The following is a 43467-nucleotide window of genomic DNA, read 5'->3' on the forward strand; positions in this document are numbered from 1 at the left end:
GCCGTTGTATCCCAGGGCGCAGCCGCCCGCGGCGGTTTCCACCCAAATGTCGGGCTATACCGGGTTCACCCCCACCAGGGTCCTGGTCGCGCTCTTCTGCTTTTTACGGCAGGAAACGGCCGCGTAAGCCTGGCTTTGTAAGGTTCACGCCTCTCGGCAGGTAAGAATGTAAGGGTGCTCCAGCAACTCTTCAGCCCCTCCGTCCAGCACACGATCGACGTCATCGGCATCTTCGTGTTCGCCATCTCCGGCGCGCTGCTGGCCGTGCGCAAGAACTTCGACATCTTCGGCATAGCGGTCCTCGCCGAGGTCACCGCACTCGGCGGGGGGCTGTTCCGTGACGTGGTCATCGGGGCCGTGCCCCCGGCCGCCTTCACGGACCTGGGGTACTTCATCACCCCGCTGTTCGCCGCCCTCCTGGTCTTCTTCCTGCATCCCCAGGTGGAGCGGATCCAGGTCGGCGTGAACATCTTCGACGCGGCCGGCCTGGGGCTGTTCTGTGTGGCGGGCACCACGAAGGCGTACGACTACGGCCTCAACCTCACCGCCTCGGCCACCCTGGGCCTCGCCACCGCGGTCGGCGGCGGCGTGCTCCGGGACGTACTCGCCAACGAGGTGCCCTCGCTGCTGCGCTGGGACCGGGACCTGTACGCGGTTCCGGCGATCGTCGGCGCCACCATGGTGGCGCTGTGCATCCACTACGACGCGCTGAACCCGTTCACCAGCGGCCTGGCCGTGGTCACCGCTTTCGTGCTGCGCCTTCTCGCGATGCGCTTCCACTGGCGAGCGCCGCGCGCCTGGAATCGACGGTCGACGGTGACGGAGGAGTAGCGCCGGCCCCCGCTCCGGGGCGGCTCTTGCCCATCTGCAGCGTCAGCCAGCGGAAGACCGTCGTCACCTGCGGCCGCCACAGCGCCATGTTGTGGCCGCCCGCACTGCGCGGCACGAACTGGACGTGCACGGTCGTCGGTGCCTTGGCCACCGACTGGAGGGCCAGGCCCGCCTGGTAGCCGTCGCCCGACTGCCCGGAGATGTACAGCGCGATCGCGGGCGGAACCGCCGCCTTCTTGAGAAGGAGGTAAGGATTGTTCGCGGCGCGCACGGCCGGGTTCTGGGCGGCCAGCGAATTGCGCTCGCTGATCGGGTCGTTGTAGCCGGACATGCCGACCGCGGCCCGGTACCGGTCGGGGTGGGCGACCGCCAGCTTGACCGCGCAGTGCGCGCCGGCCGAGTACCCGGCCACCGCCCAGCCCTTGGGGGCGGGCTCGGTGCGGAAGTTGTCCATGACCATCTTCGGCACGTCGATGCTCAGCCAGCTGTCGGCGTTGACGGTGCCCGTGATGTTGGCGCAGCCGGTGTCCACTCCGGCCAGCAGGGTGGTGCGCGGAGACACCATGATGAACGGCGCCACCTGGCCGCTCTGCATCAGCGGCAGCAGCTGCTCGTGGGCCTTGAGCGTGCCGAACCAGGCCTTCGCGGAGCCGGGGTAGCCGGGCAGCACCTCCACGACGGGGAACCGGTGGTGGCGGTAGGCGGGCTCGTTGTACTGCGGCGGCAGCCAGACGTAGACCTCGGCGTTCACGCCCGAGACCCGGCCCTTGAGCTGGGTGACCCGCACCCCGCCTGCCGAGTGCATGCCCGGCCCCGCGGCCCGGTGGAACTGCTGCTTGACCTTGGGCAGCTTCTTCACCGCTATCCCACCGGTACCGTCCCGACCGAGGTCGATGGCCTGCTGCACGTGGTCGCCGGTGCCGAGCAGGTCGGCCCAGTTGTCGTACAGGTTGTTCGAGTTGTTGACCAGCACGAAGACCAGGGTCACCGCGGTGCCCTGGGCGAAGAGGAGCATCAGCACCCGGGCCGCGGCGCGCACGGACCGGGGGCCGCGCAACCGCGACCACAGGACAAGGGGCAGTATGAGGGCGACGACGGCCAGCGCCATCGCGGTGTAGAGGAACGGAGTCCCGGTGAGGCTCATGTCCCCATAGAGGGGATTGACGGCCTCCGGGTTGTGGACGTGTCCTGACACTTACCGAGAAATTGCCGGAACCTCACCCAGCAGGGGGACGGATCGCCTCGCGGTAAGAGAAAAAGCTACCGCTTAGTAATTTCCTGTTGTACGGTTCACGCATGGCAGAAGCAGCTACCGCACCCGCCGCGCGTGCCTCGATCGGCGACAGCGAGTTCGACCGCGACACGGCGGTCACCCGGCGCGAGCCCGGTGTCTACGACATCGACCTGTCCGCAGGCTGGACCATCTTCGGCGCCGTCAACGGCGGCTATCTGCTCGCCGTCCTCGGCCGCGCCCTCGCGGACGCCCTGCCGCACCCCGACCCGTTCACCATCTCGGCGCACTACCTGACGGCCTCCCGGCCCGGCCCCGCGGTGATCCGCACCGAGACCGTGCGCACCGGCCGCACCCTCTCCACCGGCCAGGCCTCGCTCTTCCAGCGGGACGAGGCGGGTCACGAGGTCGAGCGCATCCGCGTCCTCGCCTCCTACGGCGATCTCGGCACGCTCCCGGACGACGTCCGCACGACGGCCCGGCCGCCCGCGTTCCCGCCCCTGGAGCACTGCATCGGCCCGGAGGACGGTCCGAGCCCGGTCGACGACACGTCCCCCATCGCCGAGCGCCTGATGCTCAAGCTCGACCCCAGCACCCTGGGCTGGGCCCTCGGCGCCCCGTCCGGCAAGGGCGAGATGCGCTCCTGGTTCGGCCTCGCCGACGGCCGGGACGCCGACCCCCTCGCGATGCTGCTCGCGGTGGACGCCCTGCCGCCCACCGCGTTCGAGATCGGCATCTCCGGCTGGGTCCCCACGGTCGAACTGACCGTGCACGTGCGTCACCGCCCGGCCCCCGGCCCGCTGCGGGTGTCGATCACCACCCGCAACCTGGCCGGCGGCTTCCTGGAGGAGGACGCCGAGGTCTGGGACAGCGCGGACCGGCTGGTCGCGCAGTCCCGCCAGCTGGCCCGGGTCAAGCGCGGCTGAGCGGCTCGCGCCCCAGCCAGGCCGCCAGTCGCCCGTAGACGTCGGCTCCCTCGGCGGCCTCCCGTACGGAGCCGAAGGGGCCGCCCGTCCCGCGCTCGGCGTCGGGCAGCACGCGGCGCGCGACCGCGAGCGCGAACTCGGCCGGTTCGGGGTCGAATTCGTACGGGCCGCCGAGGGCCTCGGCGAGGTCCCAGGTGTGCGTCACGATCTCCATCACGTAGCCGGACAGCGCCGCGTGGCCCGGGACCTCGCCCCAGGGCACGCGCACGGTCGCGGCCATCCGCTCGTCGGGCTCCCAGGCCCGGACGGCCCGCGCCCTGGCCTCCTCGTACGCGGCCGCCCAGTCGTCGTCCCCGACGCCTTCGGCGAAGGGGTGCACGGCCAGGCCGTCGCCGCCCTCGCCGACCACCGCGATCCGCAGCGTGCCGCCGACCATGTGGCTCAGCAGGGTGCGGACGTCGAACTCGGAACAGGGCGTCGGCCCGGCCAGGTGCTCGGGCCCCACGGTCTTGACGAGTGCGGCCGCCTGCTCGGTGGCGCGGGTGTAGAGGGGGCGGGGGTCGATCGGGTTCATGGTGTGCCTCTCCGTGCGTCGGTGTGGCGAGGATCGGCGAATAACCTGACAGTTTCCGTCAACATTTGCCTCGGACGCTCCGGGGCGCGACCCTGACCGGGTGAAGTCCGACCGCCTGCTGTCGATCCTGTTGCTCCTGCAGACCCGCGGCCGGGTCCCCGCGCACGAACTCGCCGACCGGCTGGAGGTGTCGGTGCGCACCATCTACCGGGACGTCGAGGCCCTGTCGGCCTCGGGCGTCCCGGTGTACGCCGAGCGCGGGCGGCACGGCGGCATCGAGCTCCTCGCCGGATTCCGTACGGACGTGACCGGGCTGACCGCCGACGAGTCCCGGGCGCTGTTCATCCTGGCCGCCCAGGGCGCGCACGCCGCGCTGGGCCTCGACGCGGCGCTCGGCTCGGCGCTGCGCAAGGTGATGGCCGCCCTACCGGCGCCGCATCGCCCCGCGGCGGAGGTCACCTCGCGCCGCATCCTGGTCGACGCCACACGCTGGCGGGGCGGCCCGCGCAAGCTGGTCGACCTGGCGGTGCTGCAGGACGCGGTGTTCGCCGACCGGCGGCTGCGGCTGCGCTACCGGCACGGCGGGGAGCGGGAGACGCGGACGTACACCGTCGATCCGTACGGCCTGGTCGCCAAGGCGGGCATCTGGTACCTGGTCGCCGACCGGCGGGCGAAGCCGCAGCTGTTCCGGGCGGACCGGGTGGTGTCGGCCACGCTCCTCGACGATCCCGTGCGGCGCCGGCCCGGCGTCGAACTCGCCGACGCCTGGGAGGTGCTGCGCCGCCAGGTCGAGGACCGGCCGGGCGGCGTCGACGTCACCGTGCGGGTCCACCGGGAGCGGCTCGGCCTGTTCCTGCGCCTGACGGCCCCGTCGCTGGCCGAACCCCCCGAGGACGACGGCGAGAGCGAGTGGGTGACCGCCCGGCTGACGTATCCCGCGGTCCTCGCCGCCCGCCAACTCCTCGTGTTCGCCGACCGGGTGGAGGTGCTCTCGCCGCCCGAGGTGCGGGCGCATCTCGCCGAGGCGGCGGGTTCTGTCATGGCCTTGTACCGGCCGTCGGCCCGGACCGCCGACTGACGTCGCAGGTCGACGGGGGTCCTTGGGACGTGCTTTGCCCGATTGACAGGCCAGGGACAGGGCGGGCCCAAGAACGGCTCAGGCGCCGTTGATTGAGTGCCCGCCTCAGGTCCCTCTCGTCTTTCGTGGAGCTGTCCCTCATGAAGCGTGCACGCCTCGTCCCCGCCGTCGCCCTGCTGGCGCTGTCCCCGCTGCTGCTGACCGCGTGCGGCTCGGGCGACTCCTCGTCCTCCGGCGGCAACTCCGGTGCGCGGAAGGGCTGTCAGGCGCCCTCCGGGCTGCCCACCGGCGGCGCCTCCGGGCGCCCGAGCGGCGCCCCGTCCGGCATGCCGACCGCTGCCGCGGGCAGGCCGACCGGCACGGGGACCGGCGTCCCGAGCGGCGCCCCCTCGGGCATGCCGAGCGGCGGGCCCGGCGGCGGCCAGGGCGGCCCCGGAGGCGCTCGGGGCGGCGGCTGCGGCGGCCCCGGCGGCGGGCGGCCGGGGCAGGGCCAGGAGGGGCAGCAGGCCCGGCAGGGCTGAGCGGGAGGGCCGTACGAAGGCGTACGGGGTTCGGCCGTACGGAAGGCGTACGGGATACGAGGGGGCGGCGCGTCCGGGATGCGGGCGCGCCGCCCCCTCGCGTCGTGGCGGGGTCAGCCCAGCCAGTGCCGGCGGCCGATGGTGATCAGCCGCAGCTGGCGGGTCGCGACCTGGGCGACGCGCTCCAGCTCGTCCTCCGAGGCCGAGGCCTCCAGCGCCTCCAGGAACAGGGAGGCGGTGATGAGCATCTGGTCGACGTAGAGGTGCGCGAGCATGCGCAGGTCGTCGTCGTTCCAGCCCGTCGCCTCGGGGTCGTTGGCCAGTTCGGCCTTGACCTCCTCGGCGAACCGGGTCAGTTGGGCGCGGATGGCCTCCCGCACCGGCTGGACGCCGCCGTGCCGTTCGCGGGCGATGAACCGGACGTGCGCGGGGTGCGTCTCCACGTGCCGGGCGATCAACCGGATGGCGCGGGTGATGCGCTCGTCGCTGTCGCCGGCCGTGGACACCGCCGTGTGCACCATGGGGTGCAGGCTGCCGAGCGCCTCGTCGACGAGCGCGACGCCGAGGTCCGCCGTGGAGCGGAAGTGCCGGTAGAAGGCGGTCGGGGCGACGCCCACGGCACGGGTGACCTCGCGCAGGCCCAGGCTGCTCAGGCTCTGCTCCTCCAGCAGCCCGAGCCCCGCGTCCAGGAGCGCCTGCCGGGTCTTCTGTTTCTGGGCCTGCCGGATCCCAAGGGTGTGACTCATGTCATCCAGTTAACAACTGTTCTCCGGAATTGAAAAGCCGTGCGGCGCGCTAGACTCGGAGTCAGTGAACAACTGTTACTACAACTGTTCACCGAAACTTTACGGAGGGGGATCGAATCCCATGCTGTTCCTTGTCGCCGCGCTGATGCTGCTCGGTGTGGTGCTGGGCACCGTCGCCCACGCGCCGCTGGGCGTCACCGCCGTCGTGGCCGCCGTCATCGCCGTCTGGCTCGGCGTCTTCGCGCTCCGCGAGCGCCACGGCCGCCGTCGCCACTCATCGGCCAACTGACCGTCCGAACCGACTTTCAGGAGCTGAGCACCATGCAACTCACCGCACCGGCCCGGGGCCGCACCGAAACCCGTACGCCCACCCGCGACGCCGACGGCATGGCCGTGGCGTCCTTCATCCTCGGCCTCCTCGGCCTGCTGGTCCTCAACGTCTTCCTCGGTCCGATCGCCATCGCCCTGGCCGCCGTCGCGCTCTGGCGCGGTACGAGCCGCCGCGGCCGCGCGTACCTGGGCCTGGGGCTGGGCGTGGCCGACCTGGCGGTCCTGGTGGTCGCCATGGAGCTGTCCCACACCGTGTCGTGGAGCCTGTGAACCCGAGGAACGAGCCCTGACCGACGGCTGACGCCCCGAGGACGACGGGGCACGGCCGCCACCGCCCGGCCTTGACGCAGGGGCGCCGAACGGGGCCCGTAGAATCGGGCTCACCATGGCTTACCTCGACCACGCCGCGACCACCCCCATGCTCCCGGAGGCGGCAGAGGCACTGACTGCCGCGCTGAGCGTCACCGGCAACGCCTCCTCCCTCCACGCGTCCGGCCGCGCGGCCCGCCGCACGGTCGAGGAGTCCCGCGAGACGCTCGCCGACGCCCTCGGCGCCCGCCCCAGCGAGGTCGTCCTCACCTCCGGCGGAACCGAGGCAGACAACCTGGCCGTCAAGGGCCTGTACTGGTCGCGCCGCGACGCCGATCCCCGCCGCACCCGGGTCCTCGCCAGCCCCGTCGAGCACCACGCGGTCCTCGACGCCGTCCACTGGCTCGGCGAACACGAGGGCGCCACCGTCGAGTACCTCCCCGTCGATGCCTACGGCCGCGTCCACCCCGACGCCCTGCGCGAGGCCGTCGCCCGCGATCCCGACGACGTCGCGCTCGCCACCGTGATGTGGGCCAACAACGAGATCGGCACGGTCATGGCCGTCCGTGAACTGGCCGACGTGGCGGAGGAGTTCGGCATCCCCCTGCACGCCGACGCGGTCCAGGCCGTCGGCCAGGTCCCGGTCGACTTCGCCGCCTCGGGCCTCGCCGCGATGACGGTCTCCGGCCACAAGATCGGCGGCCCGTACGGCATCGGCGCGCTCCTCCTCGGCCGCGAGTACACCCCCGTACCGGTCCTGCACGGCGGCGGGCAGGAGCGCCATGTCCGCTCCGGCACCCTCGACGTTCCGGCCGTTGCCTCCTTCGCGGTGGCCGCGCGGCTGGCCGCCGAGCAGCGCGAGTGGTTCGCCCGCGAGATCGGCGCCCTGCGCGACGCCCTGATCGAGGCCGTCCGTACGGCGGTTCCGGACGCGATCCTCGGGGGCGACCCCGTCGACCGCCTCCCGGCCAACGCCCACTTCACCTTCCCGGGCTGCGAGGGCGACTCCCTGCTGCTGCTCCTGGACGCCCAGGGCATCGAGTGCTCGACCGGTTCCGCCTGCACCGCCGGCGTCGCCCAGCCCAGCCATGTCCTGCTCGCCACCGGCGCCGACCCGGACCTGGCCCGCGGCACCCTGCGCTTCTCCCTCGGCCACACCTCCACTCGGGCCGACGTCGACGCCGTCGCCAAGGCCATCGGCCCCGCGGTCGAACGCGCTCGCGCCGCGGGACTCAGCTGAGGTCCGCGGCGCCACCGCCCACCACCGCGTGCACGCGCGTCACTTCGCGCTCGCCCGGCTCACCAGCCTCATGTACCGGCCCCAGTCCCAGTACCGCCCGGGATCCGTGTGGTCGGTGCCCGGCACCTCCACGTGCCCGATGATGTGCTCCCGGTCGACCGGTATGCCGTACCGCCCGCATATCGTGGCCGTCAGCCGCGCCGAGGACGCGTACATCGCGTCCGTGAAGGACGAGGCGTGCTCCACGAACCCCTCGTGCTCGATGCCGACGCTGCGCTCGTTGTACGACCTGTTCCCCGCGTGGAACGCCACGTCCAGCTCGCGGATCAGCTGGGTCACGCGCCCGTCCTTGCGCACGATGTAGTGCGCCGCCGCCTCGTGCGCCGGGTCCTGGAAGACCTTCACCGCGGTCCGGTAGCTGCCCTGGGTGACATGGACGACCACCCGGTCGATCCGGTAGTCGTCGGGCCGGTCCGCCCGCCGGTAGTTCGCCGGGGACGCGGCCACCCAGCGCGCGCCCCGGAAGTCCACCGCCCCCGCCACCCGCGACTTCTCCACACCCGGCAGCCGCCACCACAGGTGGGAGAGCTCGTCCCGGGCGAGCGCGGCCGTGCCGACGGCGGCCGCGGCCCCGCCGATGAGCAGGGCCCGCCGCCCCAGCCGCCGATCCGAGTCGCCGCTCGCCGCACCCGCCCGTGTCGCCCCCATGTGATCGTCAACGCATACGCGCGGATCCCGGTTCCCACGCACCCGTACCCTGGAAGGGTTATGACTGAGACACCGCAGCGCACCCGCCCCCTCCGCGTCCTCGCCGCCATGTCCGGCGGCGTGGACTCCGCCGTCGCCGCCGCCCGCGCGGCCGAGGCGGGCCACGACGTGACCGGCGTCCACCTCGCGCTCTCCGCGAACCCGCAGTCGTTCCGCACCGGCGCGCGGGGCTGCTGCACCATCGAGGACTCGCGTGACGCCCGCCGCGCCGCCGACGTCATCGGCATCCCGTTCTACGTCTGGGACCTCGCCGACCGTTTCCGCGAGGACGTCGTCGAGGACTTCGTCGCCGAGTACGAGGCCGGCCGCACCCCCAACCCGTGCCTGCGCTGCAACGAGAAGATCAAGTTCGCCGCCCTGCTCGACAAGGCGCTGGCCCTCGGCTTCGACGCCGTCTGCACCGGCCACTACGCCAAGGTGATCGTGAACGAGGACGGCACCCGCGAGCTGCACCGCGCCTCCGACATGGCCAAGGACCAGTCGTACGTCCTCGGCGTCCTGGACGAGAAGCAGCTCGCGCACGCCCTGTTCCCGCTGGGCGACACGGTGACGACCAAGGACGAGATCCGCGCGGAGGCCGAGCGCCGCGGCCTCGCGGTCGCGAAGAAGCCCGACTCGCACGACATCTGCTTCATCGCCGACGGCGACACCCAGGGCTTCCTCGCCTCCCGCCTCGGCAAGGCCGAGGGCGACATCGTCGACGAGTCCGGTGCCAAGATCGGCTCGCACGAGGGCGCGTACGGCTTCACCATCGGCCAGCGCAAGGGGCTGCGCATCGGCACCCCGGCCGCCGACGGCAAGCCGCGCTACGTCCTCGACATCTCCCCGGTCGACAACACGGTGACCGTCGGCCCGGCCGCCGCCCTCGACGTCACCGCCCTCACCGCGATCAAGCCGCGCTGGTGCGGCGCGGCGCCCACCGGCCCCGGCACGTACACCGCGCAGCTGCGCGCGCACGGCGGCGAGACCGAGGTGACGGCCCATCCCGTGGACGGCGAGCTGCGGGTGTCCTTCACCGAGCCGGTCCGCGGCGTCGCCCCCGGCCAGGCGATCGTCCTGTACGACGGCACGCGCGTGGTGGGCTCGGCGACGATCGCCTCGACGACCCGCGCGACGGCCGCGGCGGTCTAGGAGCCGGCGAAGAACTCCGCCAGCACCGGTGCGAGCACGTCCGGGTCCACCATGTGGGTCTGGTCCTCCAGGGTGCGGTACGAGCCCTCGGGTGCCGTCTCCGCGACCGCCCGGGTGGCCTCGCGCAGCCAGGCGGGGCTCGCCCCGCCCGCGACGGCCAGCACCGGGACGGTGATCGCGGCCAGCCGTTCCCGGGGCACCAGTCCGTCGCCCATCACGGCGTCGTCGTAGGCCAGGGTCGGCGCGATGGCCTCCATGTCGGCCCAGATGGGGGACTGACGGGCGCCCTGGATCATCGTCTCGGCCAGCCCGGTCAGCCGCAGGAAGTGCTCCACGGCGTCGCCGTGCCGCCCCTGAGCGAGGGCCTCCGTCAGGTTGCGGGTGTACCGCGCGCGTTCCTCGGCGCCGCCCTCGTACACGGCGAACGGCGGCTCGTACACCGCCACCTGACGGACCGGCAGCCCGCTCGCCGCCGCCGTGAGCGCGAGCGCGCCGCCCGACGAGATGCCGTACAGGGCCGCGTCCCCGCCCACCGCCTCGATCAGTGCGGCCAGGTCCTCGACCTCGCGGGCCACGGCGTACGGCGGGGTGTCGCCGCTCGCGCCGCGGCCCCGGCGGTCGTACGGGACCACGGTGAAGCGGTCCGCGAGCCGCGCGGCCAGCGGGGCCACCGTGGCGCCCGTGGACATCGCGCCGCTCACGAGGACGACCGCGGGGCCCTGCCCGGTGCGTGCGTACGCGAGGGGCGTCCCGTCGCGCGAAGTGATCTGCTTGTCCATGCTTGTGGAGACTGCCACCGCCCGGGCGGCTCGTCGGTTACGACACTTCTACTTCGTAGAAGCAGAAGTGTCCCTTGATCCGGGCGACCCCGTCCTTGGGCTCGGGATAGGCCCATACGAGGTCCTTGGCGTCCGGCAGGGACCAGTAGGACGCAGTGCCCTTGAAGGGGCAGTAGGTATGGGTGTCGGAGGGCGTGAGGAGGTCGACGCGCACGTCCTCGGCGGGGAAGTAGTACCGCGGGGGACAGCCGGTCTCTCGCAGTACCAGCGGGCGGCTGGACTCCGCCAGCACCTGCTCCCCGTGCACCACGCGCACGCGCTGCTCGCCCTGTTCGATGGTGATCGTGTGTCCTTCGGCCATACACCGAACAGCACCCGCGGGCCCGCGGTTCTTCCCGCCCAGGCTGGCTCCATGCGAATCTGCGTCTTCCTCTCCGCCGCCGACCTCGACGACCGCTACACACGACCCGCGCGCGAGTTCGCGCGACTGATCGGCAAGGGCGGTCACACTCCCCCACTGCCTTAAGGGCGTGGGGGCACCCAAACCGGTGGTGGTCATGAACTCCGCCGGCTTCTACGACGGCCTGAAGCAGCAGTTCCGCCGCATGGAGGCCGCGGGCTTCCTGCCCCGCCCGCTGAGCGACCTGGTGTTCTTCCCGGAGGAGCCCGCGGGGGCGCTCGCCCACCTGGAGGAGCGTCTGGGCGTCGAATGATGCGAGCATGGCGGGCATGGCTCTTCATGTGATCACCGGGGCGGGCTCCGGCATCGGCGCGGCGGTCGCCCGCCGTCTGCACGCGCGCGGGGACGAACTCGTGCTGCACGCGCGCGACGCGGGCCGCGCGAAGGAACTGGCGGGGGAGTTCCCCGGCGCCCGCACGCTGGTCGGCGACCTCTCGGACCCGGACAAGCTCTCCTGGGCCTTCTCCCACCAGTCGCTCCCGGACCGCGTGGACTCGCTGCTGCACATCGCCGGGGTCGTCGACCTCGGCCCGGTCGGCGAGCTGACCCCCAAGTCCTGGCGCCACCAGCTCAACGTCAACCTCGTCGCCCCCGCCGAGCTCACCCGCCACTTCCTGCCGCAACTGCGCGCCGCGCGCGGCCACGTGGTCTTCGTGAACTCCGGCGCGGGCCTGAACGCCCACGCCGGCTGGTCCGCGTACGCCGCCTCCAAGCACGGTCTGAAGGCGCTGGCCGACTCCCTGCGCCAGGAGGAGCACGACAACGGCGTCCGGGTCACCTCCGTCTACCCCGGCCGCACCGCGAGCCCGATGCAGGCCAAGGTCCACCAGCAGGAGGGCAAGGAGTACGACCCCGAGCGGTGGATCGACCCCGAGTCGGTGGCGACGACCCTCCTGATGGCCATCGACCTGCCGAGGGACGCGGAGGTCAACGACCTGACAGTGCGCCCCGGGCGATGAGAGGGTCGCCGACGAGGTCCAGGTCTGGCTGGACGAGGTCTGGGACGGCACCGAGGCCGCGCTGATCCTGCGGGGCGGCGACGGCGCCGGGCCGCTCGGCCGCCGCCCCGTGCCGGCCGAGATCTACGACGACGACGCCCTCGCGGAGCTGCGCGTCCTGACCACGACCGGCGACTTCAGGGGCGACATCTGCCGCTTCCGCAACAACCTCACGGTCGCCGACCCGGTCGGGCTGCTCGGATTCCTGGAACGGCACGTGGCACACCCGTTGAAGTCACCCCCGGTCGGTTGCATAGGCTTCCGGGGTGAGTGAAAACAGCCAGTTCAGGTTCGGCGCCGCCACCGGTGTCGGGTCCATGCCCGGCGGGGACGCCCGGGAGACCGTCAAGACCGTCACCGGCAGCTTCGAGGACTTCCCGTTCCTGCCGGAACTGCCCGGCCGGGGGCCCGGCGCCGACATGATCGGGCGGACCGCCGGGATGCTCGTGGAGCTGTACGCGCGCGTGGAGCCCAGCGGCTGGCGGCTCGGCGACCGGCCGGGCCGTGACACCAAGCGGGCCCGGTCCTGGCTGGGCGAGGACCTCGACGCCCTGGAGGAGTTCACCCGGGGGTACGAGGGCCCGCTCAAGGTGCAGGCGGTGGGGCCCTGGACGCTGGCCGCCGCCGTCGAGCTGAGGAACGGCGAGTCCGTCCTCTCCGACGCCGGCGCCTGCCGCGACCTGGCCGCCTCCCTCGCCGAGGGGCTGCGGCTGCATCTGGCCGAGCTGCGCCGCCGCATCCCCGGCGCGGAGCTCGTCCTCCAGCTCGACGAGCCCTCGCTCACCGCCGTTCTGCGCGGCCAGGTCAAGACCGCCAGCGGCTACCGCACGCACCGCGCCGTGGACCGGCAGGTCGTCGAGGCCGGCCTGCGGGACCTCGTCGCCGCGCACGCCGACGGCCCGGTCGTCGTGCACTCCTGCGCCCCGGACGTCCCGTTCGCGCTGCTGCGCCGGGCGGGCGCCGCCGCGGTCTCCTTCGACTTCTCGCTCCTCACCGAGCGTGACGACGACGTGATCGGTGAGGCCGTGGAAGGAGGGACACGGCTGTTCGCCGGTGTCGTGCCGACCACGGAGGGCCCGTTGTCGGACCCGGCCGGTAGCGTCATGGGTGTCAGGACGCTGTGGCGCAGGCTGGGGCTGCATCCGGGGCTACTCGCGGAGGCGGTGACCGTCACCCCGGCATGCGGACTCGCGGGCGCTTCCCCCGCGTACGCGCGCCGGGTTCTCGCGCACTGCGTCCGGGCGGCGAGATCCCTCGCGGACAACCCTGAGTGACGGGAGGACCACACGGTGGCCGGCGACAAGCAGCAAGCGGAGACAGCGGTGCCCGCCGAGGCACGGGAGCAGCACGCGCGGCTCGCCGAGCAGATCGAGGAGCATCGCTTCCGGTACTACGTGAAGGACGCTCCCGTCGTCAGCGACGCGGAGTTCGACCGGCTCCTGCGTTCGCTGGAGGCGCTGGAGGAGGAGTACCCCGAGCTGCGCACGCCCGACTCGCCGACCCAGAAGGTCGCCGGGGCGTACCAGACGGAGTTCACCTCGGTCGAGCACCGCGAACGGATGCTGTCCCTGGACAACACCTTCAACGACGACGACCTCGCCGCCTGGGCCGACCGCATCGCCCGTGAGCTCGGCGACCAGGAGTACCACTTCCTGTGCGAGCTGAAGGTCGACGGCCTCGCGGTCAACCTCACCTACGAGCACGGCCGTCTCACGCGCGCGGCCACCCGCGGCGACGGCCGCGCCGGTGAGGACATCACGCCCAACGTCCGCACGATCGCGGAGATCCCGGACCGGCTGCACGGCGACCACGTCCCCGACCTCGTGGAGATCCGCGGCGAGGTCTACTTCCCGATGGAGAAGTTCGCGGAGCTCAACGAGCGCCTGGTGGCGGCCGGCGACAAGCCGTTCGCCAACCCGCGCAACGCGGCGGCCGGTTCGCTGCGCCAGAAGGACCCGCGGGTCACCGCCACCCGCCCGCTGCACATGGTCGTCCACGGCATCGGCGCCCTGGAGGGCTACGCGGGCCTCACCCGTCTCTCCCAGGCCTACGACCTGCTGGGGACCTGGGGCCTGCCCACCTCCCCGCACAACCGGGTGGTCGACGACCTCGACGGCGTACGGGAGTTCATCGCGTACTACGGCGAGCACCGCCATTCCGTGGAGCACGAGATCGACGGCGTGGTCGTCAAGCTCGACGAGATCCGCCTCCAGGGCCGCCTCGGCTCCACGGCGCGCGCGCCGCGCTGGGCCATCGCGTACAAGTACGCGCCGGAGGAGGTCAACACCAAGCTGATCGACATCAAGGTGGGCGTCGGCCGCACCGGCCGCGTCACGCCGTACGCCCAGGTCGAGCCGGTCCATGTCGCGGGCAGCGAGGTCGAGTTCGCCACGCTGCACAACCAGGAGGTGGTCAAGGCCAAGGGCGTGCTCATCGGCGACACCGTGGTGATCCGCAAGGCCGGTGACGTCATCCCGGAGATCCTCGGTCCGGTGGTCGATCTGCGCGACGGCAGCGAGCGCGCGTTCGTGATGCCGGCCGAGTGCCCCGAGTGCGGGACGGCGCTGCGGCCCATGAAGGAGGGCGACATCGACCTCCGCTGCCCCAACGCCCGCACCTGCCCGGCCCAGTTGCGCGAGCGCGTGTCCTACCTCGCGGGCCGCGAAGCCCTGGACATCGAGCACTTCGGCGACGTGGCGGCCGCGGCGCTCACCCGCCCGCTGGAACCGGCCGAACCGCCGCTGGTCGACGAGGGCGACCTGTTCGACCTGACGGTGGACAAGCTGCTGCCCATCAAGGCGTACGTCCGCGACCCGGACAGCGGCCTGCCCAAGCGGGACCCCGTCACGGGAGAGGCGAAGATCGCCACGGTCTTCGCCAACCAGAAGGGCGAGCCGAAGAAGAACACCCTGGCCCTGCTGGAGAACATCGAGGCGGCCAAGGGGCGCCCGCTGGCCCGCTTCCTCAACGGCCTCTCCATCCGGCACGTGGGTCCGGTGGCGGCGCAGGCCCTGGCCCGCGAGTTCCGCTCCATCGACCGTATCGAACAGGCGACCGAGCAGGAGTTGGCGAGCGCCGACGGCGTGGGGGGCATCATCGCCGCCGCCCTCAAGGAGTGGTTCGCCGAGGACTGGCACCGCGAGATCGTCCGCAAGTGGAAGGCCGCCGGAGTTCCCCTGGAGGACGAGGCGTCCGCGGAGGACGAAGGACCCCGTCCACTGGAAGGGCTTACTGTCGTCGTCACCGGAACTCTGGAGCACTTCACCCGCGATGGCGCCAAGGAGGCACTGCAGGGTCGCGGAGCGAAAGTGACCGGCTCGGTGTCGAAAAAGACATCTTTCGTCGTTGTGGGTGACAACCCGGGATCAAAGTACGACAAGGCAATGCAGCTCAAAGTGCCTGTTCTGGACGAGGACGGCTTCGGTGTCCTGTTGGAACAGGGGCCGGAAGCGGCGGCCGAAGTCGCGCTTTCGGCCGAGGAGTAGCGGTTGAAGGCCACCCGATCGGCGCATATCAGATGCATACGGGTGGTCGGGGCGCATTCGGGCAACCGTCGACGACCGCTGCCCGTGAATGCCTTCTGCGGCCTACTGTTGAGATGTGCGCCTGCCGTGCCCAGCTGCGGTCGGGGCATCCCCGTGCTCGCGCGGAGTGCGGGGAAGGGTTTTCCAACGCGGAGCCGTTGAGGGTCGTCGGGCATCGGACCGCGTGGCGTGGGCACCGCCGGCTGTGAGAGGGACGGGAATGGAACCGACCGAGAGCGCCGCCCCAAACTCACGGCTGCGTCTGCGCCGCCGGGCATGCGCGTGGCGGGGGAGTCGGTGGGTGGCGCGGACCGTGCAGCGCCCGCAGCCCCAGCCGCGCCCCGCCGGCCCCCGCACCGCACCGGACGCCCTGACCCCCGTACCGCTGGCCATCGAGCCCGCCCCCGCGCTGCCGGGCGCCGAACCCGAACGGCAGCTGTCCTGGCCCGCGCTGCCGGCCGTCGTCGTCGCGGCCGCCGGATTCGCCCTGGGCGCCGGCTTCCTGCGCGCGTTCACCGGCCACCACGCGCTCTTCCCCTCCGGCTCGGTCGGCTGGTCGCTGGCCGTGCTGACCGGCATCATCGTCGGCCACCTCGTGATGCTCGGCCGCTCCCGCTGGTGGGGCGGCACCGGCTCCGGCGCCGCGCTCACCCTCGCCGTCCTGCTGCTGTACGGCTGGGTGCCCGCCGGAATGGTCAGCCTCACCGTCGTCGTGCTGGTCGGCATAGCCCGCCGCAACCGCTGGCGCCAGGGCGTGCTGCACGGCGCGGTGGACATCCTCGGCATCGGCGCCGGCGCCCTGGTGCTCGGCGCCTTCGGCCGCGTACCGAGCGTCGAGGCGCCCTGGAGCCCCGACCGCTGGAGCGTCAGCACCGTCCCGCAGGTCGTCCTGGTCGCGGCCGCCTATCTCGCGGTCACCCGCGTCCTGCTCTGGTACCTGCACGCCCCGCCCGGCGGCCTGCCCACCGTCGCCCGCACCGCCCTGGTCAGACAGGGCCTGGTCGCGGTCGCGCTGCTCGGCATAGCCCCGCTGGTCTGCGTGGTCGCCGACGCCCAGCCGGTGCTGCTCCCGCTGTTCGCCATCCCGCTCATCGCCCTCGACTCCACCCTGTGGATCGCCAGAGCCCGGGCGGAGGAGCAACTGCGCGACCCGCTGACCGGGTTGCCCAACCGGCAGTGGCTGCTGGAGCGGATCTGGACGGCCCTCGACGACGCCGAACGCATCGGCGCACGGGCCGCGCTCATGCTGATCGACCTCGACCGTTTCCGTTCGGTCAATGACACTCTCGGCCATCTCGCCGGTGACCGGCTGCTGCTGCAGATAGCCGACCGGCTGCGGCTGGCCCTGCCGCGCGGGGCGGAGGCCGCGCGGCTCGGTGGCGACGAGTTCGCCGTGTTACTGCCCGTCGCCGACTCCACGACGTCGGCGACCCGTGTCGCCCGCAGTCTGGTGGCCGCGCTCAGCTCGCCGCTGGACCTCGACGGGCTCACGCTCGTGCTGGAGGCCAGCGCGGGTGTCGCCGTCTTCCCCGACCACGCCCTGGACGCCGAGGGGTTGCTGCGCCGGGCGGACGTCGCGATGTACCAGGCGAAGCGGGACCGCACGGGCGTCGAGGTCTACGAGTCCAAGCGGGACTCCAACACACCGGACCGGCTCGGGCTGCTGGGCGATCTGCGCCGCGCCCTGGACGCGCACGAGGTCCAGCTGCACTACCAGCCCAAGGTCCGCTTCGACGGACAGGTCGCCGGCCTCGAGGCCCTGGTGCGCTGGGTGCATCCCGAGCGCGGGAAGGTGCCGCCGGACGAGTTCATAGCGATCGCCGAGTCCTCGGGGCTGATGCCCCATCTCACCGAGTACGTGCTGGAGACGGCCCTCGCACAGGTCGCGCGCTGGCGCGCGCAGGGGCTCACGGTGCCGGTCGCGGTCAATGTCTCCCCCCGTGACGTCCACACGCCGGGGTTCGCCGGATCGGTGGCCGCGCGGTTGGCCCGGCACGGGGTCCCGGCCGGGGCGTTGCAACTGGAGATAACCGAGCACGTGCTGCTGGAGGACCCGCAGCGCGCCGCCGACACGCTCGCCGGGCTGACCGGGCACGGCGTGAAGATGTCCCTCGACGACTTCGGTACCGGGTACTCCTCGCTGGTGCATCTGCGCCGGCTGCCGGTCAGCGAGCTGAAGATCGACCGGTCGTTCGTGGCGCGGCTGGCCGTGGACACCGAGGACGCGGAGATCGTGCGCTGCACCGTCGACCTCGCCCATTCGCTCGGGCTGCTCGTCGTCGCGGAGGGGGTCGAGGACGACGAGACGTGGGAGCGGTTGCGGGATCTCGGGTGCGACGCCGTGCAGGGGTGGCTGGTCGCCGCGGCGATGCCGCCGGACGAGACGACGGCGTGGCTGCGGGCACGGGGGTCGCGGGGATGGCAGCGTCCGCGGGCCGCCCTGCCGGCGGGGGAGTGACGGGACTTTCCCACCCGCCGACCTGTGTGTCGTAGGGGTGTTCGCGGCCGCGGTCCGTGTGGGTTCAGGTCGCACATGCCGTGAAGTGGGCCGTCAGGAGGGTCAGACGGGCGGTGTGGGCCTCCTCGGGGAGGCGGCCGCTGCGCATCAGGGTGATGAGGCCGTGCAGGCCCGCCCAGTAGGTCTCCGTGAGAAGGCCGGGGTCGTCGCCCTCCGTCACGATCGGCTCCACGGCCCGCAGCAGTTCGCCGAACGCCTCGTGCAGCGCCGCCGGAGCCTCCGGCGTGGCGAACGGCAGGTCCACGGTGTGAGTGAACATCGCGTCGTACAGGGCGGGCCGGCGCCGGGCGAAGTCCGTGTACGCCTCGCCGACCGCCGCCAGCGCCTCGCGCGCACCCTCGGCCTTGGCCCGCGCCGCCCGCAGTTCCACGGCCAGCTCCGTGAATCCCTCCACCGCGACCGCCGCCATGATCGCGTCCTTGCCCTTGAAATGGCTGTACAGGACGGGCTGGCTGTACTCGATCTCGGCGGCCAGCCGTCGTGTGGTCACCGCGTCCCAGCCCTCGGCCTCCGCAAGGTCCCGCGCGGCCGTGACGATCAGCTTCTCGCGCTCTGCCCGCTCGCGCTCCCGGCGCTTTTGAATCGACATGCTCCCGATTCTAGCGCCGCTAGCATTCTTGTCCACGCTCTGCTAGCTTTGCTCATATCCCTAGCGCTGCTAGCAAGGAGATCCGGCATGACTGTCACCGCGTACACGCTCGCCGTCCTGCTCGACCTGCTCGTCCTGTTCATAGGGGCCCGCTTCCTGTTCCAGCCCGCTGCCGCCGCCACCGGTTACGGCGTCCCGGCCAGGCCCGAGGGGGACGCCGGCGCCTATCTCACGATCAAGGGCCTCAGGGACGGCGCCTCCGGCGTGATGGGCCTGGTTCTGCTGGCCTTCGTCGGTGCCCGTGCCGAGGCGTGGTTCATGGTGGCCGTCGCGATCGTGCCGCTCTTCGACACCCTGATCGTGCTGCGCAACGGCGGCGCCCGGGCCGTGGCCTTCGGGATCCATTTCGCCACGGCCGTCGTTGTTCTCATCAGTGCCGCACTGCTCTTCGCCGTCTGATCACGTCCGAATCGCAACCAGGGGTACCAGGGGGTTCAGGAATGTCGCTGTTCGTTCCGAAGTTCGATGAATCGGTGATCGTCCGTGACGCCGCTGCCGAGGTCATCGGCGGCGACCCGGTCGGTGTGAAGCTGCTGGCCGACAGCAGCGCCACCGGCGGTGCGCTGTCCACCGTGCGGGTCACCCTCGCGGAGGGCGCCGACGGGGCCTTCCCGCACGTGCACAACAACTCCGCCGAGATGTTCTACCTGCTCGACGGGGCCGCCGAGGTCCTCTCCGGCGACGACGTCGTCACCGCCGAACGCGGCGACCTGATCGTCGTCCCGCCCGGCCGGCCGCACGCCTTCGCCGCCGCCCCCGGGGCCACCGCGGATCTCCTCATCGTCATCACCCCGGGCGTCGAGCGCTTCGAGTACTTCCGCCACCTCCAGCGCATCCGCCTCGGCGAACTCACCCCGGAGAGCCTCCTCGAAGTACAGGACCTGTACGACAACCACTTCCTCAAGAGCGCGGCCTGGGAAGGTCGCCACTGACCCCACCAGGCGCCCGCGGGGCGGTCATGGGGCGACCATGGGGCGGGACCCGGCAAACCGTTTAACGGTCACCGGGCCCCGCCCCATAGGATTGGGGCCAGTCGTCCCCTTCCCGTCTGGCGCGCGACGCCTGGCACGCACGCTCGCCGCGTTGCCGGGGACGACTAGCCCCAGCCCAAACCGCAAACTCTCACCCCAGAGGATCGCTGCATGCCTGGCATCACGCGCGAGGAGGTCGCCCACCTCGCCCGGCTGGCGCGTCTGGAGCTGAAGCCCGAAGAACTCGATCACTTCGCCGGCCAGCTGGACGACATCATCGGCGCGGTCGCCCGCGTCAGCGAGGTCGCCGACCAAGACGTACCGCCGACCTCTCACCCGCTGCCGCTGACGAACGTCATGCGGCCGGACGAGGTCCGTCCCTCGCTCACCCCCGAGCAGGCGCTCTCCGGCGCCCCGGCCCAGGAGCAGCAGCGTTTCAAGGTGCCGCAGATCCTGGGGGAGGACTGATCCCATGACGGACAACGTCAACATCATCAAGCTCACGGCCGCCGAGACCGCCGAGAAGATCGCTTCCGGCGAGCTCACGGCCGTCCAGGTCACCGAGGCCCACCTCGCCCGGATCGAGGCCGTCGACGAGAAGGTGCACGCCTTCCTGCACGTCGACCGCGAGGGCGCCCTGGCGCAGGCCCGGGCCGTCGACGAGAAGCGGGCGAAGGGGGAGAAGCTCGGCCCGCTGGCCGGCGTTCCCCTCGCGCTCAAGGACATCTTCACCACCGAGGGCGTTCCGACGACCGTCGGTTCGAAGATCCTCGAAGGCTGGATCCCGCCGTACGACGCGACGCTCACCAAGCGGCTGAAGGCCGCCGACGTGGTCATCCTCGGCAAGACCAACATGGACGAGTTCGCCATGGGGTCCTCGACGGAGAACAGCGCCTTCGGGCCGACCGGAAACCCCTGGGACCTCACCAAGATCCCCGGCGGCTCCGGCGGCGGCTCCAGCGCCGCCCTCGCCTCCTTCCAGGCCCCGCTCGCCATCGGCACCGACACCGGCGGCTCCATCCGCCAGCCGGCGTCCGTCACGGGCACGGTCGGCGTGAAGCCGACCTACGGCGCGGTCTCCCGCTTCGGCATGGTCGCCTTCTCGTCCTCTCTCGACCAGGGCGGGCCCTGCGCCCGTACGGTCCTGGACGCGGCGCTCCTGCACGAGGTCATCGCCGGACACGACCCGCTCGACTCCACGTCCATCGACGCCCCGGTCCCGCCGGTCGTCGAGGCCGCCCGCAACGGCAGCGTCCAGGGCATGCGCGTCGGCGTCGTCAAGCAGTTCCGCGGCGAGGGCTACCAGGCCGGCGTCATCCAGCGCTTCGACGAGTCGGTCGAGCTGCTCAAGGAGCTGGGCGCCGAGATCGTCGAGCTGGACTGCCCGTCCTTCGACCTGGCGCTGTCGGCGTACTACCTGATCGCCCCGTCCGAGTGCTCCTCCAACCTCGCCCGCTTCGACGGCCTGCGCTACGGCCTGCGGACCGGCGACGACGGCAGCCACTCGGCCGAGGAGGTCACCTCGCTCACCCGTGAGGCGGGCTTCGGTCCCGAGGTCAAGCGGCGCATCATGCTCGGCACGTACGCGCTCAGCTCCGGCTACTACGACGCGTACTACGGCTCCGCCCAGAAGGTCCGCACGCTCATCACGCGGGACTTCGAGAAGGCCTTCGAGCAGGTGGACGTCATCGTCTCCCCGACGACGCCGACCACGGCCTTCGCGATCGGCGAGCGTGCCGACGACCCGATGGCGATGTACCTGGCCGACCTGTGCACCATCCCGACCAACCTGGCGGGCAACGCGGCCATGTCCCTGCCCTGCGGTCTCGCCCCGGAGGACAACCTCCCGGTCGGCCTGCAGATCATCGCGCCGGCGCTGAAGGACGACCGCCTCTACAAGGTCGGCGCTGCTGTCGAGGCCGCGTTCGTGGAAAAGTGGGGTCACCCGCTGCTCGAGGAGGCTCCGTCGCTGTGAGCAATGCACTGTCGAAGGCCAAGGGCTTCAAGAAGTCGAAGTCCGGCACGTACCTGTCCATGGGTACCACCGCGTTCGGCGCGGTCGGTGTCTGCAAGCAGATCAAGAAGGCGCGTGCCGAGCACGACACGCTGCGTCTGATCGACGCCACCGTGTCGGCCGTCGCGATCGTCACCGGCCTCGCCATCCTCTACCGCGAGCTGAAGCGGCTGGGCGACGACGACGTCCTGCTGGGCTGAGAGGGAAGTTTCACCGTGACCACCACGACCGACCTGGTGTCGTACGAGGACGCGCTCGCGTCGTACGACCCCGTCATGGGCCTTGAGGTCCATGTCGAACTCGGCACCAAGACCAAGATGTTCTGCGGGTGTTCGACCGAGCTGGGCGCCGAGCCCAACTCGCAGACCTGCCCGACCTGCCTCGGCCTGCCCGGCGCGCTCCCGGTCGTCAACGCGACCGGCGTCGAGTCCGCGATCAAGATCGGTCTCGCGCTCCACTGCGAGATCGCCGAGTGGTGCCGCTTCGCCCGGAAGAACTACTTCTATCCGGACATGCCGAAGAACTTCCAGACCTCCCAGTACGACGAGCCGATCGCCTTCAATGGCTACCTCGACGTGCAGCTGGAGGACGGCGAGACCTTCCGCGTGGAGATCGAGCGCGCCCACATGGAGGAGGACACCGGCAAGTCGACGCACATCGGCGGCGCCACCGGCCGAATCCACGGCGCGCAGCACTCGCTGCTGGACTACAACCGCGCCGGCATCCCGCTCATCGAGATCGTCACCAAGCCGATCGTGGGCGCGGGCGACCGCGCGCCCGAGGTGGCGAAGGCGTACGTCCGTGAGCTGCGCGAGCTCATCCGGGCCCTCGGTGTCTCCGAGGCCCGCATGGAGATGGGCCAGATGCGCTGCGACGTCAACCTGTCGCTGATGCGCAAGGACGCCGACAAGTTCGGCACGCGCTCCGAGACGAAGAACGTCAACTCGCTGCGTTCCGTGGAGCGCGCGGCCCGCTTCGAGATCATGCGGCACGCCGCGGTGCTCTCGTCGGGCGGCACGATCATCCAGGAGACCCGCCACTTCCACGAGGACACCGGGTCGACGACCTCGGGCCGCGTGAAGGAGGAGGCCGAGGACTACCGGTACTTCCCGGAGCCCGACCTCGTCCCGGTGGCCCCGTCCCGCGAGTGGGTCGAGGAGATCCGCGCCGCGCTGCCGGAGATGCCGCTGGCCCGCCGCACCCGCCTGCTCGCGGAGTGGGGCATCTCGGCCACCGACATGCAGGCGATCCTCAACGCCGGCGCGTTGGACCCGATCGTCGCCACGATCGACGCCGGTGCCGACGCGGCCTCCGCCCGCAAGTGGTGGATGGGCGAACTGGCGCGCAGCGCCAACGAGTCCGGCAAGGCGCTGGACGAGCTGGCGATCACGCCGGAGCAGGTCGCCCGGGTCACCGAGCTGGTGAACTCCGGTGACCTGAACGACAAGCTGGCCCGCCAGGTCATCGAGGGTGTTCTCGCGGGCGAGGGCACCCCGGACGAGGTCGTCGACAAGCGCGGTCTCAAGGTCGTCTCCGACGACTCGGCCCTCGGCACGGCCGTCGACGAGGCCATCGCCGGCAACCCGGGCATCGCCGACAAGATCCGCGGCGGCAAGGTGGCGGCGGCCGGCGCCCTGGTCGGCGCGGTCATGAAGGCCACCCGCGGCCAGGCCGACGCGGCTCGCGTCAAGGAGCTCATCCTGGAGAGGCTGGGCGTCGGCGAAGGCTGAGCCCGCTCTGTCACCGGCCCCAGGGGGATGCGTCGTACGCGGCGCATCCCCCTGGGTGCGTCCGACGCATTCATCCACACGTACTACGCTCGCCCGCCATGAGTGGACGCACGGATTCCGACGTACGACCCGGCATAGCCGAGGTGGCCGAAACGGCCGAGGTGGACGACATGGATGACACCGGGGACATGGACGACGTCGACGACGTGGCGGACCACGCCGAGGACGCCCGCCGGGCGCGCTGGGTGGCGACCGGCACCGGTGTCCTGCTGACGCTCGCGGGCCTCGCCGCCGCGCTGCTGCGCCTCACGGGCTCGAAACCGGTCGTCGTACCGGCCGCCTACGCCGTCGGAGCCGGAGTGTGCGCGCTGGCCGCGGTGCTGGGCGCCCGGGGCCGTACCCGCCGGGCCCTGTGGCTCCTCGTCGCGGGGACGATGATCATGGCGCTCGGGGACCAGTTCGACTGAAGTACCCGCCGGGACGACAGAGTTCACTCAACTGTCCTGTGACGTGTCTCCCACTCTGTCGAAGAACCCCACGAACGCGGTAGACGATCACTTTTGCCTGCAAGAGTGTCCCCCGAATCCTCATGCGTTCTTTGCGGGTTGTTCAGTTCATGGACGGATGTTCCCGAACAAAGATCCACAAATCGTCATCCTGGGAGCACGTCCGTGGCAGCCCTCGCGCATTGGTGTGTCCGGCACCGCCTGGTCGCCGTCCTGCTGTGGCTCCTCGCCTTCGGCGGGGCCACCGCTGCCGCCGCCGTCACGGGCTCCGCGTACTCGAACGACTACGAGGCCCCCGGCACCGAATCGGGCCGCGCCACCCGCCTGCTGAACGAGGGCTTCCCGGGACTCGGCGGCGACACCGACACCGTCGTCTGGCACACCACCCACGGCACCGTCCGCGCCGCCGACGTCAAGCGGACGATGAGACAGACCCTCGAAGAGATCGCCGACCTGCCCGGCGTGGCGTCCGTGACGAGTCCCTACACGGCACACGGCCGCGACCGGATCAGCGAGGACGGCCGTACGGCGTACGCCACCGTCACCTTCGACGAACCGGCCGAGGACATCGACAAGTCCGAGGCGCGGCGCGTCGTCCGCGCCGCCGAGTCCGCACGGAGCGACACATTCGACGTGGAGCTCGGCGGCAGCGCCATCGGCCTCACCGAGTCGCCGAGCGGGCACGTGGCCGAGCTGGTCGGCGTGGTCGTCGCCGCCGTCGTGCTGTTCCTCGCCTTCGGCTCGCTCGCCGCCTCGCTGCTGCCGATCGTCACCGCGCTGCTGAGCGTCGGCACCGCGTACGCCGCGATCGGGCTGCTCGGCCACGCCATGACCGTCGCCGACTTCGCGCCCATGCTCGGCCTGCTCATCGGGCTCGGCGTCGGCATCGACTACGCGCTGTTCATCGTCACCCGGCACCGGCGCGGACTGAAGCGCGGCCTCACCGTCACCGAGGCCGTGACCACCGCCGTCGCCACCACCGGACGCGCGGTCGTGTTCGCGGGCGCCACCGTGTGCATCGCCCTGCTGGGGATGCTGATCCTGCGCCTCGGCTTCCTGGGCGGCGTCGCCGTCGCGGCCTCGCTCACGGTCGTCCTCACCGTCGCGGCCTCCGTGACGCTGCTGCCCGCCCTGCTGTCCTACATCGGGCCGCGCGCCCTCAGCCGCCGCGAACGGCGCAGGCTGGCCGAGCACGGACCGCAGCCCGAGCTGCCGACCGGTCTGGCCGCCCGCTGGTCCGCGTTCGTCGAACGCCACCCCAAGCCGCTCGGCGCCGTCGCCGTGGCCGTCGTCGCCCTGCTCGCCCTGCCCACGCTCTCCCTCCACCTCGGCACCTCCGACCAGGGCAACGACCCCCGGACGTCGACCACTCGGCAGGCGTACGACCTCCTCGCCGAGGGCTTCGGCCCCGGCGTGAACGGCCCGCTGACACTGGTGACCCGTGTGGACGGCGCCGACGACAAGCTGGCCCTCGACAACCTCGACACGACCCTGCGCGCCACCGAGGGCGTCACCTCGGTGACGTCGGCGCGCTACGACACCGCCGGCGACACCGCGTACCTCACCGTCGTCCCCGCCTTCGCGCCGCAGTCGCGGCAGACCAGCGAGCTCGTCGACCGGCTGCGCACGGAGGTCCTCCCGCGCGCGGAGACGGGCACCTCGCTCGACGTCCACGTCGGCGGAGTGACGGCGAGCTACGACGACTTCGCCGACGTGATCGTCGGCAAGCTGCCGCTGTTCGTCGGCGTCGTCATCGGGCTCGGCTGCCTGCTGCTCCTGGTCGCCTTCCGGTCGCTCGGCATCCCGCTCAAGGCCGCCGCGATGAACATCGCCGCCGTCGCCGCCGCCTTCGGCATCGTCGTCGCCGTCTTCCAGTGGGGCTGGGGCAGCGAACTGCTCGGCCTCGGCCGCGCGGGCCCGATCGAGCCGTTCCTCCCCGTGATCATGGTGTCGGTCCTGTTCGGACTCTCCATGGACTACCAGGTGTTCCTGGTCAGCCGGATGTACGAGGAGTGGCTGGAGACCGGCGACAACCGGCGCGCCGTCCGTATCGGCCTCGCCGAGACCAGCCGGGTGATCAACTCCGCCGCGGTCATCATGATCTCGGTCTTCCTCGCCTTCGTGCTCAGCGGCGACCGCGTGATCGCCATGTTCGGCATCGCGCTGGCCTCCGCCGTCGCCCTGGACGCCTTCGTCCTGCGCACCCTGCTCGTGCCCGCGCTGATGCATCTGCTGGGCGGAGCCAACTGGTGGCTGCCGGGCTGGCTGGACCGCCGCATGCCGCGGATCAGCATCGAACCGCCCGAGTGCCGCGCCGCGCATGAGAGGCTCACCCGGGTCGTACAGGAACTGGAGAAGGAGCAACGGCAGGATGTACGCGATTTCCCTGGGTGACGACGGCGCGGAACTGCGGCCCCTGGAGCCCCGGCACGCCGAGGAGCTCCTGGCGCACCTGGACCGCGGCCGGGAGTTCATCGGGCAGTTCATCGCCTTCGGGGCGGGGGAGACCGATGTCGAGTCCGCGCGGGCCCTGCTGCTCAGGTACGCCGACAAGTGCGCCGCCGACTCCGGCAGCCTGCACGGCATCTGGCTGGACGGGAAACTGGTCGGCGGGGTCCTGTTCCGGACGTTCGACGCGGCCCAGGGCACCTGCGAGGTCGGCTGCTGGCTGGAGCCCGCGGCGGCCGGCAAGGGTCTGATCACGCGTGCGATCACCGTGCTCATCGACTGGGCGGTCGACGAGCGCGGCATCCACCGCGTGGAGTGGTGGGCGGCATCCGGCAATCAGCCGAGCCTCAACGTGGCCCGGCGGCTGGGGATGACGCGGGAGGGCGTGCTCCGGGAGAGCCGCCTCCACCGGGGCGTCCGGCACGACATCGAGGTGTGGGCGGTACTGGCCCCCGAGTGGCGTGCGGGCCGTGCGCGCCACGCGCGCGACGATCATTAAGGGACTTCTCAGACAGCGTCCGTACGGTGCGGGGCATGGGAACCAAGACTGTTGACGGGGCCGGGACCGGCGCCGGGGCGAATGACGAGGCGGCGGCCGTGGACGCCACCGACACGAGCGACGTGGCCAAGGCCGACGAGCGGGCCGGGGCGGTGACCGAGGCCGGGGCCGACGTGGCCGAGGAGACCGAGTCCGACGCCACCTCCGGGGCCGACACGGCCGGCGACGGCGAGGCCGCCGAGGAGGCGGAGCGCCCCGTTGGCGTCGGACAGGGCGCCGCCGCCGTCGTCTCCGCCGCGCTCGGCCTCGTCTCGCTGAACGGTGGCTGGATCGGCACCGTCGCCTCGGCGCGCGAGACACTCGTCGGCCAGCTGCGGACCGCGTCGAACGCGGGCGTCTCCCAGCAGATCAAGGAGGTGTACGGCGACGCCTGGCACACCACCGCGCTGTGGGCCGGCCTGTTCGCGCTGGCCGCGCTGATCACCGGCGTGGTCGTGCTGGCCCGGCCCGCGTTCGGCGCCCCCGGCAGGTCCCAGGCCCCCTGGATCAAGTCGGTCGCCTGGGCGGGTGTCGCGCTCGGCGTCATCGGCCTGCTCCTGGCCGTCCTCAAGTACTCCGACGCGCTCCTCGGACTGCCGTCCACGAGCTGAATCCCCGCAGTCCACCAGGGGTCTTAGGGCATCCGTAAGCACCTTACGGGCGCCCTAAGGCCCCTTACGCGCATCCGGCGCCCCGCGCCCGGCCGAAGATGCGGAACTCTCCCGATGTGGCGCACCCCCCTGGGAGACGAAGGTTGAGGCATCGCGAAAAGCGAAGCCAGAAACCCACTCTCAACCCTCAGGGGACACCATGTTCGAGTACGCACTCCACCAGTTCCGCTCCGCCGAGCTGCGCCGCCAGGCCGAGCAGGAACGCCTCGCCCGCGAGGCCGTACGCGGCCGCCGCGCCGCACGCCGGGAGGAGGAGGCCCGCCGGGCCGCGGCCACCGAGGCCCATACCGACCGCTCCCGCCGGCACCGAGCCGCCCGCACCGCGTGAGCACCGCACGGCCGGTCATGGCACCCGGTGCGACAAGCACACCGGTGCTGTGGAAAACCGATGCCGTGCCGTCGGACCCCCGTGCCATGCTCACACCTGTGGAGACCAGGTCCGTCAGTCCGGTGTTCGTCGGTCGTACCGACGAGTTGGACACGTTGAACGCCGCGCTCGCCCGCGCCGCAGCGGGCGAGCCGCAGGCCTTGGTGGTCGGCGGCGAGGCGGGGGTCGGCAAGACCCGCCTCGTCGAGGAGTTTGCCACCGCCGCCTGCCGCCAGGGCGCCGTCGTGGCGCTCGGCGGCTGTGTGGAGATCGGCGCCGACGGGCTGCCGTTCGCCCCGTTCTCCACCGCGCTGCGCGCCCTGCGCCGCGCCCTGCCCGACGAGTTCGCCGCCGCGGCCGCCGGTCAGGAGGAGGAACTGGCCCGGCTGCTGCCCGAGCTGGGCGAGACCGCGCCCGCCCGGCCCCCGCGCCGGCACGACGAGGAGGGCATGGCCCGCCTCTTCGAGCTCACCGCCCGCCTGCTGGAAGGCGTCGCCGCCGACCGCACCGTGCTCGTCGCCCTGGAGGACCTGCACTGGGCCGACGCCTCCACCCGCCACCTCCTCTCCTACCTGCTGCGCACCCTGCGCACCGGCCGCCTCGTCGTCCTCGCCACCTACCGCTCCGACGACATCCACCGCCGCCACCCGCTGCGCCCCCTGCTCGCCGAACTCGACCGGCTGCGTACCGTCCACCGCCTCGAACTCGCCCGCTTCACCCGCGAGGAGGTCGGCCGCCAGATCGCCGGCATCCTCGCCGCCGAGCCCGACCCCGCCCAGGTCGACGAGATCTTCGAACGCTCCGACGGCAACGCCTTCTTCGTCGAGGAACTCGCCGTCGCCGCCTGCGAGGGCTGCTGCGCCGGCCTCTCGGACTCCCTGCGCGACCTGCTCCTGGTCCGGGTGGAGACGCTGCCCGAGACCGCCCAGCGGGTCGCCCGGATCGTCGCCGAGGGCGGCTCCACCGTCGAGTACCGGCTGCTCGCCGCCGTCGCCCGGCTCGCCGAGGACGACCTCATCGAGGCGCTGCGCGCCGCCGTGAACGCCAACATCCTCATCGCCGCGCCCGGCGGCGACGGCTACCGCTTCCGGCACTCCCTGGTCCGCGAGGCCGTCGCCGACGACCTGCTGCCCGGCGAACGCTCCCGCCTCAACCGGCGCTACGCCGAAGCGCTGGAGGACGACCCGACGCTCGTCCCCGCCGACGAGGGCGACATGCGCCTGGCCAGCTACTGGTACCACGCCCACGACCCAGCCAAGGCCCTGCCCGCCGTCCTGAACGCCTCGGTCGCCGCCCGCCGCCGCCACGCCTACAGCGAGCAACTGGGGCTCCTGGAACGCGCGATGGAGCTGTGGGACACCGCCCCCGAGGACGTCCGCGCCGCCCTGCGCCCCATCGACTACGCCGAGGTCTATCCGCCCTGCGGCTGCGACCCGGCCACCACCCCGCTGCGCTTCCTCGACCTGCTGGCGGAGGCCGCCTTCGCCGGCCGGCTGTGCGGGGAACGCGAACGCGCTCTGAAGATCACCAAGCGGGCGCTGCGCCTGCTGGAGGACGAGGGCGACCAGTTGCGCGCCGCCTGGTTCTGGACCCAGCGCTCCAGCCTGGTCCAGTCCCTGGGGCGCGGCGACGGATGGCGCGAACTGGCCACCGCCCAGGAACTGGTGCGCGGCCTGCCGCCCTCCGAGGTGCACGCCGAGGTGCTGGGCAGCGTCGCCAACTGGTCCATGCTGCACGAGCCGGGCCCCGAGGCCCTCGCCGCCGCGGAACGCGCCGTGCGGTACGCGCGCATGGTGGACGCCCGCGAGATCGAACTGAACGCGCGTGTCACCCTGGGCGGCCTCCGGGTCGACGCCGGCGACGTCGAGGCGGGCCTCGCCGACATGTACCGGGTCAAGGAGCAGGCCATCCAGGAGGGCTACACCTACGTCGCCGGGCGCGCCTATGTGAACCTCCCCTCCGAGCTCGAATCCGTCGGCCGCTCCCGGGAGGCCGCCCCCATCCTCGAAGAAGGAGCCCGGTTCACCCGGAAGTTCGGTCTGCTGGGCTCCGAGGCCTGGACCTGGGCCAACCTCTCCGAGTCGCTGTACTCCCTCGGCCGCTGGGAGGAGGCCGTCGGGGCCGCGGCCACCGCCGCACGGCGCGGACCGAGCACCAAGCCCCTCGGCACGGCCGCCCTGTGCCTGGCCCACCTGGCCCTGGGCCGCGGCGACCTGGCCGAATCGGCCCGCCAACTGGCCGCTGCCCGCGGCTACTTCGGCACCCACGACCCGATGCCCCAGCAGTGGCTGCCGCTGGCCCGCATCGCCGTCGGCCTCGCCGCGGCTCAGGGCCGCCTGCTCGACGTCCGCGCCGAGTTCGACCGCGCCCTGGAGGCCGGCTTCCCGCCCGGCACGCACCGCTATGCCTGGCCCCTGCTGCTGGCCGCCGCCACCGCGGAGGCCGACGCCCGCACCCTGCCCGCCGCGCGGGCGGGCAGCGCCGACGCCCTCGACCGCATCCGCGGCGCGGCCAAGAGGCTCACCACCGGCGCGCCCGTCTGGCTCGCCCACGACACCTGGGTCCGCGCCGAACTCCGCCGCGCCGACGGCGAGGACACCCCGGACACCTGGTCGGAGGTGGTCACCGCCTACGAGTCCCTGGAACGCCCCTACGACCTCGCCCGCGTCCGCCACCGCCTCGCCCAGGCCCTGCTGTCCGGCGGCGGGGACGACGAACGCGACCGCGCCACGGAGCTGCTCCGTCTGGCCGGGGCCGTCGCCGACCAGTTGGGCGCCCGCCCGCTGGCCGACTCCGTCGCGCTCCTCGCCCAGCGGGCCCGGCTCGCCCTGACCTGCGCCCCGCGGCAGACGCCGGCCGACCCCGTGGCCGCCCTCGGCCTCACCAGCCGGGAGCGCGACGTCCTGCGCCTGGTCTCCGTCGGCCGCACCAACCGCCAGATAGCCGAGGAGCTCTTCATCTCCCCGAAGACCGCGAGCGTCCACGTCTCGAACATCCTGGGCAAGCTCGGCGTCGCCGGGAGAGTGGAGGCGGCGGCCGTCGCACACCGCCTGGGCCTGTTTCCGGCCGGGACGGGCGACGCGCTCGGGGCGAGACAACGGACGGGAGTGCACGGATCGTGACGCCGGGCGGGGTCGCCCCTCACCTCACTTCCAGCTCCAGGATCCGGTCGTCGCCCTTCTTCGGTGTCCCCCGGCCGTCGGTGTTGCTGGTGACCAGCCACACCTTGTCGCCGCCCGCCGCGCCCACCGTGCGCAGGCGGCCGTAGGTGCCGGTGAGGAAGGCCTGCGGGGCCGCCGAGGCCCGCGTGCCCTGGAGGGGGATGCGCCACAGGCGCTGACCCTTGAGGCCGGCCATCCAGATGACGCCGTGGACATACGCGATGCCGCTGGGGGAGGCGTCGTCGGTGTGCCACTGGGCGATCGGGTTCTGGTACGCGGGGTTGTCCGACCTGCCCTCGGCGTCCGGCCAGCCGTAGTTGCCGCCGGGCTTGATCGCGTTCAGTTCGTCCCAGGTGTCCTGGCCGAACTCCGAGGCGAACAGGCGCTGTCTGTCGTCCCAGGCGAGGCCCTGCACATTGCGGTGGCCGTAGGAGTACACGGGGGAGCCGGGGAAGGGATTGCCCGGCGCCGGCTCGCCCTCCGGTGTCATCCGCAGGATCTTGCCGCCCAGGGACTTCTTGTCCTGCGCCAGCCCCCGCTGCCCGCTCTCGCCCGTCCCCGCGTAGAGCATGTTGTCCGGGCCGAAGGCGATACGGCCGCCGTTGTGGATGTAGCCCTTGGGGATGCCCCTGAAGATCGTGTCGGGCGCGCCCAGTTGCTCGCCGGGCGGCCGCTGCTCGTCGTACAGCATGCGGACGACGCGGTTGTCCGAGGCCGAGGTGAAGTACGCGTAGATCATGTGGTCCGAGGCGAAGTCGGGGGAGAGCGCGATGCCCAGGAGGCCGCCCTCGCCGGCCGCGGACACACCGGAGACCGTGCCCAGCTCCGTCCGCTTGCCCGTCTTCGCGTCGATCCGGGTGATCGTCCCGTCGTTGCGGGAGGAGACGAGCAGGTCGCCCTCGGGGAGGGGCGCGAGGCCCCACGGGGTCTTCAGACCCTTGGCGACCGTGCGCAACACCTTCACCGAGCCCTTGGCGGGCGCGGTCTCCTCGGTCGCCCGCGCGGAGGGGGACGCCGTGGACGCCGTACCCCTCGACGCCGTACTCCCCGCACCGAACGGGGCTCCGCCGCCGCCGGAGGAGCAGCCTGCTGCCAGCAGGAGCGCGGCCGCGGCGCATACGGCCGGTACAGCTCGACGTTGCACGATCAGGGTCCCTTCGACGCGGCGGTTCGAGCGAGGGCTCTCCTTTCTCATACACCGTCGGCCCCGCCCGGGTTCCCGGTCTCCCGTCAAGAATCCGCCCGCGGACCCCTGACCGCGTGCGCGCTCAGTCCCACGACCCCTGAGCCGCGGGCAGCCGGGCCAGCTCCGTGAAGTCCTCCGGGGTCAGGCACAGCTGTGCCGCGGCGGCGTTCTGCGCCGCCCAGCGCTCCTGCTTGGTGCCGGGGACCGGGATCACATGGCGGCCCCGGGACAGGATCCAGGCCAGGGCCACCTGGGCCGGGGTGACCTCGGGGCCGTGGCGTCGGGCCACCCGGCGCAGGCCGGCCACGATCGGCTGGTTGGCGGCCATCATCTCGGCCGTGAAGCGGGGGTGCCGGGCGCGCAGGTCGTCCGGCTCGAAGCCCTCGCCGGGGGTCAGGGTGCCGGTCAGGAAACCGTTGCCGAGCGGCATCGCGGCCAGGAAGCCGACGCCCCGCGCCTCGCACCAGGGGAGCAGGGACCGCAGCGCCTCCGGCGACCACACCGACAGCTCCGCCTGCACCGCGCTCACCGGGAAGACCTGCTGCACCCGCTGGAGCTGGCGCAGCGTCGTGTCGTGCAGCCCCGCTCCCGAGCGGCGACCGCCGCGCGCCCCCATCGCGCACAGGCCGAGTGCCCGCACCTTCCCGGCCCGGACCAGTTCCGCCATCGCGCCCCAGGTCTCCTCGACCGGGACCTCGGGATCGGCCCGGTGGAGCTGGTAGAGGTCGATCACGTCCGTCTGGAGGCGGCGCAGCGAGGCGTCGCAGGCCCGCTTCACGTACCCCGGGCGGCCGTTCGCGACGATGTGCTGCTCGCCCACCAGCAGGCCGACCTTCGTCGACACGAAGGCGTCCGGGCGCCGCTCCTTCAGCACTCGGCCCACCAGCAGCTCGTTGGTGAACGGGCCGTACATGTCCGCCGTGTCGAGGAGTGTCGAGCCCGCGTCGAGCGCCCGGTGCACGGTTCTGAGCGATGCGTCGCCCCGCTGCCGCGACCCGCTGTACGCCCAGCTCATCGGCATGCATCCGAGTCCGACGGCCCCCACCGCGAGTCCCCCCGCGCCGATCGTCCTGCGCTCCACCTGCTCGTGAACCTCCCTCGTCCGGCCCCCAACCTAACCTCTGGCCTCCGCTTCGCTGACATAGCCTCCCGACCATGACTGCTGACGTGTGGCTTCCCATCCCGCCGGAGGAGATCGCAGGGCTTCCCCAGGGGCCCGCCTATCGGTTCTGGGACGGGGGTGAGGAGTTCCCCGCCGACCCGGGCGACTGTGCCGTCTACGTCGTGCCCTATATGAAGCCCAGTGAACTGTGCGTGCGGCCGATGGCCCGGATGCGGTCCGTTCAGGTCGTACAGACGCTGACCGCCGGCATCGACCATGTGCAGCCGGGCCTGAAGAACCTCCGCCCGGGGGTGCGGTTGTGCAACGCGCGCGGGGTGCACGAGGCCAGCACCGCCGAGCTCACGCTGACGCTCGTCCTCGCCTCGCTGCGCGGCATCCCCGACTTCGTGCGGGCCCAGGACAAGGGGGAATGGCTGAGCGGATTCCGGCCGGCCCTCGCCGACAAGACCGTTCTGATCGTCGGCTACGGCTCCATCGGCGCCGCCATCGAGGACCGGCTCACGCCGTTCGAGCTCGCGCGGGTGGCGCGCGTCGCGCGCTCTGAGCGCACCTCGGCGCGCGGACCGGTGCATCCGCTCACCGAACTGTCCTCCCTGCTTCCGCAGGCGGACGTCGTCATCCTGTCCACGCCGCTCACGGAGACCACCAGAGGCCTGGTCGACGCAGACTTCCTCGGCCGGATGAAGGACGGGGCGCTGCTGGTCAACGTGGCCCGCGGGCCGGTCGTGGACACGGACGCGCTGCTCGCGGAGCTGCGGACCGGTCGCATCACCGCCGCGCTCGACGTCACCGATCCCGAGCCGCTGCCCCCCGGTCACCCCTTGTGGCAGGCGCCGGGCGTGCTGATCAGCCCGCACGTCGGCGGACCCAGCTCGGCCTTCCTGCCGCGCGCCAAGCGGCTGCTGGTGGACCAGTTGACCCGCTTCGTGAACCGGGAGCCCCTGCGCAACGTGATCCTTACGACGGGCAGCGCAGACGCCTGACGGCCGCCACGGCAGGCGGGCGGTCCGTTTCCGGCACCCTCCGCAATCCCCCGGACGCGGTGCGTGCCCGCATTGCCGCTGGTCGTCACGGAGCGTAGAGAAGCTATGTCCCTGAGTGACGAGACTGGTGTATCGTCCCGACAGGGGCTGCGCCGCGCACCGTTCGGCGCCGGGGATGGACATTTCAGATTTGTGAGGGGGGCGACGGGCGATGCACGGCCTATGGACGAACGATCCGACGCGGCGGAGCCGCCGGCGGCGACCCTGGCGCACGACCGCGCGCAGACGCGGCCACCACAACAGCCATCACCACCAGCGCGGGCACACGGCACGCAAGAGGCATGCGCACCCAGCGCACCGGGACTCGCGGGCCCCGGGAGCGGCGCGGACCGGGAGGCCCCGGTGAGCTCGCCGCCTACCGTGACGACCGCCCTCCACGGAGCGCTGCGGGCGCAGTCTTCGTCGGGGACGCCGCTGTCCCGACCGCCGGCCGTCGGCGGTGGGGCGCGGATGGTCCGGCAACTGGTTCTGACCCTGGTGTGCGCGGCCTACGCCGTCGGTTCCGCGCTCGGCTGGGGTTCGGCCGAAGTCGCCCTGATCATGGGTGACTTCGGGCTGACGGCGGCGGCGGGCACCGCCGCCGTGTCCTGCTTCTTCTACGCGCGCACGCCCCGGGTCCGCTTTCGACCCGCGTGGCTGCTGTTCGCCCTCTCCTCGGCGATGGCGGCCCTGGGCAACGCGGTCTGGGGGTGGTACGAGGTCGTGCTGGCACGTCCCGTACCCAGCCCCAGCTACGCCGACCTGTTCTTCCTGTGCTTCGCGCCGCCCGCGATCGTGGGGCTGCTGGTGCTCGCCAAGCGGCCGGTGACGAAGGCGGGCTGGATCTGCCTGGGGCTGGACGCCTGGCTGATCGGCGGCTCGCTGCTCACCCTGTCGTGGAGCCTCGCGCTCGCCCAGGCCGCCAGGTTCGACGGGCCGAGCGTCGCGCACACCGCGCTCTCACTGGCGTACCCACTGCTCGACATCGCGCTGGTCAGCATGGTGCTGGCGCTGCACTTCCGGCGCTCGCCGGGCAACCGCACGGCGGTGAACACCGCCATCGGCGCGCTCGCCCTGACCGTGATGTGCGACGCCCTGTTCACCTCGCCGCTGCTGCACAGCAGCTACCACTCCGGCCAGCTGCTCGACGCGGGTTGGTTCGCCGGCTCCCTGCTGCTCGCCTACGCCCCGTGGGCCGCACCGCGCGGGCAGGGGCCGCAGGAGGCCGAGCGGCCCACTCCGGACGGGCACACGCGCGTGGTCCACGAGCACGTGCCCGGACAGCGCGGCGGCATCCACCACCGCACGCCGCTGCCCGTGCCGGGGGGTGATCACAGCCGGTATCCGGTCGGCCGGCCCCTCACCGGCTCCCTGGCCGCGCTCACCCCGTACCTGGCCGCGGCCGTGTGCACCCTGGGCATCCTCTACAACGTCCTCAACGGCCGCAGCCCGGACCACGTCGTGCTGATCACCGCCGGTGCCGTGGTGCTCGCGCTCGTCACGCGCCAGGGCATCATGCTGCTCGACAACATCACCCTCACCCAGGAACTGGCGCAGCAGGAGAACCACTTCCGCTCCCTGGTGCAGGGCTCCAGCGACGTCATCATGATCGCCGCGCCCAACGGCATCCTCCGGTACGTCTCCCCGGCCGCCGCCGGGGTCTACGGACGGCCCGCGGAGGACCTGGTGGGCACGGAACTGGCCAACCTCATCCACCCGGAGGACCTGGGCTGCGTGGTGCACGAGGCGCGCCGCTTCCTCGCCGCCAGCCCCCTCGAAGAACCCACCACCCGCATCGAGTGCCGCTTCCGGTCCGGCGGCGGCGGCTGGCTCAACGTCGAGTCGACCGTCAACCGGCACCACGGCGGCCTCATCTTCAACAGCCGTGACGTGACCGAGCGGGTGCGCCTGCAGGCGCAGCTCCAGCACAACGCCGAGCACGATCCGCTCACCGACCTGCCCAACCGCGCGCTGTTCACCCGGCGCGTCCAGCAGGCCCTGTCCGGCCGCCGCGCCTCCGACCGCGGCGCCGCCCTGCGCGGCACGGCCGTCCTCTTCATCGACCTGGACGGGTTCAAGGCCGTCAACGACACGATCGGGCACCAGGCCGGGGACGCACTGCTCGTCCAGGCCGCCCGCAGACTCCACGACGCCGTCCGCAAGAGCGACACCGCCTCCCGGCTGGGCGGTGACGAGTTCGCGGCGCTGATCGTCGGGGACGGCACCCGTGACCGCAGTGCCCGGGAACGGCACATCCTGGAGCTCGCCGACCGCCTCAGGGTGACCCTCTCCCAGCCCTACCTCATCGACGGCAACGATGTCCGTGTCAACGCGTCCATCGGCGTCGCCTTCGCCGAACCGGGTCTCGGCGCGGGTGAACTGCTGCGCAACGCCGACCTCGCCATGTATCGCGCCAAGTCGGCGGGCAAGGGCCGGGTCGAGCTGTACAAACCACAGATGCAGCAGGACGTCGTACGCAAGGCGGAGCTGGCCACGCGGCTGCGTGCCGCGCTGCACGACGGCGAGTTCACGCTGCTGCACCAGCCGGTGGTGTGCCTGGAGAACGGCCGGATCACATCGGTCTCCGCGCAGGCGCGCTGGCGCTCCTCGCAAGGGGTGCTGTTCACCCCGGCCGAGTTCCTGCGGGTGGCCGAGGACAGCGACAAGACCTCGGAACTGAACCGCTGGATCCTCGAAGAGGCGGTGGAACAGGCCGCCGAGCGCGCCGGGACCGGCCTCGCCGTGCCCGTGGTCGTGCGGATGTCCGCCCGGCGTCTGCTGGACCGGTCGATGCCGCTCGGCTCGGTGGAGGCCCTGCTGACCCGGCACGGGCTGCCCTCCGGATCCCTGGTGGTCGAGCTGTCCGAGACCGACCCCCGGGTCTGTCTGGACGAGCTGGAGCGCCGTCTCGGCGCCCTGCGGCGGCTGGGCGTACGGATCGCGCTCGACGGCTTCGGCAGCGGCTACGCGGCGATCACCACCCTCCGGCGGCTCCCCGTCGACGTGCTGAAACTCGACCGCAGCATGGTCGAGGGCGTCGTCGAGTCCGCCCGGCTGCACAAGATCACCAGCGGGCTGCTGCGTATCGCCACCGACCTCGGGCTCCAGTCCGTGGCCGAGGGCGTGGACCTTCCGGAGCAGATCGTCGCCCTGCGCCAGATGGGTTGCACACACGGGCAGGGCATGGCCTTTTCCGGTCCGCTCGACGAATTCCGGCTGCGCCGGGCGCTCGGATCAGGCCATTATCCGGTTCCGCACGGACCCGCCGAACCGGCGTTCGCGGGCGGCGGCGCGGGGGTGTACACAAGTGGTGTGCCCGCTGTCTTCGGAGGCGGAAGTGCCCATCGCTCACATAATGAGACTCCCGTCCCACCCACTTGACACGTGGTGCGCGTCGGAGGGAGGGTCAGTCCCATGCGCACCCGAATTCTCGTACTTGGACAGCGCGTCGGCTGAGCTGGGACCCACCGGAGGACGATCCGGAATCCCCAGCGACCTCACCGGCGCGCTCCCCTCGCTTGCCTTGCGGCACGAGGGGTTTTTTGTTGCACAGGCACCAGGCGTACAACAGCCGCACATCGCACAAACTTCGCAAAAACCCTCAGCATCGAGAAGAGAATGCCGATGACCGAGCAGGCCCCGGGGGCCCACCATCCGCAGCCGCGGCCCCGTTCCGGAGGACAGCAGTCCGCGACCGTCGAGCACGTCACGGGTGCGCAGTCCCTCATCCGTTCGCTTGAGGAGGTCGGCGCTGACACGGTATTCGGCATTCCCGGTGGCGCGATCCTGCCGGCCTACGACCCGCTGATGGACTCCACGAAGGTCCGCCACGTCCTGGTCCGGCACGAGCAGGGCGCCGGCCACGCGGCGACGGGTTACGCGCAGGCCACCGGCCGGGTCGGCGTCTGCATGGCGACCTCGGGTCCGGGTGCGACGAACCTGGTCACGCCGATCGCCGACGCGCACATGGACTCGGTGCCGCTCGTGGCGATCACCGGCCAGGTCGCGTCCAAGGCCATCGGTACGGACGCCTTCCAGGAGGCGGACATCGTCGGCATCACGATGCCCGTCACCAAGCACAACTTCCTGGTCACCAAGGCCGAGGACATCCCGCGGGTGATCGCGCAGGCGTTCCACATCGCCTCCACCGGCCGCCCCGGCCCGGTCCTGGTCGACATCGCCAAGGACGCCCTCCAGGCGAAGACCACCTTCTCCTGGCCGCCCGTCATGGACCTGCCCGGCTACCGCCCGGTGACCAAGCCGCACGCCAAGCAGATCCGCGAGGCCGCCAAGCTGATCACCTCGGCCAAGCGGCCGGTCCTCTACGTCGGAGGCGGTGTCCTCAAGGCACGCGCCACCGCCGAGCTCAAGGTCCTCGCCGAGCTCACCGGAGCGCCCGTCACCACCACCCTGATGGCGCTCGGCGCGTTCCCCGACAGCCACCCGCTGCACGTGGGAATGCCGGGCATGCACGGTGCGGTCACCGCCGTCACCGCGCTGCAGAAGGCCGACCTGATCGTCGCCCTCGGAGCCCGCTTCGACGACCGCGTCACCGGCAAGCTGGACAGCTTCGCCCCGCACGCCAAGATCGTCCACGCCGACATCGACCCGGCCGAGATCGGCAAGAACCGCGAGGCCGACGTGCCGATCGTCGGTGACGCCCGCGAGGTCATCGCCGACCTGATCCAGGCGGTGCAGAAGGAGCACGGCGAGGGTCACCAGGGCGACTACACCGCCTGGTGGAAGGACCTCAACCGCTGGCGCGACACCTACCCGCTCGGCTACGACCAGCCCGAGGACGGCTCGCTGTCCCCGCAGCAGGTCATCGAGCGCATCGGCCAACTGGCGCCCAAGGGCACGATCTTCGCGGCGGGCGTCGGCCAGCACCAGATGTGGGCCGCGCACTTCATCCAGTACGAGAAGCCCGCGACCTGGCTGAACTCCGGCGGCGCCGGGACGATGGGCTACGCGGTCCCGGCCGCGATGGGCGCCAAGGCCGGCGCGCCGGACCAGGCGGTCTGGGCGATCGACGGCGACGGCTGCTTCCAGATGACCAATCAGGAGCTCACCACCTGCGCCCTGAACAACATCCCGATCAAGGTCGCCATCATCAACAACGGTGCCCTCGGGATGGTCCGCCAGTGGCAGACCCTCTTCTACAACCAGCGCTACTCCAACACCGTGCTGCACAGCGGCCCGGAGGCGGACGGCAAGCAGCCCAGCGCCGGCACCCGCGTCCCCGACTTCGTGAAGCTGTCGGAGGCCATGGGCTGCTACGCGATCCGCTGCGAGCGGCCGGAGGACCTGGACAAGGTCATCGAAGAGGCGAACTCCATCAACGACCGTCCGGTCGTCGTCGACTTCATCGTCCACGAGGACGCGATGGTGTGGCCGATGGTCGCCGCCGGCACCTCCAACGACGAGATCATGGCCGCCCGGGACGTCCGCCCCGACTTCGGCGACAACGAAGACGACTGAGCGAGAGAGACCACAGAGAAATGTCCAAGCACACGCTCTCCGTCCTGGTGGAGAACACGCCGGGCATCCTCGCCCGGATCGCCGCCCTGTTCTCCCGCCGCGGCTTCAACATCGACTCGCTCGCGGTGGGCGTCACCGAGCACCCCGACATCTCCCGCATCACCATCGTGGTGAACGTGGAGGACCTGCCGCTGGAGCAGGTGACCAAGCAGCTGAACAAGCTCGTCAACGTGCTGAAGATCGTCGAGCTGGAGCCGGCGCAGGCCGTGCAGCGCGAACTCGTTCTGGTGAAGGTGCGCGCCGACAACGAGACGCGCTCCCAGATCGTCGAGATCGTCCAGCTCTTCCGCGCCAAGACCGTCGACGTCTCCCCGGAGGCGGTCACCATCGAGGCCACCGGCAGCAGCGACAAGCTGTCCGCGATGCTCAAGATGCTGGAGCAGTACGGCATCAAGGAACTGGTCCAGTCCGGCACGATCGCGATCGGCCGCGGCGCCCGTTCGATCACCGACCGGTCGCTGCGCGCTCTCGACCGGTCGGCTTAAGACCTCGACCGGCATCGGTTCGGGCGACCGGGGGACACCGGTCGCCCGTATGCCGAGACCCTGATCCTTCCCCTTCCCCCGCCGTCATACGGTGGGACGCAACACCCGTATCCAAGGAGAGAACCCAAAGTGGCCGAGCTGTTCTACGACGCTGACGCCGACCTGTCCATCATCCAGGGCCGCAAGGTCGCGGTCATCGGCTACGGCAGCCAGGGCCACGCGCACGCCCTGTCGCTGCGTGACTCCGGTGTCGACGTCCGTGTCGGTCTCCACGAGGGCTCCAAGTCCAAGGCCAAGGCCGAGGAGCAGGGCCTGCGTGTGGTGACGCCGTCCGAGGCCGCAGCCGAGGCCGACGTCATCATGATCCTCATCCCGGACCCGATCCAGGCCCAGGTCTACGAGGAGTCCATCGCCCCGAACCTGAACGACGGCGACGCGCTGTTCTTCGCCCACGGCTTCAACATCCGCTTCGGCTTCATCAAGCCCCCGGCCGGTGTCGACGTCGCGCTGGTCGCCCCGAAGGGCCCGGGCCACCTGGTCCGCCGCCAGTACGAGGAGGGCCGCGGCGTTCCCGCGATCGCCGCCGTCGAGCAGGACGCCACCGGTGGCGCCTTCGACCTGGCCCTGTCGTACGCCAAGGCGATCGGCGGCACCCGTGCCGGCGTCATCAAGACGACCTTCACCGAGGAGACCGAGACCGACCTGTTCGGCGAGCAGGCCGTGCTGTGCGGTGGCACCTCCGCCCTCGTCAAGGCCGGCTTCGAGACCCTCGTCGAGGCGGGCTACCAGCCGGAGATCGCCTACTTCGAGTGCCTGCACGAGCTGAAGCTGATCGTCGACCTCATGTACGAGGGCGGCCTGGAGAAGATGCGCTGGTCCGTCTCCGAGACCGCCGAGTGGGGCGACTACGTCACCGGCCCGCGCATCATCACGGACGCCACCAAGGCCGAGATGAAGCAGGTCCTCGCCGAGATCCAGGACGGCACCTTCGCCCAGAACTGGATGGACGAGTACCACGGCGGTCTGAAGAAGTACAACGAGTACAAGAAGCAGGACTCCGAGCACCTGCTGGAGACCACCGGCAAGCAGCTGCGCAAGCTGATGTCGTGGGTGAACGAGGAGGCGTAGGCCTCGGGGCCGGGGCCGGGGCGTTTCGCTCCGGCCCCGTTGTCCATCCCGTCCAGCCACGGACGGGTGATCCTTACGCAGAGGCGCAAGATGACCTCCGCAGCGCAACTACACTGCTGCTCAACATACGCGTCAGGCCCACAGCGTCGTGCGTCTTCCGCGACTAGCCCCCTCCTCCGCCTGCGGCCGTCGGGACGGCCGTCCGCATGCATTGGATTTGTGAGGACCTCACGTGAGCTCGAAACCTGTCGTACTCATCGCTGAAGAGCTGTCGCCCGCGACCGTGGACGCACTCGGCCCCGACTTCGAGATCCGGCACTGCAACGGCGCCGACCGAGCCGAGCTGCTCCCCGCGATCGCCGACGTGGACGCGATCCTGATCCGCTCCGCAACCAAGGTCGACGCCGAGGCGGTCGCCGCCGCCAAGAAGCTGAAGGTCGTGGCGCGAGCCGGCGTCGGCCTGGACAACGTCGACGTCTCGTCCGCCACCAAGGCCGGCGTGATGGTCGTCAACGCCCCCACCTCAAACATCGTGACCGCCGCCGAGCTGGCCTGCGGTCTGATCCTCGCCACCGCCCGGAACATCCCGCAGGCCAACGCCGCGCTGAAGAACGGCGAGTGGAAGCGCAGCAAGTACACGGGCGTGGAGCTGGCCGAGAAGACGCTGGGCGTCGTGGGCCTGGGCCGCATCGGCGCCCTCGTGGCGCAGCGCATGTCCGCCTTCGGGATGAAGGTCGTCGCGTACGACCCGTACGTCCAGCCCGCGCGTGCGGCGCAGATGGGCGTGAAGGTGCTGTCCCTCGACGAGCTGCTCGAAGTCTCCGACTTCATCACCGTGCACCTGCCGAAGACCCCCGAGACGCTGGGCCTGATCGGCGAGGAGGCGCTGCGCAGGGTCAAGCCGTCCGTGCGCGTCGTCAACGCCGCGCGCGGTGGCATCGTCGACGAGGCGGCGCTGTACTCCGCCCTCAAGGAGGGTCGCGTCGCGGGCGCCGGTCTCGACGTGTACGCCAAGGAGCCGTGCACGGACTCCCCGCTGTTCGAGCTGGACCAGGTCGTGTGCACCCCGCACCTCGGCGCGTCGACGGACGAGGCGCAGGAGAAGGCGGGCATCGCGGTCGCCAAGTCCGTCCGCCTGGCCCTCGCCGGCGAGCTGGTCCCGGACGCGGTGAACGTCCAGGGCGGTGTCATCGCCGAGGACGTCAAGCCGGGTCTGCCGCTCGCGGAGCGCCTCGGTCGCATCTTCACCGCGCTCGCGGGCGAGGTCGCGGTGCGTCTCGACGTCGAGGTGTACGGCGAGATCACCCAGCACGACGTGAAGGTGCTGGAGCTGTCCGCGCTCAAGGGTGTCTTCGAGGACGTCGTCGACGAGACCGTGTCGTACGTCAACGCCCCGCTGTTCGCCCAGGAGCGCGGCGTCGAGGTCCGCCTGACCACCAGCTCCGAGGCGACCGACCACCGCAACGTCGTGACGGTGCGCGGCACCCTCGGCAACGGCGAGGAGGTCTCGGTCTCCGGCACGCTGTCCGGCCCGAAGCACCTGCAGAAGATCGTCGCGGTCGGCGACTACGACGTCGACCTGGCGCTCGCCGATCACATGGTCGTCCTGCGCTACGAGGACCGTCCGGGTGTCGTCGGCACCGTCGGCCGCATCCTCGGCGAGGCGGGCATCAACATCGCCGGTATGCAGGTCGCCCGTGCGGCGGCGGGCGGCGAGGCGCTCGCGGTCCTCACCGTCGACGACACCGTCGCCCCCGGCGTGCTGGCCGAGGTCGCGGAGGAGATCGGGGCGACGTCCGCCCGCTCGGTGAACCTGGTCTGACACCGCACGCTCGAAAGCGCCGGGTGGGGTGTGGTAAATCAGCCCACCCGGCGCGTTTTGCTTAGGTGGGGGGGGGCCCAGGGCGCCGTGTGAGAACCCGGGCGTGTAAGGGTACGGGGCCGGGGGGTGCCCGACCAGGTTGCC

At 71.8% G+C, this 43467-nt stretch carries 40 protein-coding genes and 1 pseudogene; 32 read left to right on the top strand and 9 right to left on the bottom strand.

Annotation, left to right across the window (positions count from 1 at the left end; all coding sequences use genetic code 11):
- Positions 1-174: 174 nt before the first annotated feature.
- Complete coding sequence (locus tag ACWGKT_RS31810) at positions 175-831, top strand: trimeric intracellular cation channel family protein (RefSeq protein ID WP_356149204.1); 657 nt, start codon at positions 175-177, stop codon at positions 829-831.
- Here ACWGKT_RS31810 and ACWGKT_RS31815 read toward each other — a convergent pair.
- Entirely contained in the window at positions 740-1975 is a 1236-nt protein-coding gene (locus ACWGKT_RS31815; protein WP_356149201.1) for an alpha/beta hydrolase, read from the bottom strand. The two genes, ACWGKT_RS31810 and ACWGKT_RS31815, sit on opposite strands and share 92 nt — an antisense overlap.
- 152 nt (positions 1976-2127) lie before the next feature.
- Between ACWGKT_RS31815 and ACWGKT_RS31820 the strand changes: the two genes are divergently transcribed.
- A complete protein-coding gene (locus tag ACWGKT_RS31820; RefSeq protein ID WP_356149198.1) occupies positions 2128-2988 on the top strand; it encodes a thioesterase family protein in 861 nt (286 codons plus the stop codon).
- Here ACWGKT_RS31820 and ACWGKT_RS31825 read toward each other — a convergent pair.
- Positions 2975-3562 (bottom strand): TIGR03086 family metal-binding protein, encoded by a 588-nt coding sequence (locus ACWGKT_RS31825; protein WP_453276398.1) that lies wholly within the window; start codon positions 3560-3562, stop codon positions 2975-2977. The two genes, ACWGKT_RS31820 and ACWGKT_RS31825, sit on opposite strands and share 14 nt — an antisense overlap.
- A gap of 100 nt (positions 3563-3662) precedes the next feature.
- Between ACWGKT_RS31825 and ACWGKT_RS31830 the strand changes: the two genes are divergently transcribed.
- Complete coding sequence (locus tag ACWGKT_RS31830) at positions 3663-4640, top strand: helix-turn-helix transcriptional regulator (protein ID WP_453276399.1); 978 nt, start codon at positions 3663-3665, stop codon at positions 4638-4640.
- Positions 4641-4780: 140 nt separating this feature from the next.
- Complete coding sequence (locus tag ACWGKT_RS31835) at positions 4781-5161, top strand: hypothetical protein (protein WP_453276400.1); 381 nt, start codon at positions 4781-4783, stop codon at positions 5159-5161.
- Between the two features lie 113 nt (positions 5162-5274).
- Here the strand turns inward: ACWGKT_RS31835 and ACWGKT_RS31840 are convergent, their stop codons facing one another.
- Entirely contained in the window at positions 5275-5907 is a 633-nt protein-coding gene (locus tag ACWGKT_RS31840; RefSeq protein ID WP_356149186.1) for a TetR family transcriptional regulator, read from the bottom strand.
- A gap of 121 nt (positions 5908-6028) precedes the next feature.
- Here ACWGKT_RS31840 and ACWGKT_RS31845 point away from each other — a divergent pair, with 121 nt between their 5' ends.
- The 3 genes from ACWGKT_RS31845 to ACWGKT_RS31855 all read left to right on the top strand — a co-directional run bounded on the left by ACWGKT_RS31845 (position 6029) and on the right by ACWGKT_RS31855 (position 7786).
- Entirely contained in the window at positions 6029-6196 is a 168-nt protein-coding gene (locus ACWGKT_RS31845; protein ID WP_235456543.1) for a hypothetical protein, read from the top strand.
- Between the two features lie 32 nt (positions 6197-6228).
- The gene (locus ACWGKT_RS31850; protein ID WP_356149184.1) at positions 6229-6507 is read left to right on the top strand and encodes a DUF4190 domain-containing protein; all 279 of its coding nucleotides are present in this window, start codon (positions 6229-6231) and stop codon (positions 6505-6507) included.
- 115 nt (positions 6508-6622) lie between these two features.
- Positions 6623-7786, top strand: coding sequence for a cysteine desulfurase family protein (locus ACWGKT_RS31855; RefSeq protein ID WP_453276401.1), 1164 nt, complete (start codon positions 6623-6625; stop codon positions 7784-7786).
- A gap of 39 nt (positions 7787-7825) precedes the next feature.
- Here the strand turns inward: ACWGKT_RS31855 and ACWGKT_RS31860 are convergent, their stop codons facing one another.
- Positions 7826-8494 carry an N-acetylmuramoyl-L-alanine amidase gene (locus ACWGKT_RS31860; RefSeq protein ID WP_453276402.1) on the bottom strand — a complete coding sequence of 223 codons (669 nt, stop codon included), beginning with the start codon at positions 8492-8494 and terminating at the stop codon, positions 7826-7828.
- 60 nt (positions 8495-8554) lie between these two features.
- Between ACWGKT_RS31860 and mnmA the strand changes: the two genes are divergently transcribed.
- Entirely contained in the window at positions 8555-9685 is a 1131-nt protein-coding gene (gene mnmA, locus ACWGKT_RS31865) for a tRNA 2-thiouridine(34) synthase MnmA (RefSeq protein ID WP_453276403.1), read from the top strand.
- On the opposite strand, the gene ACWGKT_RS31870 is transcribed toward mnmA, so the two are convergent.
- Complete coding sequence (locus ACWGKT_RS31870) at positions 9682-10464, bottom strand: alpha/beta fold hydrolase (protein WP_453276404.1); 783 nt, start codon at positions 10462-10464, stop codon at positions 9682-9684. The two genes, mnmA and ACWGKT_RS31870, sit on opposite strands and share 4 nt — an antisense overlap.
- 37 nt (positions 10465-10501) lie before the next feature.
- The gene (locus ACWGKT_RS31875) at positions 10502-10825 is read right to left on the bottom strand and encodes a DUF427 domain-containing protein (protein ID WP_356149173.1); all 324 of its coding nucleotides are present in this window, start codon (positions 10823-10825) and stop codon (positions 10502-10504) included.
- 51 nt (positions 10826-10876) lie between these two features.
- Here ACWGKT_RS31875 and ACWGKT_RS31880 point away from each other — a divergent pair.
- The 6 genes and pseudogenes from ACWGKT_RS31880 to ACWGKT_RS31905 all read left to right on the top strand — a co-directional run bounded on the left by ACWGKT_RS31880 (position 10877) and on the right by ACWGKT_RS31905 (position 17904).
- Positions 10877-11177, top strand: a pseudogene (locus tag ACWGKT_RS31880) (hypothetical protein).
- Positions 11178-11184: 7 nt separating this feature from the next.
- A complete protein-coding gene (locus ACWGKT_RS31885; protein WP_356149226.1) occupies positions 11185-11883 on the top strand; it encodes an SDR family oxidoreductase in 699 nt (232 codons plus the stop codon).
- A 109-nt stretch (positions 11884-11992) separates the two neighbouring features.
- Complete coding sequence (locus ACWGKT_RS31890) at positions 11993-12196, top strand: hypothetical protein (protein ID WP_453276405.1); 204 nt, start codon at positions 11993-11995, stop codon at positions 12194-12196.
- Entirely contained in the window at positions 12189-13196 is a 1008-nt protein-coding gene (locus ACWGKT_RS31895; protein ID WP_453276406.1) for a methionine synthase, read from the top strand. The genes ACWGKT_RS31890 and ACWGKT_RS31895 overlap by 8 nt, the downstream gene beginning before the upstream one ends.
- A gap of 15 nt (positions 13197-13211) precedes the next feature.
- Entirely contained in the window at positions 13212-15407 is a 2196-nt protein-coding gene (gene ligA / locus ACWGKT_RS31900) for an NAD-dependent DNA ligase LigA (RefSeq protein WP_453276407.1), read from the top strand.
- Positions 15408-15666: 259 nt separating this feature from the next.
- Positions 15667-17904 (top strand): putative bifunctional diguanylate cyclase/phosphodiesterase, encoded by a 2238-nt coding sequence (locus ACWGKT_RS31905; RefSeq protein WP_356149163.1) that lies wholly within the window; start codon positions 15667-15669, stop codon positions 17902-17904.
- Positions 17905-17968: 64 nt separating this feature from the next.
- On the opposite strand, the gene ACWGKT_RS31910 is transcribed toward ACWGKT_RS31905, so the two are convergent.
- A complete protein-coding gene (locus tag ACWGKT_RS31910) occupies positions 17969-18553 on the bottom strand; it encodes a TetR/AcrR family transcriptional regulator (protein ID WP_453276408.1) in 585 nt (194 codons plus the stop codon).
- An 87-nt stretch (positions 18554-18640) separates the two neighbouring features.
- Between ACWGKT_RS31910 and ACWGKT_RS31915 the strand changes: the two genes are divergently transcribed.
- The 12 genes from ACWGKT_RS31915 to ACWGKT_RS31970 all read left to right on the top strand — a co-directional run bounded on the left by ACWGKT_RS31915 (position 18641) and on the right by ACWGKT_RS31970 (position 30980).
- A complete protein-coding gene (locus tag ACWGKT_RS31915; RefSeq protein WP_453276409.1) occupies positions 18641-19012 on the top strand; it encodes a DUF4267 domain-containing protein in 372 nt (123 codons plus the stop codon).
- A 41-nt stretch (positions 19013-19053) separates the two neighbouring features.
- On the top strand, positions 19054-19545 hold the full coding sequence (locus ACWGKT_RS31920; RefSeq protein ID WP_235456564.1) for a cupin domain-containing protein: 492 nt from the start codon (positions 19054-19056) through the stop codon (positions 19543-19545).
- Between the two features lie 210 nt (positions 19546-19755).
- Positions 19756-20052: an Asp-tRNA(Asn)/Glu-tRNA(Gln) amidotransferase subunit GatC gene (gene gatC, locus ACWGKT_RS31925; RefSeq protein WP_031117542.1), complete on the top strand. Its 297-nt coding sequence runs from the start codon at positions 19756-19758 to the stop codon at positions 20050-20052.
- 4 nt (positions 20053-20056) lie between these two features.
- Positions 20057-21559, top strand: a complete 1503-nt coding sequence (gene gatA, locus ACWGKT_RS31930; protein ID WP_235456565.1) for an Asp-tRNA(Asn)/Glu-tRNA(Gln) amidotransferase subunit GatA — start codon at positions 20057-20059, stop codon at positions 21557-21559.
- Positions 21556-21798 carry a hypothetical protein gene (locus ACWGKT_RS31935; RefSeq protein ID WP_356149153.1) on the top strand — a complete coding sequence of 81 codons (243 nt, stop codon included), beginning with the start codon at positions 21556-21558 and terminating at the stop codon, positions 21796-21798. The genes gatA and ACWGKT_RS31935 overlap by 4 nt, the downstream gene beginning before the upstream one ends.
- A 15-nt stretch (positions 21799-21813) precedes the next feature.
- A complete protein-coding gene (gene gatB / locus ACWGKT_RS31940; RefSeq protein ID WP_235456569.1) occupies positions 21814-23328 on the top strand; it encodes an Asp-tRNA(Asn)/Glu-tRNA(Gln) amidotransferase subunit GatB in 1515 nt (504 codons plus the stop codon).
- A 98-nt stretch (positions 23329-23426) separates the two neighbouring features.
- Complete coding sequence (locus ACWGKT_RS31945; RefSeq protein WP_453276410.1) at positions 23427-23795, top strand: hypothetical protein; 369 nt, start codon at positions 23427-23429, stop codon at positions 23793-23795.
- A 204-nt stretch (positions 23796-23999) separates the two neighbouring features.
- Positions 24000-26228: an MMPL family transporter gene (locus ACWGKT_RS31950; RefSeq protein ID WP_453276411.1), complete on the top strand. Its 2229-nt coding sequence runs from the start codon at positions 24000-24002 to the stop codon at positions 26226-26228.
- Positions 26206-26781, top strand: a complete 576-nt coding sequence (locus ACWGKT_RS31955; RefSeq protein ID WP_453276412.1) for a GNAT family N-acetyltransferase — start codon at positions 26206-26208, stop codon at positions 26779-26781. The genes ACWGKT_RS31950 and ACWGKT_RS31955 overlap by 23 nt, the downstream gene beginning before the upstream one ends.
- A 35-nt stretch (positions 26782-26816) precedes the next feature.
- On the top strand, positions 26817-27431 hold the full coding sequence (locus tag ACWGKT_RS31960) for a hypothetical protein (RefSeq protein ID WP_453276413.1): 615 nt from the start codon (positions 26817-26819) through the stop codon (positions 27429-27431).
- A 199-nt stretch (positions 27432-27630) separates the two neighbouring features.
- Positions 27631-27819 carry a hypothetical protein gene (locus ACWGKT_RS31965; protein WP_235456576.1) on the top strand — a complete coding sequence of 63 codons (189 nt, stop codon included), beginning with the start codon at positions 27631-27633 and terminating at the stop codon, positions 27817-27819.
- 86 nt (positions 27820-27905) lie between these two features.
- A complete protein-coding gene (locus tag ACWGKT_RS31970) occupies positions 27906-30980 on the top strand; it encodes a helix-turn-helix transcriptional regulator (RefSeq protein ID WP_453276414.1) in 3075 nt (1024 codons plus the stop codon).
- Positions 30981-30999: 19 nt separating this feature from the next.
- Here ACWGKT_RS31970 and ACWGKT_RS31975 read toward each other — a convergent pair whose 3' ends face one another.
- Entirely contained in the window at positions 31000-32163 is a 1164-nt protein-coding gene (locus ACWGKT_RS31975) for a PQQ-dependent sugar dehydrogenase (protein ID WP_453276415.1), read from the bottom strand.
- 124 nt (positions 32164-32287) lie between these two features.
- Positions 32288-33286 (bottom strand): aldo/keto reductase, encoded by a 999-nt coding sequence (locus ACWGKT_RS31980; protein WP_453276416.1) that lies wholly within the window; start codon positions 33284-33286, stop codon positions 32288-32290.
- A gap of 74 nt (positions 33287-33360) precedes the next feature.
- Here ACWGKT_RS31980 and ACWGKT_RS31985 point away from each other — a divergent pair, with 74 nt between their 5' ends.
- The 6 genes from ACWGKT_RS31985 to serA all read left to right on the top strand — a co-directional run bounded on the left by ACWGKT_RS31985 (position 33361) and on the right by serA (position 43323).
- Positions 33361-34311, top strand: a complete 951-nt coding sequence (locus ACWGKT_RS31985; protein ID WP_356149130.1) for a 2-hydroxyacid dehydrogenase — start codon at positions 33361-33363, stop codon at positions 34309-34311.
- Positions 34312-34713: 402 nt separating this feature from the next.
- Positions 34714-37731 carry a putative bifunctional diguanylate cyclase/phosphodiesterase gene (locus ACWGKT_RS31990; RefSeq protein ID WP_453276417.1) on the top strand — a complete coding sequence of 1006 codons (3018 nt, stop codon included), beginning with the start codon at positions 34714-34716 and terminating at the stop codon, positions 37729-37731.
- A gap of 237 nt (positions 37732-37968) precedes the next feature.
- Entirely contained in the window at positions 37969-39828 is a 1860-nt protein-coding gene (locus ACWGKT_RS31995; protein ID WP_453276418.1) for an acetolactate synthase large subunit, read from the top strand.
- Between the two features lie 20 nt (positions 39829-39848).
- Positions 39849-40373: an acetolactate synthase small subunit gene (ilvN, locus tag ACWGKT_RS32000; protein ID WP_235456583.1), complete on the top strand. Its 525-nt coding sequence runs from the start codon at positions 39849-39851 to the stop codon at positions 40371-40373.
- A 129-nt stretch (positions 40374-40502) separates the two neighbouring features.
- Positions 40503-41501, top strand: coding sequence for a ketol-acid reductoisomerase (gene ilvC / locus ACWGKT_RS32005; protein ID WP_356149122.1), 999 nt, complete (start codon positions 40503-40505; stop codon positions 41499-41501).
- Between the two features lie 232 nt (positions 41502-41733).
- Positions 41734-43323: a phosphoglycerate dehydrogenase gene (gene serA, locus ACWGKT_RS32010; RefSeq protein ID WP_356149119.1), complete on the top strand. Its 1590-nt coding sequence runs from the start codon at positions 41734-41736 to the stop codon at positions 43321-43323.
- Positions 43324-43467: the final 144 nt, after the last annotated feature.

The organism is Streptomyces sp. NPDC054794, from assembly GCF_053611585.1.

Coding starts and splice junctions, on each gene's coding strand:
- ACWGKT_RS31815 (WP_356149201.1), bottom strand. CDS start 1,975: ATGAGCCTCACCGGGACTCCGTTCCTCTACACCGCGATGGCGCTGGCC.
- ACWGKT_RS31820 (WP_356149198.1), top strand. CDS start 2,128: ATGGCAGAAGCAGCTACCGCACCCGCCGCGCGTGCCTCGATCGGCGAC.
- ACWGKT_RS31825 (WP_453276398.1), bottom strand. CDS start 3,562: ATGAACCCGATCGACCCCCGCCCCCTCTACACCCGCGCCACCGAGCAG.
- ACWGKT_RS31835 (WP_453276400.1), top strand. CDS start 4,781: ATGAAGCGTGCACGCCTCGTCCCCGCCGTCGCCCTGCTGGCGCTGTCC.
- ACWGKT_RS31840 (WP_356149186.1), bottom strand. CDS start 5,907: ATGAGTCACACCCTTGGGATCCGGCAGGCCCAGAAACAGAAGACCCGG.
- ACWGKT_RS31845 (WP_235456543.1), top strand. CDS start 6,029: ATGCTGTTCCTTGTCGCCGCGCTGATGCTGCTCGGTGTGGTGCTGGGC.
- ACWGKT_RS31850 (WP_356149184.1), top strand. CDS start 6,229: ATGCAACTCACCGCACCGGCCCGGGGCCGCACCGAAACCCGTACGCCC.
- ACWGKT_RS31855 (WP_453276401.1), top strand. CDS start 6,623: ATGGCTTACCTCGACCACGCCGCGACCACCCCCATGCTCCCGGAGGCG.
- ACWGKT_RS31860 (WP_453276402.1), bottom strand. CDS start 8,494: ATGGGGGCGACACGGGCGGGTGCGGCGAGCGGCGACTCGGATCGGCGG.
- mnmA (WP_453276403.1), top strand. CDS start 8,555: ATGACTGAGACACCGCAGCGCACCCGCCCCCTCCGCGTCCTCGCCGCC.
- ACWGKT_RS31870 (WP_453276404.1), bottom strand. CDS start 10,464: ATGGACAAGCAGATCACTTCGCGCGACGGGACGCCCCTCGCGTACGCA.
- ACWGKT_RS31875 (WP_356149173.1), bottom strand. CDS start 10,825: ATGGCCGAAGGACACACGATCACCATCGAACAGGGCGAGCAGCGCGTG.
- ACWGKT_RS31885 (WP_356149226.1), top strand. CDS start 11,185: ATGGCGGGCATGGCTCTTCATGTGATCACCGGGGCGGGCTCCGGCATC.
- ACWGKT_RS31905 (WP_356149163.1), top strand. CDS start 15,667: ATGGAACCGACCGAGAGCGCCGCCCCAAACTCACGGCTGCGTCTGCGC.
- ACWGKT_RS31910 (WP_453276408.1), bottom strand. CDS start 18,553: ATGTCGATTCAAAAGCGCCGGGAGCGCGAGCGGGCAGAGCGCGAGAAG.
- ACWGKT_RS31915 (WP_453276409.1), top strand. CDS start 18,641: ATGACTGTCACCGCGTACACGCTCGCCGTCCTGCTCGACCTGCTCGTC.
- ACWGKT_RS31920 (WP_235456564.1), top strand. CDS start 19,054: ATGTCGCTGTTCGTTCCGAAGTTCGATGAATCGGTGATCGTCCGTGAC.
- gatC (WP_031117542.1), top strand. CDS start 19,756: ATGCCTGGCATCACGCGCGAGGAGGTCGCCCACCTCGCCCGGCTGGCG.
- gatA (WP_235456565.1), top strand. CDS start 20,057: ATGACGGACAACGTCAACATCATCAAGCTCACGGCCGCCGAGACCGCC.
- ACWGKT_RS31945 (WP_453276410.1), top strand. CDS start 23,427: ATGAGTGGACGCACGGATTCCGACGTACGACCCGGCATAGCCGAGGTG.
- ACWGKT_RS31955 (WP_453276412.1), top strand. CDS start 26,206: ATGTACGCGATTTCCCTGGGTGACGACGGCGCGGAACTGCGGCCCCTG.
- ACWGKT_RS31960 (WP_453276413.1), top strand. CDS start 26,817: ATGGGAACCAAGACTGTTGACGGGGCCGGGACCGGCGCCGGGGCGAAT.
- ACWGKT_RS31965 (WP_235456576.1), top strand. CDS start 27,631: ATGTTCGAGTACGCACTCCACCAGTTCCGCTCCGCCGAGCTGCGCCGC.
- ACWGKT_RS31970 (WP_453276414.1), top strand. CDS start 27,906: ATGCTCACACCTGTGGAGACCAGGTCCGTCAGTCCGGTGTTCGTCGGT.
- ACWGKT_RS31985 (WP_356149130.1), top strand. CDS start 33,361: ATGACTGCTGACGTGTGGCTTCCCATCCCGCCGGAGGAGATCGCAGGG.
- ACWGKT_RS31995 (WP_453276418.1), top strand. CDS start 37,969: ATGCCGATGACCGAGCAGGCCCCGGGGGCCCACCATCCGCAGCCGCGG.
- ilvN (WP_235456583.1), top strand. CDS start 39,849: ATGTCCAAGCACACGCTCTCCGTCCTGGTGGAGAACACGCCGGGCATC.